This is a genomic window from Pseudomonas sp. NPDC086112 (genome assembly GCF_044746425.1).
Classification (GTDB): Bacteria; Pseudomonadota; Gammaproteobacteria; order Pseudomonadales; family Pseudomonadaceae; genus Aquipseudomonas.
This window is the reverse complement of record NZ_JBIVCD010000041.1, coordinates 1-55,080: the sequence shown is the minus strand read 5'-3', so window position 1 is coordinate 55,080 and position 55,080 is coordinate 1. Positions and strand designations below refer to the sequence as shown.

Genomic DNA, 55,080 nt, shown 5'->3' with positions numbered 1-55,080 from the left:
AGGCCCGCGCCGCCCAGGTCAAGCAATTGATCGAAGTCTCGCGTCTGCCCAAGCTGACCACCGAGGACTACTACAACTTCGTCGACGACAAGAAGGTCAAGCGCATCTCCGTCAACACGCTGATGCGCAACAAGCTCAGCAGCGGTTCGCTGGCGATCGTGCATCACGCTGGCGGTTACGAAGTGATCCCTCGTGAAGCGGCCCTGAAGATTCAGGAGCGAGATCCACAGCGCATCGTGCAGCTGAATGTGAAGACAGAAGAAGTCAGCGCCGAAGACGATCCGTACGCGGCCTATCAGATTCCTGACGATCTGATGTGGTAAGCCGTTAGAGACTGCAACAACGACAAACCCCGCTCATGGCGGGGTTTGTCGTTTTCAATGCGGTCATTATGCAGAACGCGCTTCGCGCTGCTGCTCCAGTGTTTCAAGTTCGGCCTTGTATTTGTGGGCTTCGGTTTCGGAGTGAAACATCCCGACCAACAGGTCTTGTTGATGTACATCCCAGATGCGGATACCGGCGGCGATGCCTTCATGGGACATATGTGAATCGTCGCGTTCAGTTACTTTTACAGTCATCTGCTAGCTCCAATCTCTGTTATCTGCAGCAAGGCGTGTGCAGGCCTCCGTTATATGTTTTGTTAGCTGGCTAAGTAAACGGCAGAGTTCGGCAACCCATTCTTGCAGAATCGGCAAAAGTCCTGCCGCCCGCGAAATACGCGACATTCAGTCGCAGGCCATTGAGTTTCATGACAAATGTTTCATGTTCGAGAGGCAGGAAACCGCGTTTTTGTTGACCGCTGTAATCTTTGTGGGAGCGGGCTTGCTCGCGAAAGCGGTGTGTCAGACAAGATAATGTCGACTGACACTCCTTCTTCGCGAGCAAGCCCGCTCCCACAAGGATCGTGGTGTTTCCCATTATTCGAGCGCAAAAAAAACGCCCCGAACCAGTCGGGGCGTTTTTGTGTGGGGCTCTATCAGGTTTATGCGAAACCTGTAGGAGCTGGCGAAGCCTGCGATCTTTTCAGCGTCTTAACGGGCGCTAAAGATCAAAAGATCGCAGCCTGCGGCAGCTTTTACGCCTGCCAGCGCTTCAGTACCAGCGTGGCATTGGTGCCACCGAAGCCGAAGCTGTTGCTCATTACGGTGTTGATGGTGGCGTCTTCGCGAGTCTTGGTCAGGATTGGCATGTCTGCCACTTCCGGGTCCAGTTCGTCGATGTTGGCGGAACCCGCCATGAAGTTGCCTTCCATCATCAGCAGGCAGTAGATCGCTTCGTGAACGCCGGCGGCGCCCAGGGAGTGACCCGACAGGCTCTTGGTGGAGCTGATGGCTGGAGCCTTGTCACCGAACACTTCACGCACACCTTTCATTTCCATGACGTCGCCGACCGGAGTCGAGGTGCCGTGGGTGTTCAGGTAGTCGATCGGAGTGTCGACGGTGGCCATGGCCATCTGCATGCAGCGGATGGCGCCTTCGCCGCTTGGGGCGACCATGTCGTAGCCGTCGGAGGTCGCGCCGTAGCCAACGATTTCCGCGTAGATCTTCGCGCCGCGGGCCAGAGCGTGTTCCAGCTCTTCGACCACGACCATGCCGCCACCGCCGGCGATGACGAAACCGTCACGCTTGGCGTCGTAGGCACGGGAAGCTTTTTCCGGGGTCTCGTTGTACTGGCTGGACAGTGCGCCCATGGCGTCGAACAGGAACGACTGGCTCCAGTGTTCTTCTTCACCGCCGCCGGCGAACACGATGTCCTGCTTGCCCAACTGGATCTGCTCCACAGCGTTACCGATGCAGTGAGCACTGGTGGCGCACGCGGAGGAGATCGAGTAATTCACACCCTTGATCTTGAACGGCGTCGCCAGGCAAGCCGAAACGGTGCTGCCCATGGTCCGCGTGACGCGGTACGGGCCTACGCGTTTGACGCCTTTTTCGCGCAGGATGTCCAGCGCTTCCATCTGGTTCAAGGTCGACGCGCCACCGGAACCGGCGATCAGGCCGGTACGCACGTTGGAAACCTGCTCTTCGGTCAGGCCGGAGTCTGCGATGGCATCTTTCATGGCCAGGTAGGCGTAAGCCGCCGCATGGCCGACGAAGCGATAGATCTTGCGATCGATCAGCTCTTCGAGGGGAAGGTCAATGGAGCCGGAAACCTGGCTACGCAGACCCATTTCAGCATATTCCGGGTTGAACCGGATGCCAGGGCGGCTTGCACGATGGTTAGCGGTGACGGTCTCTTTGTCATTGCCAGGCACGAAACGATGCCCAGACCAGTGATAACGACGCGGCGCATGCGAATAACCCTTAGAAGTTGTCAGTGGAGGTGAAAACGCCGACCCGAAGGCCTTCGGCGGTATAGATTTCGCGGCCGTCAACGGTCACCGAACCATCGGCGATAGCCATGTTCAGCTTGCCCTTCAGGACACGTTTGATATGGATGTTATAGGTGACTTTCTTGGCGGTCGGCAGTACCTGGCCAAAGAATTTCACTTCGCCGGAACCCAGGGCGCGACCGCGGCCCGGCAGGCCTTGCCAGCCGAGGAAGAAGCCGACCAGTTGCCACATGGCGTCGAGGCCCAGGCAGCCCGGCATCACCGGATCACCTTCGAAGTGGCAGGCGAAAAACCACAGGTCCGGAGTGATATCCAGCTCGGCGACCAATTCACCTTTGCCGTACTTGCCACCCTCTTCGCTGATATGGGTGATGCGATCGACCATCAGCATGTTCGGGGCGGGCAATTGCGCGTTACCTGGGCCGAACAGCTCACCACGACTGCAGCGCAGCAGGTCTTCCCGAGTAAAGGCGTTTTGTTTGGTCATGCGAGCTCCTCAATAGTCCATGCGGCAGGGTGGGGCGAATCTTCCCGGCCGATCGAAGCGTTCATGCCTCGAGTCAGCAGCCTACTCATAGACTATTGCGTTGTGGTGAAAGTCACAGCACCAAGGACATGAATGTACACTTGTGCACTGAAATTATTATTCAAGCCCCTTTTCGGGCTCGTTCGGGTGCCTAAGACTGCCGCACTTTCGTCATTCACGCCAGTCGCAGATAGCCGAATGGCCTGTTCTACTGCACCCACCGCTGCAGAATTTGCTGCAGATCAGTGCGTTTGAAGGGCTTGGCCAGGTAATCGTTCATTCCCGCCGATAAACAGGCTTCGCGGTCGCCCTGCAAGGCATTGGCCGTCAGGGCGATGATCGGCACGTCAGCACAGCCGGGCAATCGACGAATCTGTCGGGTGGCCTCGTAGCCGTCGATGACCGGCAATCGGCAGTCCATCAGAATCGCTTCGAAAGTCAGATTCTCGGCACTGCGTACTGCTTGTGCACCGTCGGTGACGACGCTGACAGTAAAGCCCAGACTGCGCAACATTGCTTCGACAACGGTGCGGTTGACCGGGTTGTCCTCCACCAGCAGCACATTGCGACCCTCGCCGTGGTCATCGCCGGTATGCCCTCGCGGGGTCAGCACCGGTAGTGGCTGCTTATACAGCGCCAAAGGGATTTCCAGGGTGAACACCGAGCCAACGCCTTCTTCGCTCTGCGCGCGCAAGGTGCCACCCATCCGCTCAGCCAGGGTGCGGGCAATCGGCAGCCCCAGCCCGGTTCCGCCGTAACGTCTTGAAATAGAACTGTCGGCCTGCTGGAACGCGTTGAACATCAACTCCAGGCTAGCGGGCGGAATGCCGATTCCGCTGTCGCGTACGGTGCAGGTGAACCACAGCAGTTCATGATCCAGGGACTGCCACTGCGGTTCGATCGTGACACGGCCCCGTTCGGTGAACTTCAGCGCGTTGCCGACCAGATTGACCAGAATCTGCCGGATTCGCGTTGGATCGCCCTGAACCTGAAGGGCGCGCATGTCCTCGGGGATCCGCAGTTGCATGTCCAGGCCGCGTTGCACCGCGCTGTGCTGGAACGACTGGGCGCAGCTGCTGATCAGGTCTGCGAGGTTGAACGGAATATGTTCCAGCTCCAGTTCCGAGCGCTCGATGCGCGAGAAATCGAGAATGTCATTGATCACTTTGAGCAGGTGTTCGGTGGATTCCGAGGCCAGCGCCGCGTACTCGATCTGCTCCTCGGTCATCTCGGTGGTTTCCAGCAGTTGCAGCATGCCCAGCACGCCATTCATCGGCGTGCGCAACTCGTGACTCATCATCGCCAGGAAATCGGATTTGGCGTTGTTGGCCTTTTCCGCTTCTTCGCGGGTCTGGATCAATTGCGCCATCGCCTGATGCTGTTCGCGACTGGCTTGCTCAAGGCCCTGGGCAAGGTTGTTGATGTGTTGCGACAGGGCGCCCAGTTCGGTGTCGTCGACAATCGGCAGGGGCGTTTTGTAGTCGCCTTCCTGGATCGCCTTGACCGCATTGCCGATGTCGTGGATCGGTTGAGACAGGCTGCTGGCCAGGCGCCGAGCCAGCAGAAATGTAAACAGCAGAGCGAACAAGGCCAGGATCCCGGCCTTGAAGAGGATTTCCTGCTGGCGCTGGTTGAACGCGTCATTGGACAGGCCGACGATCACCCGGCCCAGATAATCCTCGCCCGGTGCACTGGCAACGGTACGACTGTTCTGGAAAAAGTCATTGTTGAGCGCGATGCGTTGCAGGCGCACCGGCGCCTGGAACACTTCGACTTGATGCGAGCGGTTGTGTGCTTCCGACGGTTGCTCGACATACACCAGAATCCGGTTGGCGCTGTCCTGTACTTCCAGAAAGCGTACGTTGGGCGTGGCCAGGGTGGCCTTGAGCAAACTTTCGAGCACCTCGTTGTTGCCTGAAATCACCCCGTATTCGGTGGCCGGCGCCAGTTGATTGGCGATCAGCTGACCGGTGTGATTGAGTTCCTGGCGCAGGTCCTGGATTCGCACGAAGGTAAAAAAACTGATCAGCAGCAAGGTCAGCAACAGGGCCGGGCCGAGGCTGATGATCTGGGTGCGGGTATTGATGTCCCAACCGCGACGGAAGGTCATGGGCGGCGTTCTCCTTCGGCCAGCTGTGTTGCGACAGAGGCTTCATTCATCGGTTCAATACTCAGTGAACGAGCCACTTGCGGGTTGCTTAAGACCTTGAAGTGTTGCGGATAAAATGCGCGTGGCCAGGTGCTCGAGGGGCGGTCGAGCAGTTCGTCGAGAATCTTCAGCCAATCGTTCTGGTCGCTGTAAGTACTGGCCAGGCTACCGGCCCTGACAAAGGCTGCGTTGGGACCGATCAACGCCAGTTGCCGGGCATAGCTGCTGAGCAGCAAGTTTTTCACGGTTTTCGGGTTGTACAGATCAGGGTCGTCCAGGCCCAACAGCACGTCACTGTTTTTCAGCAGGGCCTGTAAGGGGCGGCTGTCATGGGTGTTATCCCAACGCTCGGTGACCACTTCAAGGCCCAGGGGCAGGGCAGCCTGACGCAGTTCTTTCAAAAGGAATTCGCTGTGGCTGTCGAAAAGCACACCGACCCGGCGGGCCTCAGGCAGGAGCAGTCGGGTCAGGCGCAACTGTCGCTCCAGCGGTGGATCGCTCCAGAGCAGGCTCAGGTGCGATGGCAGGTCATTGCCCAAGCGTTGATGGGCTTGCAAACGACTGATGCGCAACACCAGCGTCGCCGGGCCTTGGGCGTCTTGCAGGCGCCAGTCGAGGCTGGGTAAGTCGAGCAGCACCAGGCGGGTGTCGACGGGCAATTGGCCTGGCGCCGGCAGGCTGGCGACAGGCTGGAAGCGCACATTGTCGGAGGGGCGCAACTCGCTGAGGGCTTGAACGAAAGACTGCACGCCGGGATTGTCCTCGGCGCCAGTCAGCAGAATGTCGGCGGCCCGTGCCGGCAGAGGGCACAGCAGCCCGATAAACACCAGGCACAACCCCGCCAGCAGGCGGCCAAGGGTTGGCGTCTTCGGTGGCGGGCGATGTTGCATCTTAGAACTCCAGCTCCGCGCTGAAGTAGAGCACTCGGCGATCGTCGTAGTTGTTGTCGACGAAGGTGGTGGGCTGATTGTCGAGGCGTTGCTGGAGGACCCCGGCCAGCTCCAGATTGGCTTTGCCCAAACCGATGCGTTTGGCGATGCGGGTGTCGACCCGTTCGAAGCGATAGCCATTGAGGGCGTCGGCACCATAGTAGAAGAGCGCGCTGTTCCAGCCCAGGCCCCAGTTGCGAAGCCAACCGGCGGAGCCGCTGTTGCGCGCAGTCTGTTGTGCATCCAGCGGGTTGCTGGCCTCGGCATCGACGTAGGCATAGGTCAGGCGCAGACGATCGGCGCTGCTGACGCGCCAATCCAGCTGGGTTTCAGTCCCGGAGAAGCGCGAGCTGTTCGAGTTACTGGCGATGTACTGGTTGTTGCGCAGCGGTTCACTGATCATGCCGGTGATTTCGTCGTAGAACAGCTTCACATCGACCGCCAGCCCCCACTCTGCGAAGTAGCCGTTGTAACCCAATTCCCGGGAGCGCATGCGTTCCTGTTCGAGGTCGCCCGGGCCACGGGTCTTGACGAAATAACGGGCGCTGGACTGGCCGTAGGCACTGGGCTTCAGGTTGGTGACCTGGTAGCTCCAGTTGACGTTGTTCTCGAACATATCCGGCGAACGGATGGCTTCCGAATACACCGCGCGCAAGCCGTGGCGCGGGTTGATCAGGTAATTGACCGCCACCCGTGGGGTCAGCGAGTTGCCGGTCAAGTGCGTGTCTTCGTACATCGCGCCGCCCTGCAACAACCAGTGTTCGGTGGCGCGCCACTCGAGTTGGCCGAACGCCCGCCAAGTGGTGTCGTCGAGCGTGCCATTGAAGTAGGTCTCGGAGTTGGCCCGGTCGTAACGATAGTTCATGCCGCTGACCAGCCGCAGACTGTCGGACAGGCTGAGCGTGTCTTGCAGTTCGAGGTCGTAGCGCGATTCCCTGGCACTCTGGTCAATGTCGCCGCACAGCGTTTTACTGGCGCCGTTTCGCCATTGCGTCAGAACCTGATTGGCCAGCGCTTGTTCAGCCGCCGTACCCGCCGGCGCGCCCGAACCGGCGTAGCGGTTCATGTTGCGCGCCAGACGTTCGGTGTAATTGGGATTGAGCTGCCAAAGTTGGGTCAGTTCCGGGCTGAATGAGACCTCGGCATCACAGGCGCGCCAGGTTTGCTGGCGATCCCAGTGTTGTGCGGAGCCTTGAATATAAAGGCTGTGATCGGGATTGATGTCCAGATTCCAGCGCAGCGAGCCAGCATAATCCTTGGCGATGACGTCGGAATTGTTCCCCGCGGCGGTAATCCCTGAGAACACCGGACGGTAGGTATAGGGCCGCTGGTTGGTCCCGTCCTTGGCATTCAGTTGCCAGTCGATGCTCTGGTTGTCATTGAGCGTCTGGCTGACGGCGAGGCTGAAGCGGTTCAAGCGACGGCTGTCGCGGTAATCGGCGCCGGTGCGATCCGAGTCGAAGCCGTCATCTTGTTGGCCGGACAACGACAGACGCAGGTCGCCGCTGTCCCAACCCATGCCCTGGCTGGCGTAGAAATCATTGATACCGCGCTGGCCACGGGTGACTTTCAGCCGCGTGCCGTGGCTGTCGGCCGGTTTGCGGGTGATGATATTGACCACCGCCATCAGCGCGTTGGCGCCGTAGCTGACGGTGTTCGGGCCACGGAAAACCTCGATGCGCTCGATGTCTTCCATGGCCACCGGAATATCACTCCAGTCCACCGTGGCCAGGCCGGCGCGGTACACCGAGCGGCCGTCGATCAACACCTGCATGCGCCGCGCTTCGCTGGCATTGGTGCCGTGATAGTTCACCGCCGCCTGATTGCCGCTGATATTGCCGACCATCATCCCCGGCACCAGCCGCAGCAACTCGCTGATATCCCGCGCGCCGCTGGCATTGATCAGTTCACTGTCGATCACCGTCATGCTTCCCGGCACGGCCGCAGGCGATTGCTTCAGGCGCGTCGCGGTCAGCACTTGCGGCAGCGGATCATTGTCGAGGAACAGATCGTCGGCCAGCAATGGCGAGCTGAAGATCAGCGCCAATACCAGCGGCGAGCGAGCACGGGGAAAGCCAAAAGACACGGCACGGCCTTGATAGCGGTTAGTTGGCGCGCATGTTAACCGAGCGCAAAGACTTTTCCAGTCACGTTATGGGCATTTTCCTCGGTTTTCTTGGTCTTCTTCCTACAAGTGTCGGTAATTGATGCTGGGGCTGGCCGCGACCGGGCCGCTCCGTATAATGCCGGCATCGCCACTGGTATGGATTAACGGATTGCATATGACTGAACAGCGCCCAATTGCGGTCCTGGGAGGCGGAAGTTTTGGTACCGCCGTGGCTAATCTGCTGGCCGAGAATGGGCATCAGGTCCGGCTGTGGATGCGCGACCCGGAACAGGCCGAGGCCATTCGGGTCAATCGTGAGAACCCGCGTTACCTCAAAGGCATCAAGATTCTTCCGGCAGTGGAAGCGGTCACAGACCTGCAAGCCACCCTGGAGGCCTGCGACCTGTGCTTCGTCGCGCTGCCGTCCAGCGCGCTGCGCTCGGTGCTGGTCCCTCACGCCGAACGTTTGAGCGGCAAACTGCTGGTGAGCCTGACCAAAGGCATCGAAGCCCATACGTTCAAGCTGATGAGCGAGATCCTTGAAGAAATCGCCCCGCAAGCGCGCATCGGCGTGCTGTCGGGCCCGAATCTGGCCCGTGAAATCGCCGAACACGCGCTGACCGCCACGGTGGTCGCCAGCGAAGACGAAGAGCTTTGCCAGCGGGTCCAGGAAGCGCTGCACGGCAAGACCTTTCGTGTGTACGCCAGCGCCGACCGCTATGGCGTGGAGCTGGGCGGGGCGTTGAAAAACGTTTACGCGATCATCGCCGGCATGGCGGTGGCGTTGGGCATGGGTGAAAACACCAAGAGCATGCTGATCACCCGGGCATTGGCGGAAATGACCCGCTTCGCGGTGAATCAGGGTGCAAACCCGATGACGTTCCTTGGGCTGGCGGGCGTGGGCGACTTGATCGTGACGTGCTCGTCGCCCAAAAGCCGGAATTATCAGGTCGGGTTTGCCCTCGGTCAGGGGTTGAGCCTTGAGGATGCGGTGACGCGTCTTGGCGAAGTCGCCGAAGGCGTGAACACCCTGAAGGTACTCAAGGCCAAGGCGCAGGAAGCCGGCGTGTATATGCCGCTGGTCGCCGGATTGCATGCCATCCTCTTCGAAGGGCGCACGCTGGAGCAGGTCATCGGTCTACTGATGCGTGCCGAGCCTAAAACCGACGTCGATTTTATCTCCACCAGCGGTTTCAACTAAATACCCCATCTACAGGGCAGGGAGCGAAACATGAATGATCCGAAGGTAGAAGCCAAGTACGAATCCATCCTGTTGCGGGTGCTGTGGATGATTGTCTATGTGCTGGTCTGGCAAGTGGCGCAATTGATCCTCGGTGCGGTGGTGTTTGTGCAGCTGATCTATCGTTTGATTTATGGCGCACCGAGCGCCAGCTTGATGAACTTCGGCGACAGTCTGAGCCAGTTTCTGGCGCAGATCGGTCGTTTCGGCAGCTTTCACAGCGACCAGAAGCCCTGGCCGTTCGCCGACTGGCCGACGCCGCGTACACCGGAAGGTGAAGCTCCGCACGTTGTGGCGCCAGCACCGCACCCGGCCCGAGATGAGGAACCGAAACTATGAAACTCTGGGTATTGCGTCATGGTGAAGCCGAACCTCACGGTACTCGCCCCGACTCCGAGCGGAAATTGACCGCCCATGGCCGTGAAGAGGTGTTGCGTGCTGCCGCCTATTTGATGGGCAAGCCACTCACCGCCATTTATGCCAGTCCTTATCAGCGAGCGCAGGAGACGGCAGAAATTGTGCGTGCGGCGCTCAATTTCGCGCCGGAGATCCGCACCGTCGACTGGCTGACCCCGGATACCGATCCGGACAAGGTGGCGGAGCAGCTTGTATCGGTGAGTGATGTGCTGCTGGTCAGTCACAATCCGCTGGTGGGCAACCTGCTGAGCTATCTGCAGCACGGCGCCGGCCATCCACCGGAAAAAGTCAGCACCGCCGGCCTGGCCGAGCTTGAGAACAATGAACTGCTGATCGGGTCGATGAAGCTCAACGGCATCAAGCACCCGTAATTTGCTTCTGTTCTAGGTATAGCCTTTGCTTCTGCATTTGTAGGAGCGAGGCTTGCCCGCGAAGCTTTTAGCGTTTTCGAAGGCCCCTTCGCGGGCAAGCCTCGCTCCTACAGGGGTGGTGGCGTTCCGTTTTTGTTCTTGGTTTTTGTGTGAAATAGTCAACCAAGCACTTGCTTGGTTGACTACGCTTGCTCCAGACAAAAAATAAAGGAGCAAGTCGCATGTCTGCTGCTTTCCGTTTGCCGCTGGACGCCTTCTACGAGCGTGAAGCCCGTCATCCCCGCCAACGCTTTCTGGTGCAGCCGACGGGGGGCGGTCAGGTCGAGACGCTGACCTGGGCCGACGTCGGCCATCAGGCGCGTTGTGCCGCCCACTGGCTGCGGGCTCGTGAACTGCCGCAAGGCAGCCACATCGCGCTGATCTCGAAAAACTGCGCCCACTGGATCATCGCCGATCTGGCGATCTGGATGGCCGGGCATGTCTCGGTGCCGCTGTATCCCAATCTGACCGCCGATTCCGTGGCTCAGGTACTCGATCATTCCGAAGCTGCGCTGGCATTCATTGGCAAGCTGGATGACTGGCCGGGCATGTCCGCCGGGGTCAGGTCCGATCTGCCAACCATCAGCCTGCCGCTGTGCCCGGCCGGCACCTTCGATTTCAGCTGGGCCGATCTGCAGCGCAGCTCGCCGATTCAGGACGACCCAAAACCCGCCGCCGATCAGCTGGCGACCATCATTTACACCTCTGGCACCACGGGCCAACCTAAAGGCGTGATGCACAATTTCGGCAACTTGGGCTTTGCCACCACTCGTGGCACTCAGTTGTTCGGCCTGAATGAGTCGGATCGTCTGCTGTCCTACCTGCCGCTGTGCCATGTCGCCGAACGGATGTTTGTCGAGTTGGCGTCGATTTATACCGGGCAAACGGTATTTTTTGCCGAGAGCCTCGATACCTTTCTCACTGATCTAAAACGTGCCCGGCCGACCGCGCTGTTCGGCGTGCCGCGAATCTGGACCAAATTCCAGATGGGGGTCTACAGCAAGATCCCGGCTAAACGCCTCGACTTCCTGCTCGGCTTGCCCTTCATTGGCAAACGGGTAGGGCACAAAGTCCTTGCCGGGCTGGGGCTGGACGCCTTGCGCATCGCCTTGTCCGGCGCGGCGCCAGTGCCGCAGACCTTGCTGCTCTGGTACCGAAAACTGGGGCTGGATGTGCTTGAGGTGTACGGCATGACCGAAAGCTGCGGTTATTCCCACATCGGCCAGCCGGGTCAGAACAAACCCGGCTGGATCGGCAAGCCATGCCCGGAAGTCGAGGTGCGCATCGAGCCGTCTGGTGAAGTACTGGTGCGCAGCGGCGCGACCATGCTCGGCTATTTCAAGGAACCTGAGAAAACCGCCGAAACCATCACCGAGGACGGTTTCCTGCGCACCGGCGACAAGGGCGAGGAAGACGCCGAAGGCAACCTGCGCCTGACCGGGCGCCTGAAGGAAATTTTCAAAACCAGCAAAGGCAAATACGTCGCCCCCGCACCGATTGAAAATCGCCTGGCGGTGCATGCGCGGATCGAACAGGTGTGTGTGGTTGGCGATGGGCTGAGCGCACCGCTGGGGTTGCGCGTGTTGTCGGCGGTCGGTCAGCAGGACGCGAAGGGATCGGCCCGGGCGGGCTTGCATTCAAGCCTGGAAAAACTGCTGGAGGAAGTCAACGGCGTCCTCGACAGGCATGAGCGCTTGCGTCGATTGGTGGTGGTCAAGGACAGTTGGGCGGTGGAAAACGGCTTCCTGACACCGACCCTGAAGATCAAGCGCAACATGATCGAAGCGGCTTACGGTGCGCGCTTCGAAGAATGGAGCGAGCGTAGCGAGGCGGTGCTGTGGCAGGATTGAGCCACGAACAACTCCAGCAAAGGAACGTAACGATGAGTCTGTGGCGCACCATTCCCAACGTCGAGCAGTTGAACGCAATCGGAAAAAATACCATCAGCGAAGTGCTGGATATTCGCTTTGAAGCCTTCGATGACGAGTCCCTGACTGCCAGTATGGTCATCGACCATCGCACGCATCAGCCCTTTGGTTTGCTGCACGGCGGCGCCTCGGTGGTGTTGGCCGAAACCGTCGGCTCGATGGCCAGTTACCTGTGCATCGACGCCAGCAAGTTTTATTGCGTGGGCCTGGAAATCAACGCCAACCATTTGCGCGGCCTGCGCAGTGGGCGAGTGACGGCGGTGGCCAAGGCGATTCACATTGGTCGCACCACTCATGTCTGGGATATCCGTTTGAGCAGTGATGAAGGGAAGGCCAGTTGCGTGTCGCGGCTGACCATGGCGGTGGTGCCGCTGGGTGAAAATCCACCGGCGCGTTGAGTTTCGGCACGCTCGGTGTAGCAGCTGGCGAAGCCTGCGTTCGGCTGCGCAGCAGTCGTCAATCCTGCCACCTTGATGTTCCTGAAACACTGCGGTGAATGGTTTTGCGACTGCTTCGCAGCCGAACGCAGGCTTCGCCAGCTGCTACCAAGGATCGGAGTCATCCTTGCGCCATAGCCATGACCGGCCTGTCATCATTCCTGTCAGTTACGGTCATTGCTGTAGGACACGGTCTTACGGACAATCAACCTCCGTTCTCGCTCATGGATTTGCAGGTATGTCGCAACAGATATTTTTCGCCCACGCCAATGGCTTTCCTTCGGGGACCTACGGCAAGTTGTTCGCGGCGCTGGCGCCCGAGTATCAGGTGACGCATCTGGAGCAGCACGCCCATGACCCGCGTTTTCCCGCGGACGACAACTGGAACAATCTGGTGGACGAACTGATCCATCACCTCAAGCAGCAACCGGAACCGGTCTGGGGCGTCGGCCATTCCTTTGGCGGCGTGCTGCACTTGCATGCCGCATTGCGTTGCCCTGAGCTGTATCGCGGCGTGGTGATGCTCGATTCGCCGGTGCTGACCCGCGCCGATCAATGGGTGATCCGTGCCGCCAAGCGCTTCGGTTTCATCGATCGCCTCACCCCGGCCGGCCGCACATTGGGACGACGGGAAGAGTTCGCCGATCTGGACGCGGCCCGCCTGTATTTCGCCGGTAAAACCCTGTTTCGTGGCTTTGATCCGGAATGCTTCGACGCCTATCTTCAACATGGTTTGCACACTGTCGGCGGCAAGCTGCGCCTGCGTTTTGACCCGGCCACGGAAATCAGCATCTACCGCGGTGTGCCCCACACCAGCCCCGGCCGTGCACGGCAGTTGAAGGTGCCACTGGCGGTGGTTCGCGGGCACAAGAGCCGCGTGGTGATGCGTCATCACGCCCGTTCCGTCGGGCGCATGCCCCTGGGTGAGTCCTTGACCATGCCCGGTGGCCATATGTTTCCCCTCGAACGTCCACAAGACACGGCCACGCTGCTGAAGAATCTGTTCAGTCGCTGGGAAGGTCGTAGCCAACAGGATTGCGCATGAACAGCGTCGTCGAAGAAGTTCGCCTGAGCCTGCCGCATATCGAGTTGGCGGCGCACTTGTTCGGTCCCGAGGACGGCTTGCCGGTGATCGCCTTGCACGGCTGGCTGGACAACGCCAACAGCTTTGCCCGGCTGGCGCCCAAGCTCAAAGGCTTGCGCATCATCGCGCTGGACATGGCCGGGCATGGTCACTCGGGGCATCGACCGAACGGCGCCGGTTACGCGCTGTGGGACTACGCCCACGATGTGCTGCAGGTGGCCGAGCAGCTGGGATGGAAACGTTTTGCGCTGCTGGGGCATTCCCTGGGGGCGATCGTCTCGCTGGTGCTGGCCGGGTCGTTGCCGGAGCGGGTCACGCATCTGGCCTTGATCGACGGCGTCATTCCTCCTACAGACAAAGGCGAAAACGCCGCCGAGCGCATGGGCATGGCCCTGCAAGCGCAGCTGGATCTGCGGGAAAAACGCAAACCGGTCTACAACACCCTCGACCGCGCCATCGAAGCACGAATGAAAGGCTTGGTGGCGGTCAGTCGCGAAGCCGCCGAACTGCTGGCCCAGCGCGGCTTGATGCCGGTGCCGGGCGGTTATACCTGGCGCACCGACAACCGCCTGACCCTGCCATCGCCGCTACGTCTGACCACGGAACAGGCGATGGCCTTCGTCCAGCGCGTCGGTTGTCCCGCACACCTGGTGGTTGCAGCTGACGGAATGCTCGCCAAACATCCAGAGTTGCTGGAGCGTCTACCCTTTAGCCGGGAACAGTTGCCTGGCGGCCATCATTTGCACCTGAATGACGAATCCGGTGCAGACCTTGTCGCAGACTGTTTCAATCGGTTCTTCGCCATTCCTTGACTTGCGTCGGGCAACTGTCGAGGCTGGGCGGGTTGAAATGGGAGACAACCATGATAGATCTGTACACCGCTGCGACCCCGAATGGCCACAAGGTCTCTATCGTGCTCGAGGAACTCGGCCTGCCCTACACGGTGCATGCCTTGAGTTTCGACAAAAAGGAACAGAAGTCCCCGGACTTTCTCAAGATCAATCCCAATGGGCGGATTCCGGCGATTGTCGACCGCGCCAATGGCGATTTCGCCGTGTTCGAGTCCGGTGCGATCCTGATTTACCTCGCCGAGATGACCGGCAAACTGCTGCCCCAGGACCCGAAAGGGCGCTCGGTGGTACTGCAGTGGCTGATGTTCCAGATGGGCGGAATCGGCCCGATGCAGGGCCAGGCCAATGTGTTTTTCCGTTATTTTCCGGAAAAGCTCCAGGGCGCCATCGACCGCTATCAACATGAAACCCGGCGCTTGTATGAGGTGCTGGACACGCGTCTGCAAGCCGTAGAGTTCCTGGCGGGCGAATACAGCATTGCCGACATCGCGACTTTTCCGTGGGTACGTGGCCATGAATGGTCCGGTGTCGCGGTGGATGGCTTGTCAGCCTTGCAGCGCTGGATGGCGACCATGGGCGCACGCCCTGCGGTACAACGCGGTCTACTGGTGCCCGAGCGCATCGATGACGACAGTGTCATCAAGGGCGCCCAGGCCATGCTGATTCGATGAGTCTATCCATGCGTTCTCTCAGTCTTCTGGCGCTGTGTTGTTTCAGTCCTCTGCTATTTGCCGCTGATATCCCTGGCAGTCAGGACTTGCCGATCGTGCCGCGTATGGCCGATGCGCAGATCGTCGACTATCGCCCGGCTGTCGAGCTTGAGCGGATCTACCCGCTGGGTTCGATCCGCAAGATCAGTGGCCAGCTGCGCTTTGACGGCCAAGTCACCGCCCGGGGTCAAACCACCTCGGTGACTTACGAGTTGCCACCGGAGCATTCCTCGACCGATGCCTTCACCACCGCTCGCGAAGCCTTGCAGAAACAGGGCGCCGAGTTGCTGTTCTGGTGCCAGGCCCGGGATTGTGGCGAAAGCAGTCTGTGGGCCAATGAAGTCTTCGGCAACGCCAAGCTGTATGGCGCCGATAATCAGCAGGCTTATCTACTGCTGCGTCTGGCAGCCCCTCAAGACAACACATTGGTGGCGCTTTACAGCATCACTCGCGGCAATCGCAAAGCCTATCTGCACGTCGAGCAGTTCGACGCTGCTGCACCATTGGGCGATTTGGTGCCCACTTCCGCGACCTTGCTGCGACAGCTAAAAAGCACTGGAAAACTCGATTTCCCCAAACTCGGCGGCGACCCGGACGAAACCTGGCTGCGTCTGATTTCCCGAGGCCTGAACCTGGACACCACACTGCGCGTTAATGTTTCGGGGCCCAATGCCGAAACCTGGCGTCAGGCGCTGATCGGCCAGGGCGTACGGGCGGCACGGATGGAAACCGGCAACGTCGAAGGCTCTGGTCTGCACTTCGAGCTGTTGCGATAAGCTTCATTGGGCGAGCGCGTTCTGCGCGTTCGCCTACTCTTTGCTGACTGACTTTTTCGTCTGACTTTTTTCAGGATCATACATGCCCAATAACGATCGGCTGTTGGTGCAAATTCTGCTTCTGGTGCTGTTTGGCGCGAGCTTTTGGGTGATGGCGCCGTTCTGGTCGGCGCTGTTCTGGGGCGCGGTGCTGGCGTTTGCCAGTTGGCCGCTGATGCGTTTGTTGACCCGTTGGCTCAATGGCCGTGAATCCCTGGCGGCGCTGCTACTGACACTCGGCTGGATGGTGCTGGTGGCGGTGCCGCTGGTGTGGCTGGGATTCAATCTGGCGGATCATGTGCGCGATGCCACGGCGCTCATCAAGGATATACAGGTCGATGGCCTGCCTGAGGCGCCGACCTGGCTGGGCGGTATTCCCTTGGTCGGCGAGCGGTTGGTGGGTATCTGGAACAGCATCGATCAGCAAGGCGCGGCGATGATGCTGGCGATCAAGCCTTATCTGGGGCAGGTCGGTAACTGGTTACTGGCGCGCAGTGCGCAGATTGGCGGCGGGATTCTCGAGCTGACGCTGAGTATTGTGTTCGTGTTCTTTTTCTACCGCGACGGGCCACGGTTGGCGGTGTTTGTTCATGGGCTGCTGGAGCGGCTGATCGGTGACCGTGCCAGCTATTACATCGAACTGGTGGCGGGTACCGTGCAGCGGGTGGTCAATGGGGTGATCGGCACCGCGGCGGCTCAGGCTGTTCTGGCGTTGATCGGCTTCCTGATTGCCGGTGTTCCCGGGGCGTTGGTGCTGGGGATCGTGACCTTCCTGCTCAGCCTGATTCCGATGGGGCCGCCGTTGGTGTGGATTCCAGCCACGGCGTGGTTGGCCTGGAAAGGGGAGTACGGGATGGCGGTGTTCCTTGGCTGTTGGGGGACGTTCATTATCAGCGGGGTCGACAACGTACTTAAGCCGTACCTGATCAGCCGGGGCGGGAATTTGCCATTGGTGATTGTGCTGCTCGGGGTGTTTGGCGGGTTGATCGCGTTTGGATTTATCGGCTTGTTCATCGGCCCGACATTGCTGGCCGTGGCTTACAGTCTGCTGACCGATTGGAGCAAGAGTCAGGTTCGGGTTGAGGATCGCCGGCCCTGACCTGTGCGAGCCTGCTCGCGGCTGCCTCACATAGGCTCCGGCGGTCCAATCAATCTTCCCATCACCCCAAACAAACCCAGCTCCCGAATGACCTCCAATTCGCCCTGCGTTTCCACCATCTCGGCAATCAACGGCAAATCAATGCTGTTGGTCGCCCGGAAAATCGCCTCGATGAACAGGCGCTTGTCAGTCTGTTCATCGATACCCCGTATGTAGGCTCCGTCGATTTTCAGGTAAGCCAGCCCCAGTTGCGTCAGGTTGCCGATCTGGCTGAAGCTGCCGCCGAAATGCTGCAACCCGATGCGGTAACCGGTGTTGAGCAGGCTGTGGCTCAGGCGTTGCAGTTCTTCGGGGGGCGGCAGTTGGCGTTCGTCGATTTCCAGGATCAGCAGCGGCGCGAGTTCTGGCAGTGATTCGAGCAGGTCGAGGATATGTTGCAGCTGCGCCTGATCGCGCAGGGTACTGCCGGACAGACTCAGCGCAAGGGGCCAACGGTTGGCGGCCAGGTATTCGAGGGTTGTTTCGAGCATCGCCAGATCGAATCGCGCCGACCAGCCAAGGCGTTCGATCCACGGCAGGAAATGCCCGGCGGCAATCGCCTCGCCCTGCGGATCGAGCAGGCGAGCGAGGACTTTGTGGTGCAGCACCTGGCTGGTGTCGGCGCACTGCACCACCGGTTGGAAATACAACTGCATCTTGCCCTCGGTCAGTGCCTCGTCGATCCAGCTGCGCCAGTCGTGTTGGGAATGGTTCGGCGCGGTATCGGCGTGGGCCTGGTATACCCAGGGGCGCTCGGGATGTTGCCGGGCCTGAGTCAGCGCCTGATCGAGGCGTAGCAGCACCTCACTCGTTGGTTCGCCGGGGTGAAAGGCGACCACCCCCAGGTGCGCCACCGGCATACAGTCGCTGGCGCCGGTAAGACGCAGGTTTTCCAGGGTGGCGCTGATTTCGCTGGCCACGCGTGCAGCATCCTTGCTGTCCAGGCCAGGGGTCAACAAGCTGAATTCGCCGCCGCGATTGCGTGCCGCGAGCCAGGTTCGACGCTCCGGCGGTTGCGTCAGGCGCTTGAGCAATTCGCCGACGGCACCGATCAGGGCATCGGTGCGCTGGCCTCCCAAGCGTTGGTTGAGGCCGATCAGGTCATTGATCCGCAGCATCAGCAAATGACCGTCGCGGCTTTGCTCGGAAACCAGTAATTGGTCGGCCAATTGTTCATCCAGCAAGCGCCGGTTCGCCAGGCCTGTCAGGGCGTCCTGATAAGATTCGGCTCGCAGATTTTCACTTCGCGCGGCCTCCTCGGCGAACAGCGCCTTGAGCTTTTCGACCATCTGATTCATGGCCAGCATTACCCGCTTGAGTTCCGGCGTGCGCGGCAGTTTCGGCAAACTGCGGAATTCGCGTTTGCTGATGGCTTCTGCCTGTTTGACCATGTTGTCGAGCGGGCGCAGTTGCCGGCGCAACAACCAGCCACCGAACACGGCGCTGAGCAGTCCGCAAATCAGTAGCCAGATCAGGCTGCCGAGGGTGCTGTCCCAGAGTTTGGCCAAGGCGAATTGCGGATTGCTCAACACTTCGACTCGCGCCGCCTGCTGCCAGCCACGGGTGATCAGTGCGTCACCACCTTGCGGGCGCAGATTGACCACGCTCACAAACCACTGCGGAACGCCTTCTATTTGTGCGGGGGCGCTGCGTTCCACCAGCACCTGTTCATTTTCGATGTCGATGACCCGGATGCTGCTGAAATAACCACTGTCGAAAATCGAGCTGACCATCAATTCGATCATCGCCGGGTCGTCGATCTGTGCCGTCAATGACAGGCCCAGCGCCGTGGCGGCGTCCTGGGCATGGGAGCGTAACTGGCTAAGCACCTGCTCACGGGAGCTCTCCAGGCTGACAAAAAAACTGCCGCTGAAAGCCACCAGCAAGAACAGGCAAATGGCCAGGAACAACTGTTTGCGCAGTGACATAAAACGCTCCTTGCTGTAGCGGCTAGCCTTCGCCCACGGCGAACCCTTCGATTTGCATCTTTTGCAGCACGTCTTGCCAGCGCGACAGTTTTTTCGAGTCGCTGCTACGTTTGCCGCCATGGGCTCCCGGCAAGTACAGGCCTTCGGCGTTGAAGGCATACACCGGCAGCAGGTCGTTGCGTTGAGACGCGGGGCGGATCTCGCCGATCAGGTTATCCAGCACCAGCGGATCGGCTGTGGGGCTGCTGTAGAAGGTCAACACCATGTGCGCCTGATTCTGGATCAGGGCCTTGACGTAGGTGATGCGCAGTTTCTCGCTGGGAATTCCGAGGTGACGCAGGCTGAAATATTTCGCCAGGGCGTAGTCTTCACAGTCACCAGCGGCTTTGATCAAGGATTCCACCGGCGTGGCCCAGTAATCAGTCTGATGCCAAATGCGCATGTCATCCTGAAAATTCAGTTGTTGATTGAAGAAGCGATTAACCGCGTTCAGTTGTTCGCGCTCAGGCTGGTTCAGTTCGCTTTGCAGCAACTGACTCCAGGCCTCGATCCGCCCCCGAGCCGGGCCAAGGGGGCCGTAGCGTTTTTCAGCCGTTTGCAGAATCTGCGCAAAATCCCGGTCGGCCCGGACACTGCCCAACCCGACCAGCAGAAAACTCATCAGCAGCAGCCATCCGCCGAACCGAAGTCGGAGCGTTGACCATCCTGGGCTACGCGGACTGCGGGACATGTCTGGCTGCTCGAGTGCAGATGTCTGAAGTCTAGGCGTTGATTTGGGCGGGGTAGGGCAGGTCGTCGGACGAAAGGACGTCAGCAGTTTGCTTACTGTGGCGAGGGAGCTTGCTCTCGCTCGGCTGCGCAGCAGTCGTAAAACTAGCTCATGCGATGTGTCAGGAAAAATTGGGTCGCAGGGTTTGGGGTCGCTTCGCAACCCAGCGGGAGCAAGCCCCCTCGCCACAGAAGCCCCCGTGCCCAGATGAGATCAGGGTTTATGCAGGGTTTTCTGCTTGAGGATATAAACCGTCACCAGCACTGCACTGGTCAGCATGAACCCGCGCGCCCAAGGCAGGGGCACCAGGTAGCAGGAAAGCAGGATGCTCGCCCACATCAAACCGATGGCGTAGACCTTGCCCTTGAGGGGAATGCCATTGCCGCTCAGGTAGTCGCGAACCCACGGCCCAAGCCGTGGATGCTCAACCAGCCACTGATAGAAACGCGGCGAGCTGCGGGCGAAACAGGCGGCCGCCAGCAACAGGAACGGTGTGGTGGGCAGCACCGGCAGGAAAATCCCGATCACCCCCAACGCTACGCTCAGCCAGCCGATGGCCAGCAGCACGTAGCGCAACATCAGGGGGCGGTTGCCTATGGGGTTGTCCATAGGCAAAACCTTAGTGGTGACGTGGCTTGAGAATCGCCGGTTTTTCGTCTGGCGCGTTGCACAGCAGGTACAGCGCGGTCAGGGCTTCCGGGATCTGCACGATCATGTCGTCCATCAGGTTGGCGTCGGCCGCGATGTCGGAGAATTCAGGCTGTTCGTCGAACAGCCCCGAACCGACCATGATCGGCAGCAGCATTTCGCTGACTTCGTCTTCGGCGGTTTCGAACCAGGCCGCTTCGCGCAGGAACACGCCTTCCATGAAACCGATGCACCAGCCGCGCAGGTCGGAATCGTCCGGGTCGTCGCCCAGATCGAGCTCGCATGGCAGCTCGAACTCTTCGTCGGACGCCAGTTGGCGGGCGATGTGCGCCTTGAGCAGCAGCAGGGTGGATTCGATCGCCTCACGCTCGGTGTCGTCGGCGTAGTGCGGCTCTTCGGCGAAGAGCGCGTCGATCCATTCACGGTCGGGAACGCTCTCGGAACAGATCGACAGCGCGGTGAGGTAGCCGTGGGCGGCCACGTAGTCCAGCGCCTCGTCATGCAGCTCGTCGGCGTCGAGGAAGACTTGCAGGCGGGTTAGTTGCTCAGCGAAGGACATTAAAGGGCTACCTTGGGGAATATACGATGCGGGAATTCTAGGCCTTCTTGAGCGCTTGGGCCAGCCGCGCGGCATATTTGAACCCTTGTGATGGAATCTGTGGTTGGGGGCAATAGAAAACCCTGTGGGAGCGGGCTTGCTCGCGAAAGCGGTGTGTCAGGCGGCATTAATGTCGACTGACACACTGCTTTCGCGAGCAAGCCCGCTCCCACAAGGTCTGTATTGCATTGGCTTTCATGTGTCTTATCAGCGGCGCCCTTTGCAGGGGAGGGCTCGGGTATACTCGCGCGTTTTGTGATGCCCTGCTGGCGTCACGGCTGAGATATGCAGCGTCATGCAATGCGCACTTACGATTTGTCGGTGCAGCTTTCATGATTCTGAACCAGCCTTGCAGGGATGTTTCGGTGATTTTTGGAGTTTTTATGCTCGAACAGGCTCAACGCGTCCTCAAGGACATCTTCGGCTACGACAGTTTCCGTGGCCGTCAGGGTGCAATCATTGAGCGCGTGGCCAGTGGCGGCGATGCCCTGGTGCTGATGCCTACCGGGGGCGGCAAGTCCTTGTGCTTCCAGGTGCCGGCGCTGCTGCGCGAAGGCCTGGCGGTGGTGGTATCGCCGCTGATCGCGCTGATGGACGATCAGGTCGCGACCCTCGAAGAGCTGGGTGTCGCCGCGGCGGCATTGAACTCCACGCTGAGCGCTGAGCAGCAGCGTGATCTGGCGGCGCGGATCAAGCGCGGTGAGGTGAAAATGCTCTACCTGGCGCCCGAGCGTCTGGTTCAGCCACGTATGCTGGCCTTCCTGCAAAGCCTTGAAATCGCGCTGTTCGCCATCGACGAAGCGCACTGCGTGTCCCAATGGGGTCACGATTTCCGTCGGGAATACCTGCAACTGGGCCAATTGGCGGAATTGTTCCCCAGCGTCCCGCGCATCGCCCTGACCGCGACGGCCGACAAGCGCACCCGGGAAGAAATCGTCGATCGCCTGCATTTGCAGGATGCCGAGCGTTTCCTCTCGAGTTTCGACCGCCCCAATATTTTCTATCGCATCGTGCCCAAGGAACAGCCGCGCAAGCAGTTGCTGGCGTTCCTCGCCGAGCGGCGCAGCGACGCCGGCATTGTTTACTGCCTGTCGCGCAAGAAGGTTGATGAAGTAGCGGTGTTCCTCAGCGAGCAAGGTTTCCCGGCACTGCCATACCATGCCGGACTGCCCAACGACACGCGGGCCCATCACCAGAAGCGCTTCCTCAACGAGGAAGGGCTGATCATGGTCGCCACCGTGGCGTTCGGCATGGGCATCGACAAGCCTAACGTACGTTTTGTCGCGCACCTCGATTTGCCAAAGTCCCTTGAGGCCTATTACCAGGAGACCGGTCGCGGCGGTCGTGACGGCCTGCCGGCGGATGCCTGGATGGCGTACGGCCTGCAAGACGTGGTGATGCTCAAGCAGATGCTGCAGAACTCCGAAGGCGACGAGCGCCACAAGCGTCTGGAGCAGCACAAGCTCGACGCCATGCTCTCGCTCTGCGAAGAAACCCGCTGCCGCCGCCAGACCCTGCTCGCGTACTTCGACGAAGACATGCCCGAGCCCTGCGGCCACTGCGACAACTGCGTCGACGGCGTGCAGACCTGGGACGCCACCGAGCCGGCCCGTCAGGCGCTGTCGGCGATCTACCGCACCGGCCAGCGTTATGGCGTCGGTCATCTGGTTGACGTGTTGCTGGGCAAGGACAACGAAAAGGTCCGCAGCTTCGGTCATCAGCATTTGTCGGTATACGGCGTAGGCAAAGCGATGGGGGAGAGCGAATGGCGCTCCTTGTTCCGACAACTTGTTGCCCGTGGTCTGGCGGACATCGACCTCGAAGGCTACGGCGGCCTGCGCCTGAGCGATACCTGCCGGCCATTGCTCAAGGGCGAAGTGACCCTGGAACTGCGCCGCGACCTCAAGCCGCAAACCACCGCCAAAAGCAGCAAGAGCCAGGCCAGCCAACTGGTTCGCGGTGAAGAACGCGAACAGTGGGAAGCCTTGCGTGCCCTGCGTCGCAAACTGGCGGAAGAGCATGGCGTGCCGCCGTACGTCATCTTCCCCGACTCGACGCTGCTGGAAATGCTCCGCAGCCAGCCAACTTCGCTGGCGCAAATGGCCACGGTCAGCGGTGTCGGCGCGCGCAAACTGGAACGTTACGGCGAGGCCTTCCTCGAAGTGCTCGGCGGCCAGGTCGAGGCGCCGAAAGTGGTGGCCGATGTGCGTCACGAGTTGATCACGCTGGCCCGGGCCGGCATGACTCCGCTGCAGATCGCCGGTCAGCTGCAATGCTCGGAAAAGAACGTTTACACAATGCTTGCCGAGGCCATCGGCAAGCAGCAGCTATCACTGGAACAGGCGCTGGACCTGCCTGAAGAGTTGATGGGCGAAGTTCAGGACGCTTTCCTCGACGGCGAGGGCGAGTTGCCATCGGTATCAGAGATTGCCGCGCTGTTTGCGGGAAGAGTTCCGGAAGGCGTTTTGTATTGCGTTCGTGCCGCCCTGCAGTCGGAATTCGAAGTCTGAATGACCTGCGGCATAGATGTAACGATTCAGTACAGGAGCAAGCCTTGCCTATAGCCAAAGGTCATGCTTAGCTGACTAATAATTAGCTTTTCTCTATTTTCAGTCTGACCATGAGTGTTTTATGCCGTTAACCGATCAACACCGCTTTGGCATGCAACTGGCCCAGATGTCTCGGGGCTGGCGTGCCGAACTGGACCGCCGATTGGCTGGCCTGGGTCTGTCCCAGGCGCGCTGGCTGGTGCTGCTGCATTTGGCACGTTTCGAGACTGCCCCCACCCAACGCGAACTGGCGCAAAGCGTCGGCGTCGAAGGGCCCACTCTGGCCCGACTGCTCGACAGCCTGGAAAGTCAGGGCCTGGTGCAACGCCAATCCGTGCTGGAAGACCGTCGGGCAAAAAAAATCGTCCTCTGTGCCCCGGCCCGGCCCTTGATTGAACAAATTGAAACCATTGCCACTCAATTGCGCCACGAACTGTTCGAAGGCGTTGATGAGGCGGATTTGAAAGTCTGCATGCGCGTCCACGGGCACATCCTGGGTAACCTGGAAAAATCTTGAGGCATAACCACGCGCCGGACTTTTGAGATACTCCGTTGGGCAGACTATAAAGAACTACTAGGTAATATCGTGTTCGTACCGGATGTGCGAATACGTACAGGTTGGTTCAGGTTATCTAAGGGATGCTCATGCTCGAGAGTTGGCACGTTGTATTGCGGTGTTGCACCAGGCTGCTGCTGGTCGGTGGTGCTGTCACTTACTCGACATTGGCCCCTGCGCTCGGGTTGGGTGAGATCACCCAGCATTCGGCGTTGAATCAGCCGTTCAATGCCGACATTGCTTTGGTGGACGCTGGCGGCCTGGCGGAGGGCGAGCTATCGGTCAGCCTGGCGACGGCGGACGAGTTCAGCCGTGCCGGTGTTGAGCGGGTGTTCTTCCTCAACGACCTGAAGTTCACACCGATCCTGCGGGGCAACCGCAGCCTGATCCGGGTAACCTCCAGCAAACCGGTCAAGGAACCTTTCCTGAACTTTCTGGTGCAGCTCAATCAGCCCAACGGGCGTTTGCTGCGTGAGTACACAGTGCTGATCGATCCTCCGGGGTCACCGGGCATTGTTCCCGTCAACGACGACCCCGCGCCGCGCCCTCAGTCTTCCGCGTTCCCGTCCGTCGAACCGGCTGTTGCACCGCCACCTGCTGCGAAGGCGGCGACGCCCAAGCCTGATATCGATAAACCAGCTGCCGTGCCCGGGAATGATGCTATTGCCGAACAGCTGGCCGCCAGCGTGCTGCAGAACCAACAGTTGCAAAAGACCATCGATGAACTCAATGCCAAGCTTCAGGCTCAGGACGAGCAGATCGCCGGGCAGAGAAAGCAGGTGATCGAGCTGCAAACCCAATTGGCGGAAGTCAAACAGGCACCGGTAGAGCCGGTCGTGCCCCAGGTGACGGCACCTGCGCCCGTTGTAGGGGAGGAATCTGAACCGACTCCGTGGCTGCTGATCATCGGGTTGCTGGCACTGGTGGCGTTGCTATCGCTCGCCGTCTACATTCGCCGCCAACGACAGCAGGCTCAGGCTCAGGTCCAGGCCGAGCCGTTACCTGTGCAGCCGTTGCGTCATGAACCGGTGCCCCTCCGCACGGAAGAACCGATCAGGCCGACGTCCCGGCCGCAACCGCTAGCCGGATCGGCCGAAGAGACTCCCGTAGGCGACGTGCTGGAAGGGGTGGGTATCTATCTGGCGTATGGCCGTTTGTCCGAGGCGGCCGGTTTGTTGCGAGACGCGTTGGCCAGGGAACCCCAGCGCACCGATCTGGCCGTGCAGCTGTTGGAGGTCCTTGGTAAACAGGGCGACGTGCAAGCTTATGATGCACAGGAAAGCAGCCTGCGAGACGCCGGGTTCGATGCACAGCAACTTCAGGACATCCGCGCCCGCCATCCGAAACTGATCAGCGCCGCACCGGTGATCGCCGCCGTGGCAGTGGTTCCTCCCACCCCTGCAATCCCTGAAGCGGCACCGAGCGATGAATTCCAGTTGAACCTCGATGACCTGTCGATGGATTCGAACTGGGACCTGATCAGCCCCTTCGAAAACTCATCATCCAGCGCCAAACCGTCGAATGAGCCAGCGCAGGCAGACGAGCCCGGGTTCACCTCGAACCTGCACGTGTTGCCCGATGTTTTCGAAATGCCCGAGGAGCCGACGCTGGACGAGCCCGAGCTTGAATGGATCGCCGAACCAGACGCTCAATCTCTGGACGAGACCTTTCTCAACGAGTTCAGCGACCCCGGCCAGTCGCTGGAGCTTGAGCCGCTGAGTGCTGAGTTGATGGATCTTGAACCGGCCGGGCCGAGCAACGCGGGTAAACTCGAACAGGCCCAGACCTGCATCGACGACGGCGATCTGGACAGCGCCATCGAGCTGCTTAACGAGTTACTCAAGGAAGGTGACGAACCGCTCAAGGAAACGGCCCGGACGCTGTTGGCCGGTATCCGATAACACCCTTACCCAGGTAGGAGCGAGGCTTGCCCGCGAAGAACGATAATGCGGTTGTTCTGATAAACCGCGTCATCGTTCTTCGCGGGCAAGCCTCGCTCCTACAGCATCAGGGGCAAGGCGGCTATTATGGCGACGCCCCCAGGCCCAGGAGTTTTGCCAATCATGACCGCACGTAAACCGGAAATCGTCATCACCTATTGCACGCAATGCCAATGGCTGTTGCGCGCTGCCTGGCTGGCCCAGGAACTGCTCAGTACCTTCGGCGATGACCTGGGCAAAGTGTCTCTGGTGCCCGGCACTGGCGGAGTTTTTCACATTTTCTGTGACGATGTGCAGCTCTGGGAGCGCAAGGCCGACGGTGGTTTTCCCGAGGCCAAGGTGCTCAAGCAGCGGGTCCGTGATCAGATCGATCCGGACCGCGACCTGGGTCACAACGACCGCCCTCAGTGAGACGCGGCTTCTACCGCCACGGCGCTCTTGCTTGAACTGCCGGACAACCGGCTCGAAACCACGATGGCCACGATGATCAGCACGCCGCCGATCAGCATGCGCAGCGTCGGGTTTTCATCGAACAACAGCCAGGCCAGGGTGATGCCGTAAACCGGCTCCAGAGCAAACACCACTGACGCGGTACGGGCTTTGATCACCGCCAGGCTGGCGACGAACAGGCTGTGGGCGACGCCGGTGCAGAACACCCCGAGCAGGCCGATCCACAGCCAGTCGATGGCGCGCACTTCGCTCAACTGCGGTACCGCCACCGGCAGCAGACAGATCGCTACCACTACGTTCTGACACAGCGCAGCCTGCACCGGCGGAATTCGTCCGGAGCTGGCACGGTTGGTCAGGGACAGCAGGGCGAACAACAAGCCGGAAGCCACCGCCCACAACAGGCCAGTGGTGGCGCCGCTGGCCAGATCGAAATCCGGCGTGACCAGCACCAATCCAACACTGACCAGCACCACCAGCAGGATTTCGTTGGCGCGGATGCGCTCGCGGAAGATCAGCCCTTCGAGGATCACGGTAAACGCCGGGAAACTGGCAAACCCCAGTGTCGCGATTGCCACCCCGGCGACCTTCACCGCGATAAAGAAACTCACCCAGTGCCCGGTCAGCAGCAAGCCACTGAGCAGCAGGCGACGCAGGTCCACGGCGTCGAGTTTCTGCCAACGGGTACCGCTTGCGAACCGTGCGAAAAACGCCAGGGCGAGGACAGCAAACGCGGCACGGCCGAACACGATGATGGCCGGCGAAGCGGCGGCGAGTTTGCCGAATACGCCGGTCAGGCCGAACATCAGTGCACCGATATGCAGAGCGCCGAGGGCGGTACGGGGAGTCATTGCAATCCTTGATGAAAGTAGTGAGCGAAGCCGACGACATCCTCTCAGATACCGCGGTCTTCTGTAGCAGCTGGCGAAGCCTGCGTTCGAGCGCGAAGCGGTCGTAAAACCAGCGCATGCGCAGTGCCAGGCAAACCACATTGTTCCGATTGCGACCGCTTCGCGCTCGAACGCAGGCTTCGCCAGCTGCTACATTTAATCGCGCAGCGCTTGGTTATGTCTGTCGCCAGACTCGCGTCATTTGTCGCCAGCCTCGCGGCGCAATTTACCGGGTGAGGCGCCGAACTCACGCAACACTGCCGCGGCGAAAGCACTCTGCGAGCTGTAGCCGACCCGACAGGCGATCTCGCCAATGGGCAGCGCCGAATTGCGCAACAAGCCAACGGCAATGTGCAGCCGACGACTGCGAATGTAGTCCATCGGCGTTTGCCCGCATTCCGCCACGAACCGTGCATGCAACCGGGCACTGGACAGCCCGGCAATGCGCGCCAGATCGGCGACTTGCAGTGGATAGGCCGCGTATTGATCGATGTGCGCATTCAGCGCTGCATAGGGCAGGCGCCGACCGCCCACACTGTCGGGTTTGGCGTTGTTCAGGCTGGCCAGCAACAGCACCGCGCCTTGCTGCGCAATCAGCGGATCTTTGATCTGACTGCCTGCCAGCCAACTCACCAGTTGGCTTTGCCCGGCGTCCAGCGACAGGCGCCCGGCATTGTCGAGCAAGCGGCGACTGGCTTCGGCGTGATCGCCAAGGGACTGCGAAACCCACTGGTCGCTCGGCACATCCAGCACCAGGCAACGACTGCCATGGGCGCTGTCGCAGGCATGATGCGCGCCCGACGGCACCACCACGAAACTCTGCTGCACCACCTGACTACCACGCCCTTCGACCTCGAAGTCCAGCGCGCCCGACAGCCCGAACACCAGTTGCGCGTGGTCGTGGCTGTGGACGATCAGGTCGTGGGTGTACTGGCGTAGCGTGAGGATCGGTCTCATCGCAGGTCTCCTGTGCAGGTCGCCAGTCTACACCGGGTGCGGCCCGACTCGCGCTGTCACAAGACTGACTTGCCACTGTCATGGGCAATTCACTCGACCGGCGCAAGCTTGCCAAAACTTGTCCTGAGGGTTGCCCATGACCAGCGCCGAGCTCGCCAAACCCAGCCGTAAGCAACGTGTGCGGACCTTGTGGATTTCCGATGTGCATTTGGGCACCCGGGACTGCCAGGCCGAACACCTGTCGCAATTTCTCAAGGGCTACCACACCGACAAGATCTACCTGGTCGGCGACATCATCGACGGCTGGAAACTGCGCAGCGGCATGTATTGGCCGCAAGCGCATACCAATGTGATTCGTCGCCTGCTGACCATGAGCAAGCGCGGCACAGAAGTGATCTACGTTACCGGCAACCATGACGAATTCCTGCGCCGTTATTCGAAGCTGATTTTGGGCAATATCCAGCTGGTGGACGAAGCCGTGCATGTGACCGCCGATGGCCGTCATCTGCTGGTGATTCACGGCGACCAGTTCGACGTGATCACCCGTTACCATCGCTGGCTGGCGTTTCTCGGCGACTCGGCCTACGAATTCACCCTGACGCTCAACCGCTGGCTCAACCATTGGCGTGCCCGTTATGGCTACGGCTACTGGTCGTTGTCGGCGTACCTCAAGCACAAGGTCAAGACAGCCGTCAGCTTCATCAGTGATTTTGAAGAAGCCATCGCCCACGAATGCGTCAAACGCGAGTTGCACGGGGTGGTGTGCGGGCACATTCACCATGCCGAGATTCGCAAGGTCGGCGAGGTGGATTACCTCAATTGTGGGGATTGGGTGGAGTCGTGCACGGCACTGATCGAGCATTGGGATGGCTCGATCGAGCTGTATCGGTTGGCCGATGCCCAGGCAAGGGAGGCGGAATTGAAGGCGGTGAAGGTCGCAGAGCCGGCGTGACCGATCCGACGCCTTTGCGGGCAAGCCTCGCTCCTACGGCACGATACTGTGACCGTCGCCTATCTGTAGGAGCGAGGCTTGCCCGCGAAGGGGCCCGCCCGGACACCCAGATTAATCAGGCTGGCGCGTGCTCTTCCATCGCCGCCTTGTAAATCGAATTCTTCGGCTGCGCAAACAGCCGTTCCACCATCGGCTCGAAGAAGCTCAGCGGCAGCGTGTCGTACGCTGGATCAAACGCCGCCGCATCGTACCGGGCGCAAAACTCGATGGTCGCCTGATACTGCGGATGACCGCTGAATTGCTCGCGCAAATGCCGATCCATGCCCAGGTGATGAAAAAAGTAATAACCCTGGAAAATCCCATGCTTCTCCACCATCCACAGGTTCTCGGCGCTGATGAACGGCTTGAGGATCGCCGCGGCGATGTCCGGGTGATTGTAGGAGCCCAGCGTGTCGCCGATGTCATGGAGCAGGGCGCAGACCACGTATTCTTCGTCGCGACCATCGCGCCAGGCGCGGGTGGCGGTTTGCAGGGAGTGGGTCAGACGATCCACCGGGAAACCGCCGAAATCCCCCTCCAGTAACTTCAGGTGCGCCACGATCCGTTTGGGCAATTGCCGGGCATAGGCGCTGAAATCTGCGGCGATGATCGCCCAGTCTTCCTGTGTGCCGTCCTGCATATGGGTAAAACGGGCATGGGCATTCATCGGCTATCCTCTTGTTCTGATCGAAAGGGATGTTTTGAGTGTAGGACTTGGATCCAACGCTGCATTGGCTACACAAGACGCTTTTGTGGCCCATGGAGCCTAGGGGGCGTTCTCAATTAGTTCCGGCGCGGAGGGGAAACTAATTGAGAACGCCCCCCTAGAACGGCACGCGACCCAGAATCATGTCGCGGTACATGACGAAATCGCCGAGCAGGCTGTAAAGAGGATGCTGGAAGGTGGCAGGGCGATTCTTCTCGAAGAAGAAATGCCCGACCCAGGCGAAGCTGTAACCGGCCAGCGGCAGGGCCAGCAACATCCACCAGGCGCCGTTGCCGATGGTCAGCGCCAGAATGAAAATAACCAGAGAGGTGCCGACAAAGTGCAATCGTCGACAGGTGCTGTTGCGATGTTCGCTGAGGTAATACGGGTAAAACTCAGCGAAGCTATTGAAGCGCTTGATGTTTTCCACGACTGCGATCTCTGTGGTGGCTGTGCACGCGACAAGTTGCTCTGCGGGTAGCTTATTTAAGTCTAGAGTGATCATTGGTATCAGCCAGTGACAATAGGCGCCACTTTAGTATCCTTGGGTATTGGGTCGTGGCATGCGGCCATTACGTAGTAAACGCCATGAGCGAACGAACGACTTCTGCAAGCTGGGCGATGGGGATTGTCAAAGCACTGGAAATGGACGGCCTGGATTGCCGGGTTCTGTTCAAGCAGCTAGGGCTCGACTATGCGGCACTGGATGACCCGGATGCGCGCTTCCCGCAAGATTCCATGACGCGGCTCTGGCAGCGCGCGGTCGAGCTGTCCGGCAACCCGGCGATCGGCCTGAACATGGGCAAGGTGGTGCGACCGGCGTCCTTTCATGTCGCCGGTTATGCGTTGATGTCCAGCCAGACCCTGGCTGAAGGCTTTCAACGTCTGGTGCGTTATCAGCGAATCATCGCCGAAAGTGCCGACTTGAGTTTCCGATTGCTGGATGAGGGTTATGCGCTGATTCTGACGGTCCATGGCGATCACCTGCCGCCGACCCGACAGAGTGCCGAAGCATCAATGGCCTGCGCCCTGGCACTTTGCGGCTGGCTGACCGGCCGTACGCTGCAGCCGCGCAAGGTCTTGCTGCAAGGCGCTAACCCTGTTGATCTTGAACCTTATAAACAAGCCTTTCATGCTCCGTTGATGTTCAACGCGCCTTATGACGCCTTGATCTTCGAGCGCGCCGACATGGAGGCACCGCTACCCACCGCCAACGAGGCCATGGCGCGGCTGCACGACCGGTTTGCCGGCGAGTATCTGGCGCGGTTTTCCGAGAGCCGCGTGACCCACAAGGCACGGCAGGTGTTATGCCGTCTGCTGCCCCAGGGTGAACCCAAGCGTGATACGGTGGCCCAGACGCTGCACTTGTCGCAACGCACCTTGCAGCGGCGCTTGCAGGAAGAGGGCACGAGTTTTCAGACCTTGCTGGATGACACCCGACGTGAACTGGCCGAGCAATACCTGGCGCAACCGAACATGACCCTGCTGGAAATTGCCTACCTGCTGGGGTTTGCCGATCCGAGCAACTTCTTCCGCGCCTTCCGACGCTGGTTCGATTCCACGCCCGGCGAATACCGGACGCGGCTGATGGAAGCGCCCATGCGGATTAGTGACGCCAGAACGCCGGGATACACAGGACAAACACCGTAATGATCTCCAGCCGGCCCAGTAGCATACCGAACGAGAGAATCCACTTCGCGGCATCCGGCAGGCTGGCGAAGTTACCCGCCGGGCCAATCGTTTCGCCAAGCCCCGGGCCTACGCCAGACACCGTGGCGGCCGCGCCGGTCAGCGCGGTCATCCAGTCCACGCCCAGTAGCGACAGCAGCAGTGCGATGACGCAAATGGTGATGGCGAAGAAGAACGAAAAGGTCAGGATCGAGCGCACGATCTCTTCGTCGAGACGGTGGCCGTTGTATTTCTGCTTGATCACCGCGCGCGGGTGAATCAACTGGTTAAGGTTGGCCTTGAGCAGAATGTAGGCAACCTGGAAGCGAAAAATCTTGATCCCGCCAGCGGTCGAACCCGAGCAGCCGCCAACAAACCCCAGATAAAAGAACAGCATCAGTGAGAAGTTGCCCCAGAGGCTGTAATCCCCCAGTGCAAAACCGGTGGTGGTCACCACCGACGTCACGTTCAGCGCCACATGCCGCAAGGCTTCCAGCCAATGCAGCTGGGTAGTCCACCAGTACCAGGTGCCGAGCACCAGCCAGGTCACCAGCAACATACCGAGCAGCCCTTGAACCTGTTCATCCTTGATCAGTGCCCGACGGTTACCGCGTAACGTGGCGACATACAGGGTGAACGGCAGGGCACCGAGAATCATGATGACGATCGCGACCCAATGCACAGCAGGCTCCGGCCACTTGGCCAAAGACTGGTCGGAGGTCGAGAAACCACCGGTGGAAATCGCCGACATCGCGTGGTTGATCGCATCGAACGGACTCATCCCGGCCCACCAGAACGCCAGGCTGCCGAAAATGGTGATGCCGACGTAGGCCGCAACGATCAAACGCGCCACCATGTGCGAACGGGGCATGACTTTTTCGGAACGGTCCGACGACTCGGTCTGAAACAGCCGCATGCCACCGATGCGCAGCAGTGGCAGAATCGCTACCGCCATGCCGATAAAACCGATGCCACCAATCCAGTGCAGCAATGAACGCCACATCAGGATGCCGGGGGACATGTTGTCCAGGCCGTTGAGCACCGTCGCTCCAGTGGCGGTAATGCCGGACATGCTTTCGAAGAATGAGTCGGTGTAGCTGATGTGCTGGGTCAGCAGGAACGGCAGGGCGGCGAAGATGCACACCACCAGCCAGCTACTGACGGTCAGCAGGTACATGTCTCGCGGACGCAGATGGATGTGCTCGGGGCGCCCGGGTATCACCAGGGCCAGGCCGGCGACAAAGGTAATCATGCTGGCCCAAAGGAACGACGGCAGGTCGCTGGTGCGTTCGAAGATCACCAGGGTGGCCATGGGTATAACCATGGCGATGGCCAGCGTGATCAGGAAGATGCCGATGATGAAACCAATGATCCGTAAGGTCGGCAACGCCATGAAATCCGCTCGGGCTGATAGTAAGAAGGGCGCCATTCTACCTGCGGGGCAGGGCATGTAAACCGACGCCGTCGCGACAGTTGACGCTAGAATAGCCAAACATTTTCTACAGGAGGTGGCCGATGCAGGCTCTCGACGCTTTGCTCAACCGTGTTTCCGTCCCACGACTGCTTGATCCGGCACCCACTGCCGAGCAGCGCGAAGTGCTGTTTGCCGCCGCGATGCGCGCACCAGACCATGGCCACTTGCAGCCTTGGCGTTTCCTGACAGTCGAAGGCGCAGCGCGCGAGCAAATGGGTGAGTTGCTGGCCGAGGCGGCGAAGCTGCAAGACAGTGATGTGTCCGAAGCCTTGCTGGACAAGGCGCGCAACGGCCCGCTGCGTGCGCCGCTGGTGATTGTGGTGATTGCGCGTTTGCAGGAGCACGCCAAGTATCCCAAGTCCGAGCAACTGTTGGCGGCCGGTTGTGCAGCTCACGGGATTTTGCTGGCGGCCTATGCGCAAGGCATTGGCGCGGTGTGGCGCACCGGTGAGCTGGCTTATTCGGCGCATGTGGCCAAAGGTTTGGGATTGGCGGAAGGGGAAGAGGTGATTGCGTTTCTTTACCTGGGCACGCCGCAGAAAGAACCGCGGGTGGCGGAGAAGGTCGATCTGGCCGAGTTTGTCAGCGCCTGGCCCGGTAAGGCCTGAAGATCAAATGCTTCGCGGGCAAGCCTCGCTCCTACAGGTAATCTGGCGATCATGTAGCCCACACAATCCTGTAGGAGCGAGGCTTGCCCGCGAAGCTTTTAAGGCTGCACCACAGCCCCCGGCACCAACGGCAATTCAAGGCTGGCAACAAATCCGCCCTCCGGATGATTGGCCAGCACCAGACTGCCGCCATGGCGCTCCGCCGCACGACGCGCAATGGCCAGCCCGAGGCCATGCCCGGCCGCTGTCTGCCCCGGTGCCCGATAGAAGGGTTCAGCCAGCTGATTCAAATGCTCGGTTTCTACGCCGGGACCGTGATCGCGCACGCTGACGACAATCCTGTCGCCCTGGCGAGACGCCTGCATTTCAATCGGTTGCCCGACCGGGTTAAAGCGCTGGGCATTGCGTAGCAGGTTGTCCACGGCACGCTCGATCATGGTCGGCCAGCCTTTGAGGTTCAGTTGTGGCTCGACCTCAAGGTGCACGTTCTGCTCGGGCGAACCCAACTGCGCATCTTTTTGCAGGGTAGTGAGCAGCGCATTGAGATCGACCTCTTCAGCACTGGCGTTGTCGGCATCGACGCGCGCCAGTACCAGGATTTCGCTGATCAACGCTTCCAGTCGATCGCATTCACGGGTCAGGCGTGGCCAGAGTTTTTCCCGCTCCTCAGGGTTGGCCCGCTCGGCCAGCGCCAACGCAATGCGCAGTCGGGCCAGAGGTGAACGCAACTCGTGAGACACGTCCCGCAGTAATTGCCGCTGGCTGCCGATCAGGCTTTGCAGGCGTGCGCCCATGCGATTGAAGTCGTTGGCCAGCACACCGAATTCATCGCGGCGGTTGGCCAGTTTCGCCAGGCTGTTTTGTTGATACGTTGTCTGCCCCAGGTCATGCACGGCGCTTCGTAAACGGCTCAGTGGTCGCGTGATGGAAAAGGTCACCAGCAAGCTGAACAGAGTCAACACCACCAGTGCGATGCCCAGTGCACTCAACGGCCAGAGCAGGCTTTCGCGGTGCCAGGCGTCCAGTTCCGGGTGCGGGACGCGATAGATCAGCAGATAGGTGTCGCCTGTCTTGGCGCTGGTGTATTCATCGGTCAGACGCCGCCATGGCAGGCGTCGATCATCGTTGTTCTGTCGTGCTTCGAAGGCCGCCGCCCGCCGTGGAAAGGTACCGCGTACCACCGGGTCACCTGCCTCGTTGAGCACTTGAACGTTGATGTGATACTGACGCTTGCGCTGTTCCAGAATGTCCTGGGCGGCTTCTTCTCCCTGGCTTTCGTAGGTTTGCGTCCACTGTTCGGCCAAGGTGTTGAGGCCAGGGTGGCGACTGAGAATCCACGCGTCCTGGTTGAGCATGTGCCCGAGCAGAATGGAAAGCCCTGCAACCAGAGCGATGGCCAGCCAGAAGCTGGCCAGAATACGCCAGAACAATGAGCGCACAGAAAATCCTCAAACAAGCACAAATCCTTGTGGGAGCGGGCTTGCTCGCGAAGGCGGTGTGTCAGTCAGCAAAATGCTTTACCTGACACACCGCCTTCGCGAGCAAGCCCGCTCCCACATTAGACTGAGTGGCAACAGACCCAACGGGTTAGCCGTCGGGTCCGGGGTTAGCGCATTATTGCGCTTTTTGCGCTTGCTGCGCTTTCCAGGCCTTGAACTCGGCCCATTCAGCGCGACGCTCAGCCTTTTTCTTCTGGATCTCGTCGAATTGCTTCTGTTGATCCGGTTTCAGCAGTGCGCGAACGTCGGCTTCGGCTTTCTTGTGCTTGGCCGCCATCTCGTCTTTCAGGGCTTTCTGATCGGCTGGCGAGAGTTTTTCCAGGTACTTGTCGACCAGTTGCTGACGCTCATGCATCTGCTCGCCCATGATCTTGCGGATTTGCTCGCGCTGTTCGCGGCTCAGGTCCAGTTGGCTGTAAGGGCCTTTACCGTGCATGCCGTGCATCTGACCGCCGTGGCGTGAGCCGTCCATGTGGTCACCCATGGAACCTGCGCCTTCAGGCATGGCCATGGCAACGGTCGGCAGGGCGGCAGCAAACATCAGAGCGATAAGAGTCTTGCGCATGGTGTATCTCCTTGTCTCGTTCCCGGTACGTTCCGGATGTGTGCAGATTACGCAGATCAAGGTCAGCGGCGGTCAGCGGAGCGTAAAGCTTGGGTAAAGACGATTTTCTACCTTCCTGACAATTCCAACACTTCGCCGATTTCTCTCTGACGAAACATGGCCTTTGTAGCAGCTGTCGAGCCCCAGCGAGGCTGCGTTACAGAGCCGAACGCAGCCTCGCTGGGGCTCGACAGCTGCTACAAAGGCGCGTCAGATTCAGAGGCTGTAGTAGTAACCACGACTGCGCAGGGCCACGATGCGTGGGCGACCGTCGGGGTGTGGGCCGATTTTTTTGCGCAGGTTGCTCACGTGCATGTCCAGGCTGCGGTCGTACAGGGTCAGTTTGCGACCGAGGGCGATTTGCGCCAGCTCCTGTTTATCCAGCGGTTCGCCGGGCTGCTTGAGCAAGGCTTCGAGCAGGCGGCTTTCGGAGACGGTGAGGGTGAATTCCTGTTCATCGATGCTGACCACGCCACGCACCGGGCTGAAGCACAAGTCACCCAATTCGAGCTGGCTGGAAACTGCCGTCGGATGACTGCGGCGCAACACTGCGCGCAGGCGGGCTGTCAGTTCCCGCGGGTCGCACGGTTTGGCCAGGTAATCATCGGCACCGAGTTCCAGGCCGAGGATGCGGTCCAGCGGTTCGCCACGGGCCGAAAGCATCAGCACCGGCAAATCCGGATGGTCGCTGCGCAGTTGCTTGAGCAGTTCCAGGCCACTGCCGTCCGGCAGCATCACGTCCAGCACCACGGCCGCCGGGGACGTTTCAGCCAACGCACGACGCGCGCTCTGGCCATCGTGGCAGGCACGGACCTGAAAGCCTTCCTGGCTCAGCCAACTGCTCAGGAGCTCACACAGCTCCTGGTCATCATCAATTAGTAACAGCTCGCTCATCACTCACTCAATTTAGCCATTGCCGACGTTTTCTGGTTGCACCACTGGCGAAGATACCGCAGAGAAGGGCCAATAGCGCTACTGCGCCCCCAATCACGAACCATTGCTGCTGATCTGTCAGCAGGCGTGGCAGCGGGCTGCTGGCCTGAGCCTCCTTGAGTTGCAGCTTGAGGCGCTGATTCTCCTGGCGCAACCGGCTCAACTGAGCGCTTTCGCGTTCGCTATCGGTATTTTGCAGTTGTTTGTTCAGTTCTTCTCGTTGCTGTTCGCTTGCCTTCAAGCGCTGCTGCAACTCGGTGATCTGGCTGCCGGCGCTCAAGGACAGCGGCGTCGAACTACCGCCATTGGCGCTTTCTTCACCATGGGCGGGCGCCATGATCGACAACGTCACCAACATCAGACACAACGGACCTTTGCGCATCGCAACTCCTGATTCCAATACGAGTATTGGGCAGGTTGTCGGCCGGTAAACGAGAATAATGAGCGATTGAACGCGCGATGAACCGACAAGGTTCATCGCGCTGAAGGACTTTACGGCAGGACTTGCTTGAACGGCTTGACCAAAACGTTGGCGTAGACGCCTGCGGCAATGTACGGGTCGGCATCGGCCCAGGCCTGTGCGGCGCTCAGCGAATCGAATTCAGCGACGATCAGGCTGCCGGTGAAACCCGCCGCGCCCGGATCATTGCTGTCGACGGCCGGGTGCGGGCCGGCCAGTACGATGCGACCTTCGCCTTTAAGCACTTGCAGGCGCTCAAGGTGCGCAGGCCGTGCGGCCAGGCGGGCTTGCAGGGAGTTGGCGACGTCTGTGGCAATGATTGCGTAAAGCATGTCAGTCCTCGGTTTTTGGCGTGGTGGTATCGGCGTCGTGCAGGTGGCGGGACAGGTAAATGCCCTGGGCGACCAGGAACAGCAACGTCATGCCCAGGCTGCCGAAGACTTTGAAGTCGACCCAGTAGCTCTGGAACGTGAACGCAACGAACAGGTTGGCGGCGCCGCAAAACAGGAAAAACCCGATCCAGGCGATGTTCAGACGGGTCCAGACCGGCTCTGGCAGGGTCAGCGCGTGGCCCATGATGCGTTTGATCAACAGTTGATCACCGATGAAGTGGCTGCCGATGAACCCGAGGGCGAACAGCCAGTTGACCACCGGGGCTTTCCATTTCAGGAACGTCTCGCTGTGGAACGCCAGGGTCAGGCTACCGAAGACCAGGCAGGCGATGAGGGTCAGCCACTGGCTCTTCTCCAGCTTGCGCTGCTTGATGAACAGCGTGCCGTAGACCACCAGGGAGCTGATGATCAGCACGGCGGTGGCGCTGTAAATACCACCGACAGACAGTTGATAACCGCCGATATCGACGACCCGTGGATCGATTTTGAAGACGATGAAAAACAGCAGAAGCGGGATGAAGTCGATGAATTGTTTCACAGTGGCAGCCAGAAGCAGGATGTGGCGGCATAATAACAAACATATTGACGCGCGATAGCGTCAGCTGATTTGAGGTTACACAGTCCTGTGAATGTTGATTTGCACTGCCATAGCACGGCTTCCGACGGCGCCCTCGCGCCTGCGGTACTGGTTGCGCGTGCGTTCGAGAAAGGCGTGCGAGTCCTGGCCTTGACCGATCACGACACCCTTGAGGGCCTCGATGAGGCCCGTAGCGCCGCGACGGCGCTGGGGATGCAACTGGTCAATGGCGTCGAATTGTCCTGCACCTGGGGCGGGGCGACCATTCATGTTTTGGGCTACGGTTTCGACGTCAATGCGCCGCCGTTGGTCGAGGCCATCGCAACATTGCACGATGGCCGCTGGCTACGGTCCGAAGAAATAAGCCGCAAGTTGGCGTTGAAAGGCATGCCGGGGGCGCTCGACGGCGCTCGGGCCATTCAACAGGAGCTGGGCGACAGCGGCAACGCGCCGGCCCGTCCGCATTTCGCCGACTGGATGGTGCGTGAAGGTTTCGTCAAGGATCGCGCCGAAGCGTTCCGCAAATGGCTGGGCGCCGGCAAACTGGGCGACGTCAAACAACACTGGCCGACCCTGGAAGACACCGTCGCAACCCTGCGCGCCGCGGGTGCCTGGGTCAGCCTGGCGCATCCCTGGCACTACGATTTCACTCGCAGCAAGCGTCGTCGCCTGATTGCCGACTATATTCAAGCAGGGGGCCACGCAATAGAAGTGGTCAATGGCCATCAACCCGCCGAGCAGGTGGGCAGTTTGGCGATTCTAGCCCGCGAGTTTGGTCTGCTGGTCAGCGCCGGCAGTGATTTTCATGGCCCTGGAGGCTGGTCCGAGATCGGTGAATACCGCCCGCTCCCGGAGGATCTGCCACCACTGTGGTGTCGATTCAAACATGACCCAATTATTGCCGTCGTCTGAACAGGTAGAGAATGTGAGTCAATTTTTCCAGATTCATCCGGAAAACCCGCAACCGCGCCTGATCAAACAGGCTGTCGAGATCATCCGCAACGGCGGGGTGGTGATTTATCCCACAGACTCTTCCTACGCCATTGGTTGCCAGATCGGCGACAAGAACGCCGTGGAACGCGTACGCCGGCTGCGTCAGCTGGATGATAAGCACAACTTCGCGCTGATCTGCAGCGACCTGTCGCAGTTGGGGCTGTTTGCCAAGATCGACACCGGCACCTTCCGTGTGCTCAAGGCTCACTTGCCTGGCCCTTACACCTTCATTCTCAACGCCACCCGCGAAGTCCCGCGGCTGTTGTTGCACCCGAAAAAACGCACCATTGGCCTGCGTGTGCCAAGCCATCCGATTGCCCTGGCATTGCTGGAAGAACTCGGTGAGCCGCTGATGAGCGTGACCCTGATCATGCCCGGCGACACCGACCCGTTGAGCGATCCTTACGAAATGCGCCAGTTGCTTGAGCATCAGGTCGACCTGATCATCGACGGCGGTTTCGGCGGGATCAAGGCGTCCACCGTGATCAGCCTCGCCGATGGCGAACCGGAAATCATCCGCGTCGGTTGCGGCGACCCTGCGCCTTTCATGGCCGAGGCCTAGATGTCTGCAGTAGAACCCGTCGACAGCCAGGCCGGCGCCCAGCAAGAACTGCCTTTCGCCATGGTCTATGGCCAGGCGGTCATGGAAATGCCACTGGACCTGTACATCCCGCCGGATGCGCTCGAGGTCTTTCTTGAGGCCTTCGAAGGCCCGCTCGACTTGCTGCTGTACCTGATCCGCAAACAGAACATCAACATCCTCGACATCCCGGTGGCGGAAATCACCCGGCAGTACATGGGCTATGTCGAGTTGATGCAGTCGGTGCGCCTGGAGCTGGCCGCCGAGTACCTGGTGATGGCCGCGATGCTTGCCGAGATCAAGTCGCGGATGCTGTTACCCCGTGCCGAGACGATCGAAGACGAAGAGGACGATCCTCGCGCCGAGCTGATTCGCCGCTTGCAGGAATACGAGCGCTTCAAGGCTGCAGCCGAAGGCATCGATGGCTTGAGTCGCGTCGGCCGCGACGTGGTGGTGCCCAAGCTCGACGCCCCTGAAGCCCGGGCGCGCAAGCTGTTGCCGGATGTGAGTCTGGGAGAGCTGCTGATGTCCATGGCCGAGGTCTTGCGCCGTGGCGACATGTTCGAAAGCCACCAGGTCAGCCGTGAAGCGCTGTCCACCCGCGAACGCATGAGCGATGTACTGGAACGGCTCAAGGGCGGCGGTTTTGTGCCTTTTGTCGAGCTGTTCACCGCTGAAGAAGGGCGCCTGGGGGTGGTGGTGACCTTTATGGCGATCCTCGAACTGGTCAAGGAATCCTTGGTCGAGCTGGTGCAGAATGAGCCGTTCGCGGCGATCCATGTCCGGGCCCGAGCCGAATAACGAGTTGAATCATGAACCTGACTGAACCCCGCGAGCTGGCGCCACTGCTTGAAGCCTTTCTGTTGGCCTCGGGAAAACCGCAATCGCTTGAACGCCTGTTCGAACTCTTCGAAGAAGGCGAGCGGCCCGAGCCCCCTGTGTTCAAGAAAGCGCTGACGATTCTGGCCAAATCCTGCGATGGCCGTGCTTTCGAGTTGAAGGAAGTCGCCTCCGGGTATCGCCTGCAGATCCGCGAAAAGTTCGCGCCGTGGGTCGGACGTTTGTGGGAAGAGCGGCCGCAACGCTATTCCCGCGCCATGCTCGAAACCATGGCCCTGATAGCCTATCGCCAGCCAATCACCCGGGGCGAGATCGAAGACGTGCGCGGCGTGGCCGTCAACAGCCACATCGTGAAAACCCTGCTGGAGCGTGAGTGGATCCGCATCGTCGGTTACCGCGACGTACCCGGCAAACCGGCGATGTTCGCCACCACCAAGGCGTTTCTCGATCACTTCAACCTGAAGAATCTCGACGACCTGCCGCCGCTCGCCGAACTGCGCGAACTTGAACCCGATCCTGTGCTCGATTTTGACGACGCGCCCGTGCCTGCCAGCCTGCAGGAATTGGCTGATGCCAGCGCCGAGCCGGAAGAACCCAAGGAAGAAACCAGTTTCCACACTCTGTTGCTGGAACTGGACACCATGGAAGAGGGGCTCAAGACCGACTTCGACGATTTGTTGCGCGATGGGGCGATGACCGAGACGGAAGGGGAGTCGGTTCAACCCGAGCCTGAAACCGAAGTTGGACCTCAGGTCGAGGCTGACGCCGAAGTCGAACCAGAGCAGGAAGACGACATTCTTGGTGTCGCCGAAGCTCGCGAAAAGCTCCTGGCCGCCGTCGCCGCGCTCGAACAGCCGAAACCCGAGCCCGAATTGACCGACGAAGAAGCCGAAGCCAAGGCCCTCGCCGAAGCGATCGAAAGCGAACGCCGCCTACTCGAAGACTGACACGAACCCAATGTGGGAGCGGGCTTGCTCGCGAAGGGGGCGGCACATTCAATATCGATGCTGCCTGACACAACGCCTTCGCGAGCAAGCCCGCTCCCACATTGGATCTGTATCGAATTCAAACTCGGCGGCCACCAGTCGGCGGAAATCCGGGTAACTCTTCATTCATCAGCTAGTCTCTGATGCGCGAACGTCTCCATGAGCGTATGATTCGCGACCCTTTGACGATCTCTTCGTCAAACGACCAGCTTTCACATCTTCAGGCACAAGCCTGAACAGTCCACACCGGGAGGTGCCCAGATGAGTATCAACGACCAGAAAGACGACCAGGAAATCGGCCCAGCAGGCGAAAAGCTGCAGAAAGTCCTCGCCCGTATCGGCGTCGGCTCGCGCCGTGACGTAGAAGCCTGGATCAGCCACGGCCGCATCAAGGTCAATGGCAAAGACGCCACCCTCGGCCAGCGCGTCGACCTGCATGACGCCATCACCATCGATGGCCGGGTGATCAAGCGCGAAGAAGCCGCCGAGTCGGTACGTCGCGTGATCATGTACAACAAACCCGACGGCGAAATCTGCACCCGTAACGACCCTGAAGGTCGTCCGACCGTGTTCGACAAGATGCCGCGCCCCAAAGAAGGTCGCTGGATCAACATCGGTCGTCTGGACATCAACACCACCGGTTTGCTGATGTTCACCACCGACGGGGAATTGGCCAACCGCCTGATGCACCCCTCCTACGAAATGGACCGTGAATACGCGGTACGTGTACGTGGCGAAGTCGACGACGAGATGATTGAACGCCTGAAGGCAGGCGTGGTGCTCGAAGACGGCCCGGCCAAGTTCACCGACATCAAACAGGCTCCGGGTGGTGAAGGTTTCAACCACTGGTACCACTGCGTGGTGATGGAAGGTCGTAACCGCGAAGTCCGTCGTCTGTGGGAATCCCAGGGTCTGGTGGTCAGCCGCCTGAAGCGCGTGCGTTTCGGTCCGGTGTTCCTCAACTCCGACCTGCCGATGGGCCGCTGGCGCGAAATGAGCCAGTACGAAGTCGACATTCTCAGTGCTGAAGTCGGCCTGACCCCGGTGGCGATGCCGCAAATGAACGCCAAGAGCAAAGACAAGCTTGAGCGTATGCAGCGCAAATCGTCCCGTCCGGTGGGCAAGACCGAACGCGTGCGTACCCTGCGTCCAGCTGCGGGTTCGACCGCCGCCAGCCCGCGCGAATCCCGCGAGCCACAGATCGAAGGCGAACGCCCGGCCCGCAAGCCAGCACCACGTCAGGATGGCGAGCGCGGCCCACGCACGCCACGTCCGGCCAACGGTCGCACTGAGCGTGGCGAAGGCCGTGGCGCTCCATCCGGTGGTCGCAGTGATCGCGGCGCGCCTGCCGGTCGTGGTACGCCTGTGGCAGACCGCCCGGCCGACACCAAGCGCCCGGCCAAGCCGGCGCCGAAGAAACGCCCAGGCATCGTCCTGGTCGACCGTGACGCGCCATCGGGCAAACGCCGCGGTGCACCAGCCGGTTCCGGCCAGCGCCCGGGCTTCGGTCGTCGCAAGCCTGAATAATCGGTGAGCGCTGCATGAAAAACGCCATCCCTCGGGATGGCGTTTTTTTTGGGGCTGTCTTTAGTTTTGTGGTGTTTGTGAGGGCCTCTTCGCGGGCAAGCCTCGCTCCTACAAGGACACTGCTGTACCTGTAGGAGCGAGGCTTGCCCGCGAAGGCGTCGGTCCGAACACCCTTAATCTCGCTTAAAACACAAACCGCCGATCAAACAGTGGGTCATCATCCAGGGCCAACACGCCACTGGAGAAGATCAGATCCAAATGATGGCTACCCTTGGCACCTCCACCCAGACCCAGGTGCAAACCGCAATGGCGCTCCTCGAACCCGGCATTGCGCGCATACAAATCTTTCACGCCTTCGTTGGTGCCGATCCCCAGTTCCTCGATTCGCCGATTGGACGGATTGGCGTCCAGGTACTTGTTGAAGTCATGTTCCAGCCCCGGCACATCGGTGGCGATTTTGCTGATAGTAGAGTTCTCGATCCACAACTCCAGCGGTGACGCCAATACGCCGTACTTGCGGGCAAACGGAATCGTACTGAGGAAAGTCCCCATAAACTTCACCCGCCCATTAATGGCCTCGCTATGAGTAGCGATCTCGCCGGGCGCCAGGTCGAAGTTGCCGATACCGTTGATGTCGGTCCACTTCTTGATACTGCTCAAGGGTGTTTCGAACCACGACCCGTGATCATCTTTGAAGCTCAGGGTGGTGGCGTGGGACATGCGCTGGATCAAGTGGCTATTCAACCCGGCAATTCGCTGCGGGGTGACACTGAAGGTGTCGTAGAAGTAATCGCCGTAATCCTTGAACAGCAATGACTTCTTCCAGTTCTGCGCCATCACGCCCTGCAGCGCACGGACAAATTCCGGGCCGTCGGGACGCGGGTTGGGCAGGGTGGAAGAGTCGTAGAAGAAAATGTACAGATCGCTGTCGGTAATCGCCTGGGTCAGCAATTCGGTGGGTTCGAGGTCCAGACGCATCGTGCTGAAGCTGAACCGTGGGCTGTTACCGGCCTGTTCGGCGATGGCGCAGGTGTGCGCCTGGTAATCAGCGGTATGGCCGAGCAAGACCTTCGCCGGGTTGATACCGGCAACAGCAGGGTGATGTTCGAGGTAGTAAAGGAAATGCGAGATGGCGCGTTGCTTATCCATGTAGTCCTCCCTGACAAACCGAGAAAGTGGCAGGCACGACCGGCCGGATCGTGCCTGCCGGGATGTCTTACAGAGGCCACATCGCCGTGCCGAACGGAACAACCGCGTCGGCTTGCATCATTTCGACGGCAGCTTCGTGGGTCGGTGCTTCAAACCAATCGTCCAGTTGCAGTTCAGTGTCCAAGTCTTTGTCCAGTGCTTGCATGGTGAATCTCCTAGATGACTTTTAGGTAAGAACAGCGGCGTGCTTTTCACTCGTTGAAGAGCGCGTCAACGTGCCGGACGATGCAGTTCGGCAAGTCGCTGAAAACCTAGTTCACAGGGTTTTGGAATGCAAAAAAATAATTAAACAATTTTCATTTGAACTATTTATTCCGTTTTTCGAAAGCCAATTTTCTTAATAAAAAACAGAAAACTAAGTCGAGTATTTACTTAGGAAGCTTCCTATCGTCAATTTACAGTCAATGGGCTTATGGATCTGATTTGGAAAATTTACGTTACGCCTTGTCAATAAAACCTTACGAAAAGCGCTCTCAAACCCCGTGGAATGCCGCGAGGGAAAGGTCTGTAAGGAAAACCTGCCGTCAGCCGGCGAGTTTGTAGCCTTCAAGGGCTCTGGCACGCTTGTTTCGGCAGCGTATGAAGGGTGAGATGCGCCCTATGCCTGTCGTGCAGGTGCATAACAAGAAGGAGGCGCAATGTACGCCGTGACTCATCTCCATCTCTCCCCCAAGGGCGATTTTTCCGCTGCCCTTATCGATGACCTGCAAAGGTCTGACTCAATTTTTGCAGTCGCCCGAGACCCTCGAGGCGGACACAGGCAATCCCGGCAACCGACGCGCTGATCCAGCGGTGTCTGGCAGCAGGGGGTTACAGGTGTACAATGCGCCGCGTTTTAACTGTGACCCTCTGCGCAACAGCGCAAACCTCAAGGCTATCCGCCTTGTTCACTCCGCCGCGTCACGAGCGTGTCGGGTTCGATTTCGTCACAGATAAAAACAAACAGGTGACGCATGACTGTCGTAAAAACGCTGAACTCCTGGTGCCTGCGCTGGGGTTTGATCGGCGCTGCTTGAAATCGCAACCGAGCAGCAACGTCTACTGAACATCATCAAACCTTGCGTGAGACCCTTTTCATGAGTGGACAAAACTCGCATTCAGGCGAGCTGAAACGCGGCCTGAAAAATCGCCATATTCAACTGATCGCCCTCGGTGGCGCGATCGGTACCGGGTTGTTCCTTGGCTCGGCCGGCGTGCTCAAATCCGCTGGCCCGTCGATGATTCTCGGCTACGCCATCTGCGGCTTCATCGCTTTCATGATCATGCGCCAACTCGGCGAAATGATCGTCGAAGAGCCAGTCGCTGGTTCCTTCAGCCACTTCGCCCACAAATACTGGGGCGGTTTTGCCGGCTTCCTGTCGGGCTGGAACTGCTGGATTCTGTACATCCTGGTGGGCATGTCCGAGCTGACCGCGGTCGGCAAATACATCCACTACTGGGCGCCGGATATCCCGACCTGGGTCTCGGCAGCCGGTTTCTTCGTGTTGATCAACCTGATCAACCTGGCCAACGTCAAAGTCTTCGGTGAGGCGGAGTTCTGGTTCGCGATCATCAAGGTTGTGGCGATTGTCGGCATGATTGCCCTGGGCAGCTACTTGTTGGTCAGCGGCAACGGCGGCCCACAAGCCTCCGTGACCAACCTGTGGGAGCACGGCGGCTTCTTCCCGAACGGCGTTAGCGGTCTGGTGATGGCCATGGCGATCATCATGTTCTCCTTCGGCGGCCTGGAAATGCTCGGTTTCACTGCAGCCGAAGCCGACAAACCGAAAACCGTGATCCCGAAAGCGATCAACCAGGTGATCTACCGGATTTTGATTTTCTACATCGGTGCGCTGGTGGTCCTCCTGTCGCTGACGCCTTGGGACAGCCTGCTGACGACGCTGAACGCGTCCGGCGATGCCTACAGCGGTAGCCCGTTCGTTCAAGTGTTCTCGATGCTGGGCAGCAACACCGCCGCGCACATCCTCAACTTCGTGGTCCTGACCGCGGCGCTGTCGGTGTACAACAGCGGCACCTACTGCAACAGCCGTATGCTGCTGGGCATGGCCGAGCAGGGCGATGCGCCGAAGGCCTTGTCGAAGATCGATAAGCGTGGCGTGCCGGTGCGTTCGATTCTGGCGTCGGCTGCCGTGACCCTGGTCGCGGTGCTGCTGAACTACCTGGTTCCGCAACATGCGCTGGAACTGTTGATGTCGTTGGTGGTGGCCACCCTGGTGATCAACTGGGCGATGATCAGCTTCTCGCACTTCAAGTTCCGTCAGCACATGGACAAGACCAAACAGACGCCGTTGTTCAAGGCCCTGTGGTACCCGTACGGCAACTATGTTTGCCTGGCGTTCGTGGTGTTCATCCTTGGCGTGATGCTGTTGATCCCGGGCATCCAGATCTCGGTGTATGCGATTCCGGTGTGGGTCGCGTTCATGTGGATCTGCTACGGCATCAAGAATAAGCGTAGTGCGCAAAATGCGTTGCAGGCTGCAGGTTCCGCAGCCAAGTAAGTGCAAAGCGCAGAAACAACAAACCCGGCCATGTGCCCATGTGCCGGGTTTTTTTGTGGGCGATGCAAAAAACTTTGGACTTGCACGGACCCCTGTGGGAGCGGGCTTGCTCGCGAAAGCGGAGTATCAATCGACATCAATGTTGCCTGACACATCGCTTTCGCGAGCAAGCCCGCTCCCACATTTGATCCTCCGTGCGGCGAACATCCCATACATGTCCGCGAAAGGGTCGGCCCGGTCAATCCATCATTCGCGGTATCCTGAACGCCCTGATACCGGACTTTTTTCCATGCTGGTGATTTCCAACAACGTGCATCTGCCGGATGCCGAGATCGAATTGACGGCCATTCGTGCGCAAGGCGCCGGTGGGCAGAACGTCAACAAGGTCTCGAGCGCCGTGCACCTGCGCTTCGACATTCCGGCCTCGTCCTTGCCCGAGTTCTACAAGGAGCGGCTGCTGGCGCTGCGCGACAGTCGCATCACCAGCGACGGCGTGTTGATCATCAAGGCCCAGCAATACCGCACGCAGGAACAGAACCGCGCTGATGCGCTGGAGCGCCTGACCGAGTTGATCCTCAGTGCCACCAAGGTCGAGAAGAAGCGCCGTCCGACCAAACCGACCCTCGGTTCGAAAAAGCGTCGGCTCGAATCCAAGACCAAGCGCGGCAGCATCAAGGCTGGGCGCGGAAAGGTCGACTTTTAACGCGCTTCTCTTTCTTCACGATACTTTGGCGCCTGCCGGTACAAGTAAACGCTTAGTATCAATCCGCTCAAAGCGGCCAACGCGGCAAACAGGAAGATTGAGGCGAACCCGAATCCAGCCGCAATCGCACCCGCCAGCGGTCCGGTGATCCCCAGCGACAAATCGATGAACAACGAATACGCCCCGACTGCCGCGCCACGGCTGGAGGCGGGCACCAGGTTGACCGCTTCCACGCCCAAGGCCGGGAACACCAGTGAAAAACCGAAACCACTCAGCGCCGCCCCGGCCAGTGCCCAATGGGCATCGGGTGCCAGCCACAGCAGCAACAGTCCGAGGGTTTCCACCGACAAGCAGGCAATCGCCACGCGAAAGCCGCCGAGGCGGTTGATCAGATTACCGAACAACAATCGCGCACCGATAAAACTGGCGCCGAACAGGCTCAGGCACAGTACCGCGTTGGACCAGTGCTGAGTGGCGTAATACAGGGTGATGAATGTAGCGATGGTGCCAAAGCCGATGGAACCCAAGGCCAGACCGCAACCGTGAGGAAACACCCGCCCCAGCACGTGCATGAATGGCAGGCGTTCGCCGACAACGATTGGTGCAGCGGTTTTTGGCCAAGCCAGCGCCAGACCCAGAACGGCCAACAGCACGATGCTCACGCCCATGCTCCACAAACCCAACTGACTCACCAGCAGCACCCCCAGCGGCGCGCCGACCGCCAGCGCGCCGTAACTGGCGATGCCGTTCCAGGAGATGACCTTGGCGGTGTTCGCTGCGCCGACCCGGCCGATGCCCCAGCCGATCGACCCGGAACCCACCAGGCTTTCTGCGCTGCCGAGCACCAGTCGGCCGATCAACAGGCAGATCAGGCTTAACGTCGGCAGGCTTTGCGTCCAGGCCGAAATCAACATGAACACACCGCTCAAACCACAGCCAGCGAGGCCGTACATCACCGCCAGTTTGCTGCCCTTGTTATCGATGATGCGTCCGGCGTAAGGGCGGCTGAGCAGGGTGGCCAGGTATTGCACGCTGATCACCAGCCCGGCGATCACGGCGCCAAAACCGAGGTCGCTGTGGACGTAGCCCGGCAATACGGCCAGAGGAATGCCGATATTCAGGTAACCGATGAACGTGAACAGGACGATGGAAACGACTTGCAGCGTGACCGCCATGGGGCGCTGGGTTTCTGACATGGGTAAAGGTCCACGGGGCAGCAGGATAGATAGGCTGCTTATGATAGCGGCGTGGACGGTCGCGGGGCGTGAAAAAGTAAAACTATTTGCCAGACGGGGTGAGTCAGGTTTTGGCGGGGGCAACCAGTTGCGTCGTGACCAGAGCGGCCAGGGCGTTTTCTTCGCTGCCGAAGCGGGCCAGCAGGGCGGCTTGTTTCTCGGGGGAAAGGCGGTTCCAGATCTCGATCATCTTCTCGGCGGTGCCGATCAGGACGCTGGCCTGGGCTTCAGTGAAATCATCGCTCATGGTGCGGGCTCGCGGTTCAGGCGGTGTGGAAAGCGCATGTTAGCGCTTTCCACACGGTCTGGCATTGCAGGTGTATCAGTCTTCGCTGTCGGCCTGGCGGCGTTCAGGTGCTTCTTTCATCTCGGGCTGTTGGGCACCGGCTTGTTGCGTGGTTGTCTGCTCAGTTTCGTGCAGGCTTGGGAAGGGGAGATTAGGGATCTCGTGCATGTCGCGCTCCTCGCTAAGTCTGTTGATAGATCTGGTAGATCCGCGCTTTTAAAAAGCCTGCGCAGGATACAGCAGGAGAAATGACAAATAGACTTTTATATCCATTTGTTGCGACGGATGGGATTGTCTAGACAGGTCAGCAAGAGGGGGCGACACACATTCAAATGTGGGAGCGGGCTTGCTCGCGAAGACGGAGTGTCAGTCAACATCATCGTTGCCTGATACGCCGCTTTCGCGAGCAAGCCCGCTCCCACAGGGGATGTGTAGTGTCTGATATTTATTTGCAGACGTCAGCGATAGCTTCGGCCAGCAGATCCAGACGCGTCGCATCAATCCCCGCCACGTTAGCCCGGCCCGAGCTCACCATGTACACACTGTGATGCTCGCGTAGCTGTTTAACCTGCTCCGGCGACAAACCGGTGTAGGAAAACATCCCGCGTTGCACACCGATGTGCGCAAATCGCTCACGCAAGCCATGGGGTTCAAGTGCTTCGACCAGACCGCTGCGCAACTGGGCGATACGCAAACGCATGGCTTCCACTTCGTCGGCCCAGCGGCTTTTCAGCTCTGGATCGCCGAGGATGGTCGCGACCACGGCGGCGCCATGATCCGGTGGCGTCGACCACAGGTTACGGGCGATATTGGCCAGTTGGCTGCGGATATCCACCAGCTTGTCGGCGGTTTTCGCGCAGACAATCAATGCGCCAGTGCGGTCGCGGTACAGGCCGAAGTTCTTCGAGCAGGAACTGGTGATCAGTACTTCCGGCAACTCGGCGGCGAACAGCCGCGTCGACCAGGCATCTTGCTCCAGGCCGTCGCCGAAACCCTGATAGGCGAAGTCGATCAGAGGTAGCAAATCGCGACTGCGCACCACGTCCAGCACCCGACGCCAATCATCATGGGACAAATCGAAACCGGTCGGGTTGTGGCAGCAGGCATGCAGCAGCACCACATCGCCCTTGGGTGCTTCATTGAGCACCGCCAGCATCGCTTCCACATCGAGACGGTTGTCGCTGCCCACGTACGGGTAATGACTGACCTTGACCCCGGCCGCCGCGAAAATGGTTTCGTGGATCGGCCAGGTCGGGTTGCTCAACCACACGCCACGGCCCGGCAGGCATTGGGCGATGAAGTCAGCGCTCAAACGCAATGCGCCAGTGCCGCCCGGCGTTTGAGTGGCGCCGGCCCGTTGTTCGGCGATCAACGCCGAATCCGCACCAAGCACCAACTCGTTGATGACTTTGCCGAACGCTACATTGCCGTGGCCGCCGATGTAGGTTTTGGTGGATTGACGATCCACCAGGTGTTGCTCGGCGAGCTTCACCGCTTCGGGGATTGGCGTCTGGCCCTGGGCGTCTTTGTAGACACCCACGCCAAGGTCGAATTTGCGCGGGTTAGGGTCCAGCGCATAGGCCTCCATCAGGCCGAGAATCGGGTCGCCAGGTACTCGACCGATGGCGTCGAAATGCATTATTTGCGGCCCTCGGCGTTCTTCGCCACTTCGTCAGTGCGCGCGGCCATGATGAAATCGTTGCGGTGCAGGCCTTTGATGGAGTGGCTCCACCAAGTCACGGTGACTTTGCCCCACTCGGTCAGCAGGCCTGGGTGGTGACCTTCGGCCTCGGAAATTTCACCGACGGCGTTGGTGAACGCCAGCGCGTGTTTGAAGTTCTTGAACAGGAAAACTTTTTCCAGCTGCATCACGCTGTCGCGAACTTCGATGTTCCAGTCAGGGATCTGCTTGATCAGGATCGGCAATTCTTCGTCGCTGACCTGAGGGGCGTCGGCGCGGCAGGCTTCGCAATGGGCTTGGTTTAATGTGGACATGATGTGTTCCTGAAATCGAGTGTTTTGAAAAACGGTCGTCAGTGGGACCACGCTAAAGCAAAGCGGCGATCCGTAACAGACTCACTTGATGCCAAAAGACGCGGGTCACGCGGCTTTTGGCGGAAATTTCGGCGCACGCAGCCCCAGCTGCATACCTTGCTTGACCATGCCCATGATGTCTTCGTGGGCCAGATCGAACAGGCGCTTGAGGTTCGGCAGGACAAAGTACAGCGGTTGCAGAATGTCGATGCGGTACGGCGTGCGCATGCATTCCAGCGGGTCGAAGGCCTGATGCTCAGGCTCGTTCGACAAGCAGTAAACGGTTTCTTTGGGCGAGGACAGAATGCCGCCGCCATAGATGCGCAGGCCTTGTGGCGTGTCGACCAGGCCGAACTCGATGGTCATCCAGTACAGGCGCGCCAGATACACGCGTTCTTCCTTGGAAGCCTGTAGGCCAAGTTTGCCGTAGGTGTGGGTGAATTCGGCAAACCAGGGGTTGGTCAGCAGCGGACAGTGGCCAAAGATCTCGTGGAAAATGTCCGGTTCTTGCAGGTAATCCAGCTCTTCGCGGGTACGAATAAACGTCGCCACCGGGAACTGCTTGTTCGCCAGCAATTCGAAAAAGGTCTGGAAGGGAATCAGTGCGGGGACTCGGGCAACCTGCCAACCGGTGGTTTCACCGAGGACCTTGTTGATTTCACCGAGTTGCGGAATGCGGTCGTGGGGCAGACCGAGTTTTTCGATACCGTCCAGGTATTCCTGGCACGCACGGCCCTCGACCACTTTCAGTTGGCGAGTGATCAGCGTGTTCCACACCGCGTGTTCTTCGGCGGGGTAGTCGATAAAACCTTGCGCATCGGGCTCACGAGCCACGTATTGCGTCTGCTTCATGCTGCTCTCCTGCTAGGGGATACGTTCTTGTTGTGTGTACAGCTATAGACCTAGAAATACCCCAAGGCGTGCGGTGTTGCAGCAGGTGATCCGCGGTGAGAGTTGGAAAAATCTCGGCTTTTCGTAAAGTATTCGTTACGGATTGGTCGCTATGGCGCAAGTATTGATATTTGCGGGTTTGAAATGGCGCACGGGTGTCACATAATCTTGACGACTATTTGAGTGCCTCGGCAGAAAAATACGTCGGTCTGCCAAGTACCCTGTGGGAGCGGGCTTGCTCGCGAAGGCGGTCTGTCTGATACATCAATGCTGGATGATCCGACGCTTTCGCGAGCAAGCCCGCTCCCACAGGTTGTGTGCTCGGCATCAACCTCACTCACCGTTTTGTGGGCCTTTATATGCGTATCAAAGTTCACTGCCAGAACCGCATCGGTATTCTGCGCGACATTCTCAACCTGCTGGTCGAGTACGGGATCAACGTCGCTCGCGGCGAAGTGGGCGGTGAGCACGGCAATGCGATCTACCTGCACTGCCCGAACCTGATCAACATTCAGTTTCAGGCGTTGCGTCCGAAGTTTGAGGCGATTGGCGGGGTATTCGGCGTCAAACGCGTAGGGCTGATGCCCAGCGAGCGTCGGCATATGGAACTCAATGCCTTGCTTGGTGCCTTGGAGTTTCCGGTGCTGTCGATCGACATGGGCGGTTCCATCGTCGCGGCCAACCGTGCGGCGGCGCAGTTGCTCGGGGTGCGGGTAGACGAGGTGCCGGGGATACCGCTGTCGCGGTACGCCGAGGATTTCGATTTGCCGGAACTGGTGCGCGCCAACAAGTCGCGGATCAACGGCTTGCGGGTCAAGGTCAAGGGCGACGTGTTTCTCGCCGACATCGCGCCGCTGCAATCGGAGCATGACGAAAGCGAGGCCATGGCCGGTGCGGTGTTGACGTTGCACCGGGCGGACCGGGTGGGCGAGCGCATCTATAACGTGCGCAAGCAGGAATTGCGCGGCTTCGACAGCATTTTCCAAAGCTCGAAAGTGATGGCGGCGGTGGTTCGCGAAGCACGGCGCATGGCGCCACTGGATGCGCCGCTATTGATAGAAGGCGAAACCGGCACCGGCAAAGAGTTGTTGGCGCGGGCCTGTCACTTGGCGAGCCCGCGTGGGCAGTCACCGTTGATGGCGCTCAACTGTGCCGGTCTGCCAGAGTCCATGGCCGAGACCGAATTGTTCGGCTACGGTCCCGGTGCCTTCGAAGGCGCGCGGGCCGAAGGCAAGCTCGGGCTGTTGGAGCTGACGGCGGGCGGTACGTTGTTTCTCGACGGCGTCGGCGAAATGAGCCCGCGCTTGCAGGTGAAATTGCTGCGCTTTCTGCAGGATGGTTGCTTCCGTCGTGTCGGCAGCGATGAAGAGGTCTATCTGGATGTGCGGGTGATCTGCGCAACGCAAGTGGACTTGTCCGAGCTGTGCGCTCGCGGTGAGTTTCGCCAGGATTTGTACCACCGTTTGAACGTGCTCTCGCTGCACATCCCGCCGCTACGCGAATGCCTCGACGGACTGGCGCCGCTGGTGGAGCACTTCCTCGATCAGGCCAGTCGGCAGATCGGTTGTCCGTTGCCGAAACTGGCGCCAGCGGCCATGGAACGGCTCAGTCATTATCATTGGCCGGGTAACGTGCGGCAGTTGGAAAACGTACTGTTCCAGGCCGTTTCCCTGTGCGACGGCGGCACCGTCAAAGCCGAGCATATTCGCCTGCCGGACTACGGCGTGCGTCAGCCGCTTGGCGATTTTTCCCTTGAGGGTGGTTTGGACGAGATTGTCGGGCGCTTTGAGAAAGCGGTGCTGGAGCGTTTGTATTCCGAGCATCCGAGCAGTCGGCAACTGGGCAAGCGGTTGGGGGTGTCGCATACCACCATTGCCAATAAGTTGCGTGAGTATGAGGTCGGCAAGACTGAGTCTTAGCCGATAGCTATTTTTGCCTGTGATGGACCCTTCGCGAGCAAGCCCGCTCCCACATTTGATCGAGTCGAACACAAATTAAATGTGGGAGCGGGCTTGCTCGCGAAGGCGGTAGTCCAGTCAACCTCAAGGTCAACCGTTGCCACCTACCGGCATAACACCGCCGGTTTTTCGTCTTCGATACATTCCCCCAATCCCCTCTGAATCCCTCAAGTCCTTTGTTTGCCGGGCCCTGCGCCGCCAGAAAAAAGTTGGTCTGCAAATTGCTTATGGCTCAGCAGTACAGCGGTGGGCGGCAAACGTCCGGCATGCAGAGGAAAGAGTGTGGACAAGTACCTTTATGTGGCAATGACCGGCGCCAGCCAGAATGCACTGGCGCAGAAGGCTCATGCCAACAACCTGGCGAACATCTCTACCAACGGTTTTCAGAAGGACCTGGAACAGGCTCGTTCGATGCCAGTATTTGGTGACAGCTTTCCGGCGCGCGCGTTTGCCATGAGCGAACGTCCGGCCACCGACTTCTCCCCTGGCTCGCTGGTAGAAACCGGTCGCGACCTCGATGTCGCGGTGCAGGGCAACGGCTGGATCGCCGTGCAGAACCCCGATGGCGGTGAAAGCTACGTGCGCACCGGCAGCTTGAACGTTGACGCCCTGGGCGTGCTGCGTGCCGGCAACGGTATGCCGGTGGTAGGCAATGGCGGGCCGATTGCCGTGCCGCCCGAGCAGCAAATCGAAGTCGGCGAAGACGGCACCATCAGCATCCGTGCGATGGGTGAAGGCCCTCGCGTGATGGCCGAAGTCGACCGCATCAAACTGGTCAACCCGGACTTCAAGAACATGACCAAAGGCCTGGACGGTTCGATCCACACCAAGGACGGCAAGCCGGCGCAGGCCGATGCCAACGTCAAACTGGTGTCCGGGTTCCTTGAGTCGAGCAACGTCAATGCCGTGGAAGAAATGACTTCGGTGCTGGCGCTGGCCAAGCAGTTCGAGCTGCACATCAAGATGATGAACACCGCCAAAGACGATGACCAGGCCATGGCTCGGGTCTTGCAGATCAGCGAATGAGCCGAACGTCGCGCCGTGAAACAGGCGCACGGGGAGACTCGAAGGCG

General features: G+C 59.7%; 55 protein-coding genes and 1 pseudogene (1 of these 56 only partly in view). 27 read left to right on the top strand and 29 right to left on the bottom strand.

All coding sequences use genetic code 11. The features are described 5' to 3' along the window. Positions 1 to 323: the 3' portion of a DUF2058 domain-containing protein gene (locus ACIPLA_RS23410; protein ID WP_123495908.1), read on the top strand. The gene continues 220 nt to the left of window position 1, outside the view; only the last 323 of its 543 coding nucleotides appear in the window; its start codon lies beyond the left edge, outside the window; the stop codon is at positions 321 to 323. A 66-nt stretch (positions 324 to 389) separates the two neighbouring features. Here ACIPLA_RS23410 and ACIPLA_RS23405 read toward each other — a convergent pair whose 3' ends face one another. From ACIPLA_RS23405 to ACIPLA_RS23380, 6 genes and pseudogenes are all read right to left on the bottom strand, one after another. After that, positions 390 to 578, bottom strand: a complete 189-nt coding sequence (locus ACIPLA_RS23405; protein ID WP_008011665.1) for a hypothetical protein — start codon at positions 576 to 578, stop codon at positions 390 to 392. A gap of 497 nt (positions 579 to 1,075) precedes the next feature. Next, positions 1,076 to 2,292, bottom strand: a pseudogene (fabB, locus tag ACIPLA_RS23400) (beta-ketoacyl-ACP synthase I). 11 nt (positions 2,293 to 2,303) lie between these two features. After that, positions 2,304 to 2,819, bottom strand: coding sequence for a 3-hydroxyacyl-[acyl-carrier-protein] dehydratase FabA (fabA, locus tag ACIPLA_RS23395; RefSeq protein WP_007899046.1), 516 nt, complete (start codon positions 2,817 to 2,819; stop codon positions 2,304 to 2,306). A gap of 247 nt (positions 2,820 to 3,066) precedes the next feature. Further along, complete coding sequence (locus ACIPLA_RS23390) at positions 3,067 to 4,968, bottom strand: ATP-binding protein (RefSeq protein WP_401176353.1); 1,902 nt, start codon at positions 4,966 to 4,968, stop codon at positions 3,067 to 3,069. Next, positions 4,965 to 5,897 carry an ABC transporter substrate-binding protein gene (locus ACIPLA_RS23385; protein ID WP_401176350.1) on the bottom strand — a complete coding sequence of 311 codons (933 nt, stop codon included), beginning with the start codon at positions 5,895 to 5,897 and terminating at the stop codon, positions 4,965 to 4,967. The genes ACIPLA_RS23390 and ACIPLA_RS23385 overlap by 4 nt, the downstream gene beginning before the upstream one ends. Position 5,898: 1 nt before the next feature. Continuing rightward, positions 5,899 to 8,022, bottom strand: coding sequence for a TonB-dependent siderophore receptor (locus ACIPLA_RS23380; protein ID WP_192345654.1), 2,124 nt, complete (start codon positions 8,020 to 8,022; stop codon positions 5,899 to 5,901). A gap of 196 nt (positions 8,023 to 8,218) precedes the next feature. Between ACIPLA_RS23380 and ACIPLA_RS23375 the strand changes: the two genes are divergently transcribed. The 10 genes from ACIPLA_RS23375 to ACIPLA_RS23330 all read left to right on the top strand — a co-directional run bounded on the left by ACIPLA_RS23375 (position 8,219) and on the right by ACIPLA_RS23330 (position 17,034). Then, positions 8,219 to 9,244: an NAD(P)H-dependent glycerol-3-phosphate dehydrogenase gene (locus ACIPLA_RS23375; protein WP_401176346.1), complete on the top strand. Its 1,026-nt coding sequence runs from the start codon at positions 8,219 to 8,221 to the stop codon at positions 9,242 to 9,244. Between the two features lie 30 nt (positions 9,245 to 9,274). Then, a complete protein-coding gene (locus ACIPLA_RS23370; RefSeq protein WP_008011673.1) occupies positions 9,275 to 9,622 on the top strand; it encodes a DUF4389 domain-containing protein in 348 nt (115 codons plus the stop codon). Beyond that, on the top strand, positions 9,619 to 10,071 hold the full coding sequence (sixA, locus tag ACIPLA_RS23365) for a phosphohistidine phosphatase SixA (RefSeq protein WP_401176339.1): 453 nt from the start codon (positions 9,619 to 9,621) through the stop codon (positions 10,069 to 10,071). Before ACIPLA_RS23370 ends, sixA begins: the two co-directional genes overlap by 4 nt. Positions 10,072 to 10,292: 221 nt before the next feature. After that, the gene (locus ACIPLA_RS23360; protein ID WP_401176337.1) at positions 10,293 to 11,960 is read left to right on the top strand and encodes an AMP-binding protein; all 1,668 of its coding nucleotides are present in this window, start codon (positions 10,293 to 10,295) and stop codon (positions 11,958 to 11,960) included. Positions 11,961 to 11,992: 32 nt separating this feature from the next. Next, the gene (locus tag ACIPLA_RS23355) at positions 11,993 to 12,436 is read left to right on the top strand and encodes a hotdog fold thioesterase (protein ID WP_123495925.1); all 444 of its coding nucleotides are present in this window, start codon (positions 11,993 to 11,995) and stop codon (positions 12,434 to 12,436) included. A gap of 277 nt (positions 12,437 to 12,713) precedes the next feature. Continuing rightward, a complete protein-coding gene (locus tag ACIPLA_RS23350; protein ID WP_401176332.1) occupies positions 12,714 to 13,520 on the top strand; it encodes an alpha/beta fold hydrolase in 807 nt (268 codons plus the stop codon). Further along, complete coding sequence (locus ACIPLA_RS23345) at positions 13,517 to 14,371, top strand: alpha/beta hydrolase (RefSeq protein ID WP_123495929.1); 855 nt, start codon at positions 13,517 to 13,519, stop codon at positions 14,369 to 14,371. The genes ACIPLA_RS23350 and ACIPLA_RS23345 overlap by 4 nt, the downstream gene beginning before the upstream one ends. 50 nt (positions 14,372 to 14,421) lie before the next feature. Then, entirely contained in the window at positions 14,422 to 15,081 is a 660-nt protein-coding gene (locus ACIPLA_RS23340; protein ID WP_401176328.1) for a glutathione S-transferase family protein, read from the top strand. Positions 15,082 to 15,089: 8 nt separating this feature from the next. Beyond that, the gene (locus ACIPLA_RS23335) at positions 15,090 to 15,896 is read left to right on the top strand and encodes a DUF4892 domain-containing protein (RefSeq protein ID WP_192345661.1); all 807 of its coding nucleotides are present in this window, start codon (positions 15,090 to 15,092) and stop codon (positions 15,894 to 15,896) included. A gap of 82 nt (positions 15,897 to 15,978) precedes the next feature. Beyond that, positions 15,979 to 17,034, top strand: a complete 1,056-nt coding sequence (locus ACIPLA_RS23330; RefSeq protein WP_192345662.1) for an AI-2E family transporter — start codon at positions 15,979 to 15,981, stop codon at positions 17,032 to 17,034. Between the two features lie 26 nt (positions 17,035 to 17,060). On the opposite strand, the gene lapD is transcribed toward ACIPLA_RS23330, so the two are convergent. The 4 genes from lapD to ACIPLA_RS23310 all read right to left on the bottom strand — a co-directional run bounded on the left by lapD (position 17,061) and on the right by ACIPLA_RS23310 (position 20,977). Beyond that, the gene (lapD, locus tag ACIPLA_RS23325; protein ID WP_218394142.1) at positions 17,061 to 19,001 is read right to left on the bottom strand and encodes a cyclic di-GMP receptor LapD; all 1,941 of its coding nucleotides are present in this window, start codon (positions 18,999 to 19,001) and stop codon (positions 17,061 to 17,063) included. 22 nt (positions 19,002 to 19,023) lie between these two features. Next, positions 19,024 to 19,731, bottom strand: a complete 708-nt coding sequence (gene lapG, locus ACIPLA_RS23320; RefSeq protein WP_401176323.1) for a cysteine protease LapG — start codon at positions 19,729 to 19,731, stop codon at positions 19,024 to 19,026. Positions 19,732 to 19,983: 252 nt separating this feature from the next. Then, positions 19,984 to 20,379, bottom strand: coding sequence for a YbaN family protein (locus ACIPLA_RS23315; protein WP_008074929.1), 396 nt, complete (start codon positions 20,377 to 20,379; stop codon positions 19,984 to 19,986). Between the two features lie 10 nt (positions 20,380 to 20,389). Next, positions 20,390 to 20,977: a YecA family protein gene (locus tag ACIPLA_RS23310; protein WP_205887150.1), complete on the bottom strand. Its 588-nt coding sequence runs from the start codon at positions 20,975 to 20,977 to the stop codon at positions 20,390 to 20,392. A 422-nt stretch (positions 20,978 to 21,399) separates the two neighbouring features. Between ACIPLA_RS23310 and recQ the strand changes: the two genes are divergently transcribed. The 4 genes from recQ to ACIPLA_RS23290 all read left to right on the top strand — a co-directional run bounded on the left by recQ (position 21,400) and on the right by ACIPLA_RS23290 (position 26,472). Beyond that, positions 21,400 to 23,526 carry a DNA helicase RecQ gene (recQ, locus tag ACIPLA_RS23305; protein WP_218394144.1) on the top strand — a complete coding sequence of 709 codons (2,127 nt, stop codon included), beginning with the start codon at positions 21,400 to 21,402 and terminating at the stop codon, positions 23,524 to 23,526. Positions 23,527 to 23,647: 121 nt separating this feature from the next. Continuing rightward, a complete protein-coding gene (locus tag ACIPLA_RS23300) occupies positions 23,648 to 24,082 on the top strand; it encodes a MarR family transcriptional regulator (protein ID WP_008074924.1) in 435 nt (144 codons plus the stop codon). 128 nt (positions 24,083 to 24,210) lie between these two features. Then, on the top strand, positions 24,211 to 26,022 hold the full coding sequence (locus tag ACIPLA_RS23295; RefSeq protein WP_401176318.1) for a FimV/HubP family polar landmark protein: 1,812 nt from the start codon (positions 24,211 to 24,213) through the stop codon (positions 26,020 to 26,022). 162 nt (positions 26,023 to 26,184) lie between these two features. After that, positions 26,185 to 26,472 (top strand): SelT/SelW/SelH family protein, encoded by a 288-nt coding sequence (locus tag ACIPLA_RS23290; protein WP_192345668.1) that lies wholly within the window; start codon positions 26,185 to 26,187, stop codon positions 26,470 to 26,472. On the opposite strand, the gene ACIPLA_RS23285 is transcribed toward ACIPLA_RS23290, so the two are convergent. Next, positions 26,466 to 27,359: a DMT family transporter gene (locus ACIPLA_RS23285; protein WP_218394146.1), complete on the bottom strand. Its 894-nt coding sequence runs from the start codon at positions 27,357 to 27,359 to the stop codon at positions 26,466 to 26,468. The genes ACIPLA_RS23290 and ACIPLA_RS23285 overlap by 7 nt on opposite strands. A 237-nt stretch (positions 27,360 to 27,596) precedes the next feature. Continuing rightward, positions 27,597 to 28,355 carry an AraC family transcriptional regulator gene (locus tag ACIPLA_RS23280; protein WP_401176313.1) on the bottom strand — a complete coding sequence of 253 codons (759 nt, stop codon included), beginning with the start codon at positions 28,353 to 28,355 and terminating at the stop codon, positions 27,597 to 27,599. A gap of 136 nt (positions 28,356 to 28,491) precedes the next feature. On the opposite strand from ACIPLA_RS23280, the gene ACIPLA_RS23275 reads away from it, so the two are divergent. Then, on the top strand, positions 28,492 to 29,307 hold the full coding sequence (locus tag ACIPLA_RS23275; RefSeq protein WP_218394148.1) for a UDP-2,3-diacylglucosamine diphosphatase: 816 nt from the start codon (positions 28,492 to 28,494) through the stop codon (positions 29,305 to 29,307). A 115-nt stretch (positions 29,308 to 29,422) separates the two neighbouring features. On the opposite strand, the gene ACIPLA_RS23270 is transcribed toward ACIPLA_RS23275, so the two are convergent. Together ACIPLA_RS23270 and ACIPLA_RS23265 are read right to left on the bottom strand one after the other, a co-directional pair. After that, positions 29,423 to 30,013 carry an HD domain-containing protein gene (locus ACIPLA_RS23270; RefSeq protein WP_218394149.1) on the bottom strand — a complete coding sequence of 197 codons (591 nt, stop codon included), beginning with the start codon at positions 30,011 to 30,013 and terminating at the stop codon, positions 29,423 to 29,425. Between the two features lie 157 nt (positions 30,014 to 30,170). Beyond that, positions 30,171 to 30,482, bottom strand: coding sequence for an Mpo1-like protein (locus ACIPLA_RS23265; protein WP_401176309.1), 312 nt, complete (start codon positions 30,480 to 30,482; stop codon positions 30,171 to 30,173). Between the two features lie 158 nt (positions 30,483 to 30,640). Between ACIPLA_RS23265 and ACIPLA_RS23260 the strand changes: the two genes are divergently transcribed. Further along, the gene (locus tag ACIPLA_RS23260) at positions 30,641 to 31,702 is read left to right on the top strand and encodes an AraC family transcriptional regulator (protein ID WP_218394151.1); all 1,062 of its coding nucleotides are present in this window, start codon (positions 30,641 to 30,643) and stop codon (positions 31,700 to 31,702) included. Here ACIPLA_RS23260 and ACIPLA_RS23255 read toward each other — a convergent pair. Beyond that, positions 31,659 to 33,113, bottom strand: a complete 1,455-nt coding sequence (locus tag ACIPLA_RS23255; protein WP_218394152.1) for a TrkH family potassium uptake protein — start codon at positions 33,111 to 33,113, stop codon at positions 31,659 to 31,661. The two genes, ACIPLA_RS23260 and ACIPLA_RS23255, sit on opposite strands and share 44 nt — an antisense overlap. Before the next feature lie 122 nt (positions 33,114 to 33,235). On the opposite strand from ACIPLA_RS23255, the gene ACIPLA_RS23250 reads away from it, so the two are divergent. Continuing rightward, the gene (locus ACIPLA_RS23250) at positions 33,236 to 33,802 is read left to right on the top strand and encodes an NAD(P)H nitroreductase (protein ID WP_401176305.1); all 567 of its coding nucleotides are present in this window, start codon (positions 33,236 to 33,238) and stop codon (positions 33,800 to 33,802) included. A gap of 98 nt (positions 33,803 to 33,900) precedes the next feature. Here the strand turns inward: ACIPLA_RS23250 and ACIPLA_RS23245 are convergent, their stop codons facing one another. From ACIPLA_RS23245 to ACIPLA_RS23220, 6 genes are all read right to left on the bottom strand, one after another. Next, entirely contained in the window at positions 33,901 to 35,241 is a 1,341-nt protein-coding gene (locus ACIPLA_RS23245; protein ID WP_123495960.1) for a cell wall metabolism sensor histidine kinase WalK, read from the bottom strand. A gap of 175 nt (positions 35,242 to 35,416) precedes the next feature. Beyond that, on the bottom strand, positions 35,417 to 35,866 hold the full coding sequence (locus ACIPLA_RS23240) for a Spy/CpxP family protein refolding chaperone (RefSeq protein ID WP_401176302.1): 450 nt from the start codon (positions 35,864 to 35,866) through the stop codon (positions 35,417 to 35,419). Positions 35,867 to 36,121: 255 nt separating this feature from the next. Then, positions 36,122 to 36,799: a response regulator transcription factor gene (locus ACIPLA_RS23235; protein ID WP_008010984.1), complete on the bottom strand. Its 678-nt coding sequence runs from the start codon at positions 36,797 to 36,799 to the stop codon at positions 36,122 to 36,124. 7 nt (positions 36,800 to 36,806) lie between these two features. After that, positions 36,807 to 37,220: a translation initiation factor 2 gene (locus ACIPLA_RS23230; RefSeq protein WP_218394154.1), complete on the bottom strand. Its 414-nt coding sequence runs from the start codon at positions 37,218 to 37,220 to the stop codon at positions 36,807 to 36,809. A gap of 110 nt (positions 37,221 to 37,330) precedes the next feature. Then, on the bottom strand, positions 37,331 to 37,630 hold the full coding sequence (locus ACIPLA_RS23225) for a YciI family protein (RefSeq protein ID WP_008074905.1): 300 nt from the start codon (positions 37,628 to 37,630) through the stop codon (positions 37,331 to 37,333). 1 nt (position 37,631) lies between these two features. Next, positions 37,632 to 38,228 carry a septation protein A gene (locus ACIPLA_RS23220; protein WP_123495966.1) on the bottom strand — a complete coding sequence of 199 codons (597 nt, stop codon included), beginning with the start codon at positions 38,226 to 38,228 and terminating at the stop codon, positions 37,632 to 37,634. Between the two features lie 87 nt (positions 38,229 to 38,315). On the opposite strand from ACIPLA_RS23220, the gene ACIPLA_RS23215 reads away from it, so the two are divergent. From ACIPLA_RS23215 to rluB, 5 genes are all read left to right on the top strand, one after another. Continuing rightward, a complete protein-coding gene (locus ACIPLA_RS23215) occupies positions 38,316 to 39,179 on the top strand; it encodes a PHP domain-containing protein (RefSeq protein WP_401176297.1) in 864 nt (287 codons plus the stop codon). A 13-nt stretch (positions 39,180 to 39,192) separates the two neighbouring features. Then, positions 39,193 to 39,822, top strand: coding sequence for an L-threonylcarbamoyladenylate synthase (locus ACIPLA_RS23210; protein ID WP_401176294.1), 630 nt, complete (start codon positions 39,193 to 39,195; stop codon positions 39,820 to 39,822). Between the two features lie 60 nt (positions 39,823 to 39,882). Continuing rightward, positions 39,883 to 40,641, top strand: a complete 759-nt coding sequence (locus tag ACIPLA_RS23205; protein WP_177319506.1) for a ScpA family protein — start codon at positions 39,883 to 39,885, stop codon at positions 40,639 to 40,641. 11 nt (positions 40,642 to 40,652) lie between these two features. After that, the gene (gene scpB / locus ACIPLA_RS23200) at positions 40,653 to 41,627 is read left to right on the top strand and encodes an SMC-Scp complex subunit ScpB (RefSeq protein ID WP_401176292.1); all 975 of its coding nucleotides are present in this window, start codon (positions 40,653 to 40,655) and stop codon (positions 41,625 to 41,627) included. Between the two features lie 300 nt (positions 41,628 to 41,927). Beyond that, entirely contained in the window at positions 41,928 to 43,193 is a 1,266-nt protein-coding gene (gene rluB, locus ACIPLA_RS23195) for a 23S rRNA pseudouridine(2605) synthase RluB (protein WP_008074896.1), read from the top strand. Positions 43,194 to 43,376: 183 nt separating this feature from the next. On the opposite strand, the gene ACIPLA_RS23190 is transcribed toward rluB, so the two are convergent. Both ACIPLA_RS23190 and ACIPLA_RS23185 read right to left on the bottom strand, forming a co-directional pair. Then, on the bottom strand, positions 43,377 to 44,342 hold the full coding sequence (locus ACIPLA_RS23190; protein WP_401176289.1) for a leucyl aminopeptidase: 966 nt from the start codon (positions 44,340 to 44,342) through the stop codon (positions 43,377 to 43,379). A gap of 67 nt (positions 44,343 to 44,409) precedes the next feature. Further along, the gene (locus ACIPLA_RS23185; protein WP_007938535.1) at positions 44,410 to 44,547 is read right to left on the bottom strand and encodes a hypothetical protein; all 138 of its coding nucleotides are present in this window, start codon (positions 44,545 to 44,547) and stop codon (positions 44,410 to 44,412) included. Between the two features lie 931 nt (positions 44,548 to 45,478). Here ACIPLA_RS23185 and ACIPLA_RS23180 point away from each other — a divergent pair. After that, entirely contained in the window at positions 45,479 to 46,900 is a 1,422-nt protein-coding gene (locus ACIPLA_RS23180) for an amino acid permease (RefSeq protein WP_192345685.1), read from the top strand. Between the two features lie 289 nt (positions 46,901 to 47,189). After that, positions 47,190 to 47,603, top strand: a complete 414-nt coding sequence (gene arfB, locus ACIPLA_RS23175; protein WP_008074893.1) for an alternative ribosome rescue aminoacyl-tRNA hydrolase ArfB — start codon at positions 47,190 to 47,192, stop codon at positions 47,601 to 47,603. Here arfB and ACIPLA_RS23170 read toward each other — a convergent pair. From ACIPLA_RS23170 to phhA, 6 genes are all read right to left on the bottom strand, one after another. Continuing rightward, entirely contained in the window at positions 47,600 to 48,799 is a 1,200-nt protein-coding gene (locus ACIPLA_RS23170; protein ID WP_218394159.1) for an MFS transporter, read from the bottom strand. The two genes, arfB and ACIPLA_RS23170, sit on opposite strands and share 4 nt — an antisense overlap. A gap of 103 nt (positions 48,800 to 48,902) precedes the next feature. Beyond that, positions 48,903 to 49,085: a hypothetical protein gene (locus ACIPLA_RS23165; RefSeq protein ID WP_008074891.1), complete on the bottom strand. Its 183-nt coding sequence runs from the start codon at positions 49,083 to 49,085 to the stop codon at positions 48,903 to 48,905. Between the two features lie 75 nt (positions 49,086 to 49,160). After that, positions 49,161 to 49,292 (bottom strand): hypothetical protein, encoded by a 132-nt coding sequence (locus tag ACIPLA_RS23160; RefSeq protein ID WP_256348506.1) that lies wholly within the window; start codon positions 49,290 to 49,292, stop codon positions 49,161 to 49,163. A 277-nt stretch (positions 49,293 to 49,569) separates the two neighbouring features. Continuing rightward, positions 49,570 to 50,763: an amino acid aminotransferase gene (locus tag ACIPLA_RS23155; protein WP_401176283.1), complete on the bottom strand. Its 1,194-nt coding sequence runs from the start codon at positions 50,761 to 50,763 to the stop codon at positions 49,570 to 49,572. Next, entirely contained in the window at positions 50,763 to 51,119 is a 357-nt protein-coding gene (locus tag ACIPLA_RS23150) for a 4a-hydroxytetrahydrobiopterin dehydratase (protein ID WP_010457024.1), read from the bottom strand. The genes ACIPLA_RS23155 and ACIPLA_RS23150 overlap by 1 nt, the downstream gene beginning before the upstream one ends. 105 nt (positions 51,120 to 51,224) lie before the next feature. Further along, positions 51,225 to 52,010: a phenylalanine 4-monooxygenase gene (gene phhA / locus ACIPLA_RS23145; protein WP_008074887.1), complete on the bottom strand. Its 786-nt coding sequence runs from the start codon at positions 52,008 to 52,010 to the stop codon at positions 51,225 to 51,227. A gap of 398 nt (positions 52,011 to 52,408) precedes the next feature. On the opposite strand from phhA, the gene ACIPLA_RS23140 reads away from it, so the two are divergent. Together ACIPLA_RS23140 and ACIPLA_RS23135 are read left to right on the top strand one after the other, a co-directional pair. Beyond that, on the top strand, positions 52,409 to 53,968 hold the full coding sequence (locus ACIPLA_RS23140) for a sigma-54-dependent phenylalanine hydroxylase transcriptional regulator PhhR (RefSeq protein ID WP_008074886.1): 1,560 nt from the start codon (positions 52,409 to 52,411) through the stop codon (positions 53,966 to 53,968). A gap of 321 nt (positions 53,969 to 54,289) precedes the next feature. Next, on the top strand, positions 54,290 to 55,033 hold the full coding sequence (locus tag ACIPLA_RS23135) for a flagellar basal body rod protein FlgF (protein WP_401176278.1): 744 nt from the start codon (positions 54,290 to 54,292) through the stop codon (positions 55,031 to 55,033). Positions 55,034 to 55,080 lie beyond the last annotated feature (47 nt).

What these genes read in the sequence shown, in the direction of transcription:
- ACIPLA_RS23330 (WP_192345662.1), top strand. Translation starts at nt 15,979, where the DNA reads ATGCCCAATAACGATCGGCTGTTGGTGCAAATTCTGCTTCTGGTGCTG.
- ACIPLA_RS23340 (WP_401176328.1), top strand. Translation starts at nt 14,422, where the DNA reads ATGATAGATCTGTACACCGCTGCGACCCCGAATGGCCACAAGGTCTCT.
- ACIPLA_RS23155 (WP_401176283.1), bottom strand. Translation starts at nt 50,763, where the DNA reads ATGCATTTCGACGCCATCGGTCGAGTACCTGGCGACCCGATTCTCGGC.
- ACIPLA_RS23375 (WP_401176346.1), top strand. Translation starts at nt 8,219, where the DNA reads ATGACTGAACAGCGCCCAATTGCGGTCCTGGGAGGCGGAAGTTTTGGT.
- ACIPLA_RS23255 (WP_218394152.1), bottom strand. Translation starts at nt 33,113, where the DNA reads ATGGCGTTGCCGACCTTACGGATCATTGGTTTCATCATCGGCATCTTC.
- ACIPLA_RS23240 (WP_401176302.1), bottom strand. Translation starts at nt 35,866, where the DNA reads ATGCGCAAGACTCTTATCGCTCTGATGTTTGCTGCCGCCCTGCCGACC.
- ACIPLA_RS23170 (WP_218394159.1), bottom strand. Translation starts at nt 48,799, where the DNA reads ATGTCAGAAACCCAGCGCCCCATGGCGGTCACGCTGCAAGTCGTTTCC.
- ACIPLA_RS23385 (WP_401176350.1), bottom strand. Translation starts at nt 5,897, where the DNA reads ATGCAACATCGCCCGCCACCGAAGACGCCAACCCTTGGCCGCCTGCTG.
- lapG (WP_401176323.1), bottom strand. Translation starts at nt 19,731, where the DNA reads ATGTCCCGCAGTCCGCGTAGCCCAGGATGGTCAACGCTCCGACTTCGG.
- ACIPLA_RS23225 (WP_008074905.1), bottom strand. Translation starts at nt 37,630, where the DNA reads ATGCTTTACGCAATCATTGCCACAGACGTCGCCAACTCCCTGCAAGCC.
- ACIPLA_RS23150 (WP_010457024.1), bottom strand. Translation starts at nt 51,119, where the DNA reads ATGTCCACATTAAACCAAGCCCATTGCGAAGCCTGCCGCGCCGACGCC.
- ACIPLA_RS23390 (WP_401176353.1), bottom strand. Translation starts at nt 4,968, where the DNA reads ATGACCTTCCGTCGCGGTTGGGACATCAATACCCGCACCCAGATCATC.
- ACIPLA_RS23205 (WP_177319506.1), top strand. Translation starts at nt 39,883, where the DNA reads ATGGTCTATGGCCAGGCGGTCATGGAAATGCCACTGGACCTGTACATC.
- ACIPLA_RS23275 (WP_218394148.1), top strand. Translation starts at nt 28,492, where the DNA reads ATGACCAGCGCCGAGCTCGCCAAACCCAGCCGTAAGCAACGTGTGCGG.
- ACIPLA_RS23350 (WP_401176332.1), top strand. Translation starts at nt 12,714, where the DNA reads ATGTCGCAACAGATATTTTTCGCCCACGCCAATGGCTTTCCTTCGGGG.
- ACIPLA_RS23185 (WP_007938535.1), bottom strand. Translation starts at nt 44,547, where the DNA reads ATGCAAGCACTGGACAAAGACTTGGACACTGAACTGCAACTGGACGAT.
- ACIPLA_RS23310 (WP_205887150.1), bottom strand. Translation starts at nt 20,977, where the DNA reads ATGTCCTTCGCTGAGCAACTAACCCGCCTGCAAGTCTTCCTCGACGCC.
- scpB (WP_401176292.1), top strand. Translation starts at nt 40,653, where the DNA reads ATGAACCTGACTGAACCCCGCGAGCTGGCGCCACTGCTTGAAGCCTTT.
- fabA (WP_007899046.1), bottom strand. Translation starts at nt 2,819, where the DNA reads ATGACCAAACAAAACGCCTTTACTCGGGAAGACCTGCTGCGCTGCAGT.
- ACIPLA_RS23290 (WP_192345668.1), top strand. Translation starts at nt 26,185, where the DNA reads ATGACCGCACGTAAACCGGAAATCGTCATCACCTATTGCACGCAATGC.
- ACIPLA_RS23250 (WP_401176305.1), top strand. Translation starts at nt 33,236, where the DNA reads ATGCAGGCTCTCGACGCTTTGCTCAACCGTGTTTCCGTCCCACGACTG.
- ACIPLA_RS23345 (WP_123495929.1), top strand. Translation starts at nt 13,517, where the DNA reads ATGAACAGCGTCGTCGAAGAAGTTCGCCTGAGCCTGCCGCATATCGAG.
- ACIPLA_RS23180 (WP_192345685.1), top strand. Translation starts at nt 45,479, where the DNA reads ATGAGTGGACAAAACTCGCATTCAGGCGAGCTGAAACGCGGCCTGAAA.
- arfB (WP_008074893.1), top strand. Translation starts at nt 47,190, where the DNA reads ATGCTGGTGATTTCCAACAACGTGCATCTGCCGGATGCCGAGATCGAA.
- ACIPLA_RS23295 (WP_401176318.1), top strand. Translation starts at nt 24,211, where the DNA reads ATGCTCGAGAGTTGGCACGTTGTATTGCGGTGTTGCACCAGGCTGCTG.
- ACIPLA_RS23405 (WP_008011665.1), bottom strand. Translation starts at nt 578, where the DNA reads ATGACTGTAAAAGTAACTGAACGCGACGATTCACATATGTCCCATGAA.
- sixA (WP_401176339.1), top strand. Translation starts at nt 9,619, where the DNA reads ATGAAACTCTGGGTATTGCGTCATGGTGAAGCCGAACCTCACGGTACT.
- ACIPLA_RS23300 (WP_008074924.1), top strand. Translation starts at nt 23,648, where the DNA reads ATGCCGTTAACCGATCAACACCGCTTTGGCATGCAACTGGCCCAGATG.
- ACIPLA_RS23260 (WP_218394151.1), top strand. Translation starts at nt 30,641, where the DNA reads ATGAGCGAACGAACGACTTCTGCAAGCTGGGCGATGGGGATTGTCAAA.
- ACIPLA_RS23315 (WP_008074929.1), bottom strand. Translation starts at nt 20,379, where the DNA reads ATGGACAACCCCATAGGCAACCGCCCCCTGATGTTGCGCTACGTGCTG.
- ACIPLA_RS23140 (WP_008074886.1), top strand. Translation starts at nt 52,409, where the DNA reads ATGCGTATCAAAGTTCACTGCCAGAACCGCATCGGTATTCTGCGCGAC.
- rluB (WP_008074896.1), top strand. Translation starts at nt 41,928, where the DNA reads ATGAGTATCAACGACCAGAAAGACGACCAGGAAATCGGCCCAGCAGGC.
- ACIPLA_RS23355 (WP_123495925.1), top strand. Translation starts at nt 11,993, where the DNA reads ATGAGTCTGTGGCGCACCATTCCCAACGTCGAGCAGTTGAACGCAATC.
- ACIPLA_RS23360 (WP_401176337.1), top strand. Translation starts at nt 10,293, where the DNA reads ATGTCTGCTGCTTTCCGTTTGCCGCTGGACGCCTTCTACGAGCGTGAA.
- ACIPLA_RS23370 (WP_008011673.1), top strand. Translation starts at nt 9,275, where the DNA reads ATGAATGATCCGAAGGTAGAAGCCAAGTACGAATCCATCCTGTTGCGG.
- ACIPLA_RS23230 (WP_218394154.1), bottom strand. Translation starts at nt 37,220, where the DNA reads ATGCGCAAAGGTCCGTTGTGTCTGATGTTGGTGACGTTGTCGATCATG.
- ACIPLA_RS23160 (WP_256348506.1), bottom strand. Translation starts at nt 49,292, where the DNA reads ATGCACGAGATCCCTAATCTCCCCTTCCCAAGCCTGCACGAAACTGAG.
- ACIPLA_RS23285 (WP_218394146.1), bottom strand. Translation starts at nt 27,359, where the DNA reads ATGACTCCCCGTACCGCCCTCGGCGCTCTGCATATCGGTGCACTGATG.
- ACIPLA_RS23235 (WP_008010984.1), bottom strand. Translation starts at nt 36,799, where the DNA reads ATGAGCGAGCTGTTACTAATTGATGATGACCAGGAGCTGTGTGAGCTC.
- lapD (WP_218394142.1), bottom strand. Translation starts at nt 19,001, where the DNA reads ATGTCACTGCGCAAACAGTTGTTCCTGGCCATTTGCCTGTTCTTGCTG.
- ACIPLA_RS23280 (WP_401176313.1), bottom strand. Translation starts at nt 28,355, where the DNA reads ATGAGACCGATCCTCACGCTACGCCAGTACACCCACGACCTGATCGTC.
- ACIPLA_RS23190 (WP_401176289.1), bottom strand. Translation starts at nt 44,342, where the DNA reads ATGGATAAGCAACGCGCCATCTCGCATTTCCTTTACTACCTCGAACAT.
- ACIPLA_RS23165 (WP_008074891.1), bottom strand. Translation starts at nt 49,085, where the DNA reads ATGAGCGATGATTTCACTGAAGCCCAGGCCAGCGTCCTGATCGGCACC.
- recQ (WP_218394144.1), top strand. Translation starts at nt 21,400, where the DNA reads ATGCTCGAACAGGCTCAACGCGTCCTCAAGGACATCTTCGGCTACGAC.
- phhA (WP_008074887.1), bottom strand. Translation starts at nt 52,010, where the DNA reads ATGAAGCAGACGCAATACGTGGCTCGTGAGCCCGATGCGCAAGGTTTT.
- ACIPLA_RS23335 (WP_192345661.1), top strand. Translation starts at nt 15,090, where the DNA reads ATGCGTTCTCTCAGTCTTCTGGCGCTGTGTTGTTTCAGTCCTCTGCTA.
- ACIPLA_RS23270 (WP_218394149.1), bottom strand. Translation starts at nt 30,013, where the DNA reads ATGAATGCCCATGCCCGTTTTACCCATATGCAGGACGGCACACAGGAA.